Below are 57,671 nucleotides of genomic sequence, written 5' to 3' on the forward strand. Positions count from 1 at the left end.
TCCTTCATGCTGGCGGTGTCGAGCGGAACGCCCGACTGGAGCAGGTCCGGTGCGCCGCCGCCCGACACGGCGTTGGCGCCATGACAGATGGAGCAGCGCTGGCCAAAGACGGTGGCGCCGATGGCGGCCTTGGCCGGATCGACGGCGAAGGCGGGATCGTCGATCACCGGCATGTCGACGGGATCGACCCTCGGCAGCGCCGCCTCGCCATCGAGGGCGAAGGTCAGGACGCGCCATTGCTGGGTGCGGTAATTCCATTCGCGCGGCAGGCCGATCGCGCTGGGGAAGCGGGAGCCGGCGATCACGGTCACATATTGCCTGCCGCGCGCGCGATAGCTGATCGGCTGGGCCATCACCGCGGTCTGGGCATCGAACGACCAGAGCGGCTTGCCGCTGGTGGCGGCATAGGCGACGAACTTGCCGCCGGCATTGCCCTGGAACAGCAGGTTGCCGGCGGTGGTCGCGGTGCCGCCGCCGCCGCGCAGGCCGGGCATGGGAATGCGCCAGGCTTCGCTTTGCGTCACCGGGTTCCAGGCGAGCAGGAAGCTGGTGGCGGGGCGATCGGGCGTGACGCCGGGCGGCGGCGCGCCGGTGCCGACGCTGATGCGCTGGCCATCGAGATGCTTCCAGCCCTGCAGCGGTTCGGCCGGGTCGATATAGACGCGGCCCTGGTCCATCGTCGGGATATAGACGAGGCCGCTGCCCGGATTGAAGGACATCGCCTCGATATTATGGGCGCCGAAGGGCGAGGGATAGACGATCGCCGCCTTGCCGCCGGGATAGCGGGCGGCCGGGTTCTCGATCGGCCGGCCGCTCTTCACGTCGATGCCGCTGGCCCAGTTGACCGGCACGATGTTGCGGGCGGAGATCAGCTTTCCGGTGGCGCGGTCGATGACGTAGAAGAAGCCGTTCTTGGGCGCGTGCATCAGCACGTCGCGGTCCTGCCCGTCGATCTTCAGCCGGGCGAGTTCCATGTCCATCGCCGAATTGAAGTCCCAGGTTTCGCCCGGATTGGTCTGATAATGCCAGACATATTCGCCGGTGTCGGCGTCGAGCGCGACGATCGAGCAGAGGAAGAGATTGTCGCCGCCGCCCGGACTGCGGATCTTCTGGTTCCAGGGCGAGCCATTGCCGACGCCGATATAGATGCGATTATATTTGGGGTCATAGGCCATGGCGTTCCAGGCGGTGCCGCCGCCGCCATATTTCCACCACTCGCCGGTCCAGGTCTTGGCGGCCATCGCCATCGCCTTGTTCTCGAAGCCGAGCTTCGGGTCGCCGGGCACGGTATGGAAGCGCCAGAGCTGCTTGCCGGTCTTCTGGTCATAGGCGGTGACATAGCCGCGGATCGGCGCGAAATCCGCGCCGCCATGGCCGATCAAGACCTTGCCGTTGAAGACCCAGGGGGCGCCGCTGATATAGCGTTCGTCATCCTTGCCGATGGTCTGGGTCGACCAGAGCCTGTGCCCGGTGCGGGCATTGATGGCGATTAGCCGGCCGTCGATCGTGCCGACATAGACGGCGCCATTGTCATAGGCGATGCCGCGACTGCCCCAGGCGCCGCGCATCTTCTGGTCGGCGACCTTCCAGCTTTGCGGGTCATAGGTCCAGAGTTCATGGCCGGTGGCGGCGTCGACCGCGTGGACGACGCTGTAGCCCGAGGCATAATAGAGGATGCCGTCGACCGCGATCGGTGCGGTCAGGCTGGAGCCGCCGCCGTCGATATCCTGATACCAGGCGAGACCGAGCCGGCCGACATTATGGTCGTTGATGTCCTTCAGCGGGCTGTAATGATTTTCATCGATGCCGCCATAGCCGGGCCAGTCGGTGCCATCGCGCCGGGCCTGGCCCGAGGGCGCGCAGGCAGCGAGCAAGGCCAGAAGCGGCAGAGTGAGGGACGCAAGACGCATGAAGATCAGCCCCCGATCGTCCGGTCGGACGGCCAGAAGCGCTGGCGCAGCGCCTTCTTGTTGACCTTGCCCATGATGGTGCGGCCGATATCGTCGACCATCTCGTAGCCGCGCGGGCATTTATAGCCGGCGAGGCTGGCGCGGCAGAAGGCGTTGAGTTCGTCGGCGCTCGGCGGATCGGCCGGATCGCGCGGGATCACCAGCGCACGGGCTTCCTCCCCCATTTCCGCATTGGGGGCGGCGACCACGGCGATGTCGGCCACCTTGGGATGGCGCAGCAGCACATGTTCGGATTCCGCCGGATAGATGTTGACACCGCCCGACACGATCATGTCGGACACGCGATCGGTGATGAAGAGATAGCCGGCATCATCGACATAGCCCATCTCGCCTAGGGTGAAGATGCCGGGCGCGATATGGGCGGCGGCGGTTTTTTCCGGGTCGCCGCGATAGACGATGCCATGGCCGCTGGTGTCGCGGAAATAGACCTGGCCAACCTCGTTGGCGCCCAGCACCGCGCCATCGTCTCCGTAGATGACGGTCTGAAACGGGGCCAAGGCACGGCCGACCGAACCGGGGCGTTCGAGCCATTCGGGCGAAGTGATGAAGGTGGTCGAGCCGGCTTCGGTGCCGCCATAGGCCTCCACCAGCACCGGGCCGAACCAGTCGATCATCGCCTGCTTGACGGCGCGCGGGCAGGCCGCGCCGGTATGGGCGAGACGCTGGATGCTGGAGACGTCATATTTTGCGCGTACCTCTTCCGGCAGGGCGAGCATGCGCTGGAAATGGGTGGGAACCATGACCGATCCGGCGACCCGATATTTCTCGATCAGGGCCAGCGCCTTTTCCGCGTCGAAATGCTCGACCGTGATGAGGCTCATGCCGCCGAAGACGTTGCGCGCCATGCCGAGCGGGCCGGTATGGTAGAGCGGGCCGACGGCGATGCCGGGCGAGGGCGTGATGCGGGCGCGCACCGTTTCCGCCAGCGCCTGGACCGTGGCGACGCGCGGGAAATATTGCGGCGGGGTCTCGGTCGCCTTGGGCCGGCCGGTGGTGCCGGAGGTATAATGGAGATGGGGCAGCGGCGGCACGCTGGGGTCAGGCTCTGCGGCCGAGGCGGCAGCGAGCCACGCTTCCCAATGGATCACGCCTTCGCGATCGGGACAGCGCCAGCCGATGACGGTGGCGACACCGGCCTCGGCCGCGGCGGCAAGGCCCGCCTCCATCGTTTCCGGGCCGACCAGCAGGGCGACGGCGCCGCTGTCCTTGAGGATATAGGCAGCCTCTGACGGGGTGAGGTGGAAGCTGACCGGGACGCTGGAAATGCCGGCCTCCAGACAGGCGACATAGGCGATCACGGTTTCGGCGCTGTTGGGCGCGAAGACGGCGACGCGGCGTTCGCGCAGGTCGAGGCCGTTCAAGGCATTGGCAGCGCGGTTCAGCAGGTCATCCAGTTGCAGCCAGTCGAGCGAGACGCGCTCGTCGGTCAGCGCCATGTCGGTGCGACGGTCGGGCGCGACAGCCTGGAGGGTGAGAGACATGCAGCGTCCTTTCAGGCGGCCGGCGCGTGGACGGCACGCGCGGCGATGGTGGGGGCGAGGTAGCGCAGGGCCATGCGGAAGGAGAGGAGGGCGACGACCGAGCAGACGGTGACGACCACCGCCAGCGACTGGCCCAGCGCGGCTTCCGACCGGAAGACATATTGAGTGAGCGCGGCGACGATCGCTGGGCCGGCGCCCAGGCCCAAGATGGTGAAGACGAAGAGGAAGAAGGCCAGCATCCGCGCGCGGATCGTCGCCGGCGCGATCAGCCCCATGATCGAGGAGACATAGACCATGAAGGGCACGGTGATGAACTGCGCCACGCAGTAGCAGACCAGGAAGACATAGACGTTAGTGGCGAAGAACATATAGGCGATCACCGGCAGGAAGCCGAGGATCAGCCAGCTGTAGAAGCGCAGATGCGCATCCGTCATGCCGCGCGTGAACAGGCGGTCGACGATCCAGCCGTTGATCACCAGCGACACGGCCGAAACGATGTTCATCAGGCTCAACGCCACGCCATATTGCACCGGCTTCCAGCCGAAATGCCGTTCGATATAGGCGGGCACCCAGTTGGTCATCGAATAGCCGCACATGGCAAGGCAGGAGGTGCCGACCAGCATCAGCGCCAGCAGCCGCCAGTTCTGGCGCACGAAGCCGGCGATCGCGCCCTTTTCCGCGACCGGGCGCGCGGCCCTGGTCGCGCCGCGGCGGCCCGGTTCGGGGAAGGTGAAGACCAGCAGGGCGATGAGCAGGCCGGGCACGCCGACCATCATCATCACCAGCTGCCAGGGCTGGGCGGGGCCATGGAAGGGAATATGGATGCCGCTATGCGCGGCGGCGAAGGCAATGGCGACGCCGCCCAAGGCAAATGCTGTCGCTGAGCCGACCTTGCCCGCCATCTGGAAGGTGGAGGTGGCGCGGGTCAGCAGGCGCGGCGGAAAGGCGTCGGCGATCAGCGAATAGGCGGCGGGCAGCAGCGCCGCTTCCCCCACTCCAACGAAGACGCGGCCGACCAGCAGCGCCTCATAGCTTTGCGCGAAGCCGCAGGCGGTGGTGGCGACGGCCCAGAGCGCGACGCCGCCGAAGATGATCCAGCGGCGCGAATAGCGATCCGCCGCCCAGCCGAGCGGCAGGCCGAAAATGGCGTAGAAGATGGCGAAGGAGGTCGAGGTGATCATGCTGACCTGCACATCGCTGAGCAGCAGATGCGCCTTGATCGGCGTGACCAGCATCGACACGATCAGCCGGTCGACCCAGGACAGGACATAGAGGCCGAACAGCACGGCCACCATCCACCAGGCGGTACCCAGATGCTGGGTGTCGCCGCCGTCCGGGGCTTTCTCCTGGCTGGTCATCAGCATGATCCTTCCCTTCGCCCTCTTGCGTCTCTCAGCGTTGCGGCAGTGCGTTGAGTTCGGCGATCTTGAGCTTGCCGAGCTGGGCCATGTGGACTTCGTCCGGCCCGTCGGCGAGGCGCAGGTAGCGCGCATTCATGAAGGCGGCGGCGGGCGGGAAGTCGCTGGCCATGCCGATGCCGCCGAACACCTGCATCGCCCGGTCGGCAACCGTCTGGGTCATGCGCGGGGCGACGATCTTGATCGCGGCGATCAGATCCTTGGCGACCTTGTTGCCGTGGCGGTCCATCGCGTCGGCAGCCTTGAGCGTCAGCAGCCGGGCCTGTTCGATCTCGCAGAAGGACAAGGCGATATCCTGGCGGATGCTGCCCTGATCGGCGAGCTTGCGGCCGAAGGCGACGCGGCTGTCGACGCGGCGGGCCATATATTCGAGCGCGCGCTGGGCCTGGCCGATCAGACGCATGCAGTGGTGGATGCGGCCCGGCCCCAGGCGGCCCTGGGCGATTTCGAACCCGCGTCCTTCGCCCAGGATCAGATTTTCTTTTGGCACGCGCACATCCTTGAAGACCATTTCGGCATGGCCGCCGGGCGAATGCACGGCGTTCATCACGTCGAGCGGGCGGACGATCTCTATCCCCGGCGTGTCGGCCGGGATCAGGATCTGCGAATGCTGCTGGTGGCGCGGCCGGTCAGCATTGGGGGTGCGGCCGAGCAGGATATAGACTTTGGTCAGCGGATCGAGCGCGCCCGAAATCCACCATTTGCGGCCGTTGATGACATAGTCGTCGCCATCGGCGACGATCGTCGTTTCGACATTGGTGGCGTCGGACGAGGCGACCCCCGGCTCGGTCATGACATAGCAGGAGCGGATATCGCCGGCGAGCAGGGGCTTCAGCCATTTTTCCTGCTGCTCGGGCGTGCCGTAGCGGGCGAGCACTTCCATATTGCCTGTGTCGGGGGCGGAGCAATTATAATATTCCGACGATCCGATCACCCGGCCCATCAGCTCGGCCAGCGGCGCATATTCGAGGTTGGTGAGGCCGGGGCTCCATGCCCCATATTCATGCGGCAGGAACAGGTTCCACAGGCCCGCTTGCTTCGCCTTCGCCTTGATCGCTTCGGTGCCCGGCCAGCGCTGCCACAGATGGGCGGGATCATGGTGGAAATGATCCCGTTCCTTCTCGATCGGATAGACATGGGCGTCCATGAAATCGGTGAGCTGCGCCCGCAGCGCCTGCACCTTGTCGGAATATTCGAAATCCATGCGATCGGTCCTTTTGGGAAATGGGGCGAAGGCGGGCAGGGGGATCAGGTCAGCGTGAGGCCGCCGTCCACGATCAGCGTCTGCCCGCAGATGTAGGTGGAGAGGGGGGAGGCGAGGAACAGGGCGACGCCGGCCATCTCTTCCACGGCACCGAAGCGGCCGAGCGGGATGCGCGACAAGGCGCGGTCGCGCCGCTCGTCATTGTCCATCGTCACCTTGGTCATCTTGGTATCGACCAGGCTGGGGGCGATGCCGTTGACGCGGATGCCCTCGCCAGCCCAGGCGATGGCGAGCGCGCGGACCAGATTGACGGCGCCGGCCTTCGATGCGGCATAGGCGGGGTTGCCGAAGGGCGCCTTGAACCCGCCGATCGAGCTGACGACGATGACGGCGCCCTTTGTGGCGGCCAGCGCATCCTTGAAGCGGTTGGAGATGTGGAGGATGGAGTCGAGGTTGACCGCCATCACCTTGTTCCAGCCGTCGACCTCGAACTCCTGGCGGCGATAGAGGACGGCGCCCTGCGAATGGATGAGGACGTCCAGCGCATCGAAGGGGGCGGGTGCGGCGGCGATCGCGGCGGGATCGCTGACATCGACCTGGGTATAGCCGATATTGTCGAGGTCCGACCCTTCCTCGCCGGCATAATCGGCGGCGCTGGCGCGGGTGCCCCAGACATGGACGCGGGCGCCGCGCTTCAGGAAGGCCTGGGCCATGCCATTGCCGATGCCGCTCGATCCGCCGACCACCAGCACCGTCTTTCCGGTGAAGTCCAGTTCATTGCCCAAGGGGGAACATCCTTCCTGCATGTCAACGGATCAGCGCCTGGGCGCGGTCGAAAAGGTGGATGGCGCGGCTGTGGAGCCGGTCGCCGGTGTCGCGGGGGGCCTTGCCGGCACAGGCGCGGGCATGGGTGCCCTCCAGCAGGATGCCGAGCTTGTAGCAGGCGAGGACATGATACCAGTCGACCGCGGACAGATTGCGCGCGGAGCCGGCGCCATAGCGGGCGACCAGCTCGGCGGGCGTCGGGAAACCCTCCCATGGCGTGACCGACACGGTGCTGGCGCCGCTGCCGTCGGGCCAGGTCGCAAGCACCCAGCCCAGGTCCAGCAGCGGATCACCGATCGTTGCCAGTTCCCAGTCGATGATCGCGGCAAGATCGCCGCTGTCGGGGCGGTACATGACATTGGCGAGATGATAGTCGCCATGCATGATGCCGGGGGTGAAATCGGCCGGGCGGTGCCGTTCCAGCCAGGCGGCGATGGCGTCGACCGATGGCAGCGCCTGCGGCCCGGTCCAGTCGGCAAATTCGCCATAGCCGGCCAGCTGGCTGCGCCAGCGATCGACCTGGCGGCCAAGGAAATTGTCGGGCCGGCCGAAATCGGCCAGGCCCAGCGCCTGATGATCGAGCGCGCCCAATGCGGAGATCCCGTCGACCAGCGCCAGGCCCATGGCATGGCGCATCGCCGGCGACCCGGCATGGGGCATGGGCAGCTGGCCGACCGGATTGAAGCCATCGATCGGCTCCATCAAATAGAAGGCGACGCCCAGCACGCTTTCGTCGCCGCAATCGGCGATCAGCGCGGGATGGGGAACATTGGTGCCGGCGATGGCGCGCAGCAGCCGGGCCTCACGCCGCATCGTTGCATTGCTGTTGGGGCGGGGATGCGCCGGCGGGCGACGGAAGATATAATCGCGGCCGTCGCGGGTCAGGCGCAGCAGGATATTCTGCGTCCCTCCGGCAAGCGGCGTCACGTTGTCGATCGGACCGGCGCCAAGCCCCTGATCCGTCATCCACGTCGCCAGCGACTCGATGTCGACCGCTGATTCCACTTAGGCATCCCTCGCTTTTTTCGACTGTTAGCCGTCGATTAGGTCAATTGGATAATGCACTTGACGAACCAGCATTGCAATGAGAAATTGCACTCATGGTTAGACTTCAACTCGCCAAGGCCGATGATGCCACCCGCGGTTCTGCTGCCGAGCAGATCAAGCAGGTGGCGTTGCGCCTGTTCGCCGAAAAGGGCGTCGACGGCGTGACCGTGCGCGAGATTGCGGCGGCGGCGGGGCAGAAGAATCACGGTGCCGTCAGCTATTATTTCGGGTCGAAGGAGGCGCTGGTCCGGGCGCTGGTGATGGACGGCGCGATGGCGCTCGAACGGGAGCGCAATGCGGCGCTCGACGGGCTGGAGGCGCAGGGCGGGCCGCGCTCGATCCGCGAAGTGGTGGAGATATTGGTGCGGCCGGTGCTGGCGCTGCCCGATAGCCATTATGTCCAGTTCATCGTCATCTTTGCCATGACCCATCGCGACATGATGCTGGATGCGATCGATCCGGCCTGGAACAATGCCTATGGCCGGTGCCTCGATCATCTACGGGGCATGATGGCGGACCTGCCGGTGGCGTTGCAGAACCAGCGCTTCGTGTTCATGGGCGCTTACCTCAGCGCCGTGCTGTCGGCACGGCAGCGCGCGCTGGCAGACGAGAGCCGGGCGCATCCGATGTGGGGCAGCGAGGCGAGTGTCGAGCATTTCCTGCAGACGCTGGTGGCGTTGCTGGAAGCGCCGGCGGACCTGCCGGTGGCGATGCTCAGGCAATTGGGACAACGCGGCGGCGCTATTCCGGATCGACCCGGCCCTGTCGGTTGAACCGGGGCGCAATCACAATCAGAACATAGAAGACGAAACAAGCGGAGCGGGATGATGGCAGTTACGGAAAGGATCGGCGAAGCGGAGCATGCGCGCACGGCAGAGCTGCTGGCGATGCCGCTGGCCGAACTGATGGCGCAGGCGGCGGCGCTGCGCGACGAAGGCCATGGCCGGGTGCAGAGCTGGTCGCGCAAGATCTTCATCCCGCTGACCCAGCTATGTCGCAATCTCTGCCATTATTGCACCTTCTCCCAGCCGCCCCGGCCGGGCGAGAATGCCTATATGACGCGCGAGGAAGTGCTGGCGGTGGCACGCGCCGGCAAGGCGGCGGGCTGCACCGAAGCGCTGTTCACGCTGGGCGACAAGCCGGAACTGCGCTTCGCCGCCGCGCGCGAGGAACTGGCGCGGCTGGGCCATGACAGCACCCTGTCCTATCTGGCCGAGATGGCGGCGCTGGTGCGCGACGAGACCGGGCTGCTGCCGCACATCAATGCCGGGGTCATGACCCGCGAGGAAATGGCCAGGCTGCGCCGGGTGTCGGTGTCGCAGGGGCTGATGCTGGAGTCGGTGTCCGACCGGCTGTGCCGCAAGGGCGGCGCCCATTATCGATCGCCTGACAAGGAACCGGCGGCACGGCTGGAGACGATCCGGCTGGCGGGCGAACTGGCCATCCCCTTCACCACCGGCATCCTGATCGGCATTGGCGAGACGCGCGAGGAACGGATCGAGGCGCTGGAGGCGATCCGCGACCTGCAGGATGGCTATGGCCATATCCAGGAAGTGATCGTCCAGAATTTCCGGGCCAAGGAACGCACGGTGATGGCCGATGCGCCCGAGCCGGACATGGACGATCTGCTGTGGACGATCGCGGTGGCGCGGCTGATCCTGGGGCCAGAGATGAATATCCAGGCGCCGCCCAACCTGTCTGCGGCGGACTTCCCCCGGCTGATGGCGGCGGGGATCAACGACTGGGGCGGGGTGTCGCCGGTGACGCCCGACCATGTGAACCCGGAAGCCCCCTGGCCGGCGGTCGAGCGGCTGCGCGCCGCGACCGAGGGCGAAGGGCGAATGCTGGTAGCGCGGCTGCCGGTCTATCCCGCCTATGCGCAGGATAATGAGCGCTGGCAGGACCAGGCGATGGTCCGTCATGTGCTGGCCCATGCCGATGCGATGGGCTTTGCGCGCGAGGATGACTGGTCGCCGGGTATCGCGCTGGAGCCGCGCATCACGCGGCCGTCGGCGCTGCCGGTCGATCCCGCGATCGCGGCGATCGTCGACCGGGCGATGGCCGGGGCGCTGCTGGAAGAAGCCGAGATCGAGACGCTGTTCACCGCGCGCGAGAGTGACCTGGAGCATGTCTGCGCCAGCGCGGACGCGCTGCGGATGCAGGAGATGGGCGACACGATCAGCTATGTCGTCAACCGCAACATCAACTATACCAATATCTGCGCCTATAAATGCAGCTTCTGCGCCTTTTCCAAGGGCGACAAGGCGGAAGCGCTGCGCGGCAAGCCCTATGACCTGGACCTGGAAGAGGTCGTCCGCCGCACCCGCGAGGCATGGGAACGGGGCGGCACGGAAGTCTGCCTGCAGGGGGGCATCCACCCCCATTATACCGGCGACACCTATCTGAACCTGGCCCGCGCGGTGAAGGCGGCGGTGCCCGAAATGCACATCCACGCCTTTTCCCCGCTGGAAGTGTGGCAGGGGGCGGCGACGCTGGGCCTGCCGGTCGAGGACTTCCTGCGCCGGCTGAAGGCGGTGGGGCTCGACACGCTGCCCGGCACGGCGGCCGAGATACTGGATGACGAGGTGCGGGCGATCATCTGCCCGGACAAGCTGGACACGGCCCAATGGCTCGAGGTGATCGAGACCGCGCATCGCGTCGGCTTCACGACGACCGCGACGATCATGTTCGGCCATGTCGATACGCCGCGCCACTGGGCAAGGCACCTGATCCGCATCCGCGACCTGCAGCGGCGGACCGGCGGCTTCACCGAATTCGTGCCCTTGCCCTTCGTCCATATGGAGGCGCCGATGGGCGTGCGCGGCCAGTCGCGCCATGGCCCGACCTTCCGCGAGGTGCGGCTGATGCACGCGGTCGCGCGGCTGGCGCTGCACCCGCATATCCGGTCTATCCAGACCAGCTGGGTCAAGCTGGGGCCGGAAGGGGTGAAGGCCTGCCTGGAGGGCGGCGCCAATGACCTGGGTGGCACGCTGATGAACGAGAGCATCTCGCGCGCGGCCGGCACCCAGCATGGCCAGGAAATGCCGCCCGCGGCGATGGAGGCGCTGATCCGGTCGATCGACCGCACGCCCCGGCAGCGCAGCACCGCCTATGGCGGCGTGAGCGAGGATATCCATGCACGCGGAATGACCGCGGCGGAACTGACACCCATGGTCCTGACGCCCCCGCGCAAGCGGCGGCGCGAGGCCGATACGAACCAGGAGAGGTTTGAATATGCAGAATGAGGCTTTGGCGACGATCGCCGTGCTTGGCGGGACCGGCAAGGAAGGTGGCGGCCTGGCGCTGCGCTGGGCGCACAAGGGGCACAAGGTCATCATCGGCAGCCGCACCGCCGAGCGGGCGCAGGAAGCGGCCGACGCGATGAACGCGACGCTGGGCGGCAGTTCGGTCGTCGGCGCGGCCAATCCCGATGCGGCGGCGCAGGCCGACATCATCGTGCTGGCCGTGCCCTATGCTGCGCAGCAATCGACGGTGAAGGATGTCGCCGATGCGCTGGCGGGCAAGATATTGATCGACGTGACCGTGCCGCTGGTGCCGCCCAAGGTCAGCCGGGTGCAGTTGCCCGACGGCGGATCGGCGGTCGAGGCGGTGCAGAAGATGCTGGGCGAGGGCGTCCGCGTCGTATCCGCCTTCCAGAATATCAGCGCGCATCATTTGACCAAGCTGGACGAGGAGATCGAGTGCGACGTGCTGGTCTGCGCCGACGACAGCGAGGCGGCGGACCAGGTGGTCGCACTGGCGCAGGAAATCGGCCTGCGCGCCTGGAATGCCGGGCCCTTGTGTAATTCGGTTGTTGCAGAAGGACTTACGTCGGTCTTGATTGCGCTCAACAGGCGGTACAAGGTGCCCGGATCGGGTATTCGCATCACCGGAGTGTAAGCTGCATCCATGATAGTCGCACCGGCCGCTGTCACATTATCGGCCCTGAACGGGGTTCCCATGGTTGCGCCGGGCGACGATCTGTCGGCCATGCTGCTGTCGGCCTGCCATGCCAATGGTCTGTCGCTGCAGGATGGCGACATCGTCGTGCTGGCGCAGAAGATCATATCCAAGGCGGAGGGACGCGCGGTGCCGCTGGCCAGCGTATCGCCCTCGGCCGAGGCGATCGATCTGGCAGCGCAATGCCACAAGGATCCCCGGCTGGTCGAACTGATCCTGTCGGAGAGCGAGAAACTGATGCGGGTCCGGCCGGGCGTGCTGATCGTGCGCCATCGGCTGGGTCTGGTGCTGGCCAATGCCGGGATCGACCAGTCCAATATCGCGCAGGATGGGGATGGCGTCGCGCTGCTGCTGCCGCTCGATCCCGATGGCAGCGCTGCGGCGCTGCGGCGGGCGGTGCATGATGCCCTGGGCGTCGACATTGCGGTGGTCATCATCGACAGTCTGGGCCGGGCCTGGCGCAAGGGCACCTGTGGCGTGGCGATCGGCGTCGCCGGTATGAGCGGCCTGCTCGACCTGCGCGGCGAGCCGGACCTGCATGGCCGGCCGTTGCAGACCAGCGAACTGGGCCTGGCCGACGAGGTGGCGGCCGCCGCCTCGCTGATCATGGGGCAGGCCGGGGAAGGCCGGCCGATCGTCGTGGCGCGCGGCATTGCGCGGGGCCGCAATGAGGGCAGCGCGGCCGAACTGATCCGCGAACCGGCAATGGACCTGTTCCCATGAGCGTGCTGGCCCTGGCCGGGGGCGTCGGCGGCGCCAAGCTGGCCAATGGCCTGGCCGGCGTCGTGCCGCTCGGCGCACTGACCATTGCCGTCAACACCGGTGACGATTTCGTCCATATGGGGCTGCATATCTCGCCCGACATCGATAGCGTCACCTATGCGCTGGCGGGCATGAACGATAGCGTGCGGGGCTGGGGCGTGGCCGATGAAAGCTGGGCCTTCATGGACGCGACACGGCGGCTGGGCGGCGAAAGCTGGTTCAACCTGGGCGATCGCGATCTGGCGACCCATGTGCTGCGCACCGCCTTGCTGCGCGAGGGCACGCTGTCTTCGGTCACGGCCGACATCGCCGCGCGGCTGGGCATCGGGCCGGCGATCGTGCCGATGAGCGACGATCCGGTCCGGTCGATGATCGACACCGACCAGGGCGAAATGGCCTTCCAGGATTATTTCGTGCGCCATCAATGCGGGCCGCGCTTCAAATCGATCCGGTTCGACGGCGCAGCAGCGGCGCGGCCGAGTGCTGGGCTGGAGGCGGCGCTGGATGATCCCGCGCTGGAGGCGATCATTCTCTGTCCGTCCAACCCCATCCTGTCGATCGACCCGATCCTGGCGGTGCCGGGTGTGCGCGACAGGCTGGTGGCGCGGCGCGTGCCGTGCGTGGCGCTGTCGCCCTTCATCGCGGGGCAGGCGGTCAAGGGGCCGGCGGCCAAGATCATGACCGAACTGGGGCTGCCGACGACGCCGGCGACGATCGCCCGCCATTATGACGGGCTGATCGACGGGCTGATGGTGGACGTGGCCGATGCGCAGGGCTGGGCCGACGAGGGTCTGGCGGTGCGCAGCGCCGACATATTGATGCGCAATGTCGATCAGCAGCGGGCGCTGGCCGCTCAAATGATCGATTTTGCGGCGGCGTTGCGGCGCGCGGTGCCATGACCCTGTCGATCCTGATCCCGGCCAAGAGCTTCGCGCAGGGCAAGAGCCGGCTAGCCGAGGTTCTGGGGCCACGGGATCGGGCGGCGCTGTGCCGGCAATTATTGGGGCATGTGCTGGCGGCCGCGCGCGATGCGATCCCGGATGCGACCGTGCATGTCGTCAGCGCCTGCCCGGAGGTGCGCGGTTTCGCGACTGAGCGGGCCGCGACTGTCCTGGCCGAGCGGGAGCCGGGCCATGTGCCGGCGCTGATGGTGGCGATGCAGGCGTTGCCGGCCGATCACCCGGTGCTGATCCTGAGCGCGGACCTGCCGATGCTGGCGGCTGCGGACCTGCACGCGATGGTGCAGGAACCCGCCGATGTGGTGATCGCCACCGACCGAGAGGGGCAGGGAACGAATGCGCTGTTGCTGAAGCGGCCCGGCCTTATCCCGTTGCGTTTCGGGCCGGGCAGCTGTGCCGCGCATGTGGGCGAAGCGGAACGAGCCGGGCATCGCGTGTCGATCCTCCGGCGGCCCGGTCTCGCCGACGATGTCGACCTGCCCGAACATCTCCAAATATTTTCCGTTGGTGCATAATTGCCTTGGCCCTGCCGAATGGGCGGGGTAAGGCAATAAAATTGCATCTAGGTATATAATTGGAGGAGTCGGATGGCGGAGGCATATATTGCGGCCGTGGCGCGCAGCGCCGGTGGCAAGCGGGGCGGCAGGCTGGCGGGGGTGCATCCTGCGGATCTGGCCGGGCGCGTGCTGGCGGGACTGGTAGGCCGCAGCGGGATCGACCCGGCCGCGATCGAGGATGTCATCATGGGCTGCGCCTGTCCCGGCGGCGAGCAGGGCGCGAACATCGCCCGCAACGCCGTGCTGGCCAGCGGGCTGCCCGAATCCGTGCCCGGCACCCATGTCGACCGCCAGTGCGGTTCGTCGCAACAGGCGCTGCATTTTGCCGCAGCGACGGTGATGGCGGGCGTGCAGGACGTGGTGATCGCCGCCGGTGTCGAGAGCATGACGCGCGTGCCGATGGGCCTGCCCTGGACGCTGGCGGCCAAGCATGGCTTTGGCACCTATCGCAGTCCGGGGATCGAGGCGCGCTATCCCGACACGCCGTTCAGCCAGTTTGGCGGGGCCGAGATGATGGCCCGCAAATATGGCTTCGACCGTGCGGCGCTCGATGCCTATGCGCTGGAAAGCCATCATCGCGCGGCGGCGGCGACGCAGGCCGGCAAGTTCGATGCGGAGATCGTGCCGCTGGAGGTCGAGACCGCCGAGGGCGAGACGCTGGTCCACAAGGTGGATGAGGGCATTCGCTTCGACGCCAGCCTGGAGAAGATTGCCAGCGTCAAGCTGTTGACCGAGGGCGGGGTGATTTCCGCCGCCAATGCCAGCCAGATCTGCGACGGCGCCGCGGCGCTGCTGATCGTCAATGAGCGGGGCCTCAAGACCCATGGCCTGACGCCGCTGGCGCGGGTGCATGAAATGACCGTGCTGGGCCATGATCCGGTCATCATGCTGGAGGCGCCGATCCCGGCGACCGAGCGCGCGCTGGCGCGGGCGGGCATGACGCTGGGCGATATCGATCTTTATGAAGTGAATGAGGCGTTCGCGCCGGTGCCGCTGGCCTGGGCCAAGGCGCTGGGCGCCGATCCGGCGCGGCTCAACGTGCATGGCGGGGCGATTTCGCTGGGCCATCCGCTGGGCGGATCGGGCGCCAAGCTGATGGCGACGCTGGTCAGCGCGCTGCATGATCGTGGCGCGCGCTATGGCCTCCAGACCATGTGCGAGGCTGGCGGCATGGCCAATGTGACGATCGTGGAACGGCTCTGAGGGGAATGGATCGGCCCTTCCCCGGTGGCGGGGAAGGGCCGATCCTTCAATTGGCTTCGTCGAGCAGGCGGCGGGCGATGACCTGGGCCTGGATTTCGCCGGCACCCTCGAAAATGTTGAGGATGCGCGCGTCGGCCAGCAGGCGGCTGACCTGATATTCGGTGGCGAAGCCGTTGCCGCCATGGATCTGCAGCGCATTGTCGGCCGCCGCCCAGGCGACCCGCGCGCCGATCAGCTTGGCCATGCCGGCTTCCAGGTCGCAGCGCTTGTCTTCGTCCTTGCGCCGGGCGGCGAAATAGGTGAGTTGGCGCGCGCCCATGATCTCCGCCGCCATCATCGCCAGCTTGTTGGCGACGCGCGGGAAGTCGAAGATCGGCCGGCCGAACTGCTTGCGGTCGAGTGCGTAGGAAAGGCCGATGTCGAGCGCCGCCTGGGCGACGCCGATGGCGCGGGCGGCGGTCTGGATACGGGCGCTTTCGAAGGTCGCCATCAACTGCTTGAAGCCCTGGCCCTCGACCCCGCCGAGCAGATTGGCGGCAGGCACGCGGAAATCGTCGAAGGCTATCTCATATTCCTTCATGCCGCGATAGCCGATCACCTCGATCTCGCCGCCGCTCATGCCGGGCGTGGGGAAGGGGGCGTCGACGGTGCCGCGCTGCTTGGGCGCGATCAGCATCGACAGGCCGCTATAGTTGCGGGTGTCGGGATCGGTGCGGACCAGCAGGGTCATCACATCGGCGCGGGCGGCATGGGTGATCCAGGTCTTGTTGCCGCTGACCCGATATTCGTCGCCGGTAAGCGTCGCGCGGGTGCGCAGCGCGCCAAGGTCGGAACCGGTGTCCGGCTCGGTAAAGACGGCGGTGGGCAGGATCGCGGCATTGGCGATCTGCGGCAGCCAATGGGCCTTCTGCTCGGCGGTGCCGCCGGTCAGGATCAGTTCTGCTGCGATTTCCGACCGGGTGGCGAGGCTGCCGACGCCGATCCAGCCGCGCGACAATTCTTCCGACACGACGCACATCGCGGTCTTGCCCATGCCAAGGCCGCCAAACTCTTCTGGAATCGTCATGCCGAACACGCCCATCTCGCCCAGTTCCTGGACCAGTGGCAACGGGATGAGTTCATCCTTGAGATGCCATTCATGGGCGAAGGGCGCGACCTTCTCGTTCGACAAAGCGAAGAACTGGTCGCGCACCATGTCGAACATCTCGTCGAGGCCGCAATTTTCCAGCGTCGCCCGCCCGCGCGCATCGACCAGGTGGCCGGCGATCGCGCTCTTCACCGCCTGGCCGCCGCCGCTGCGGATGAGGGTGCGCAGGGCCGGTGCGTCGAGCGCGGACAGATCGTCGCTAAGGTCGGTAGGGCGGATCACCTCGCCCTGGTTCATCGGGATGCCGCCCAGCATCTGCGCGCCATATTCGGCGAAGAGCAATTGGGCGAGCAGTGCCTCGATCTCGCCAAAGCTGCCCTGCGTGTCGAGACTGGCGGCCCAGCTGGCGACTTCGCGCAGCATTTCGGCATAGGCGGCGAACCAGCCAAAGCCGTGGACGACATGCTGTTCGACATCGGCGAGGACGCGATCGACCTTGCCGCTTTCGTTGCAGATCCGCGCCTTCACCTGCGGGCGGGCAGCGGCGACGAAGGCGTGCGCGGCATCGGCTGCGCCCGACAGCAAGGCCGGCAGATCGGGCAGGACCAGAATATTCTTGTCCATCTCCATGGTCGCGCTCATCCTTCCCCCGCCTGCTTCTTATTGGCCGATGCCATTGCCTTGGCATCCAGCCCGCCGACCAGATTGCCTGTCATCAGCTGATTATGGGCATGGGCGAGATGGTGCATGTGGAACACGCTATCCATCACCTGCCGCTTGCCGCGCGCATCCTCGACGAAGTTGAACGCCTGCTTGGTCAGCGCCAGGCCGAACCGTTCATGCTGGGCGATCTCGGCGGCGATCTTGGCCACTTCCTCGCGCAGCGTCTCGCGCGGGAAAATCTCGTTCACCATGCCGAAATTATAGGCGCGCTGGGCGGGCATGCGGCGGCCGAGCAGCAGCAGTTCGCGCGCAACGCGGGTCGGCAATTCGAAGGCATGGGCGAAATATTCGACCCCCGGTTGGGCCATGCGCTGCACCGGATCCTGGAAGAAGGCGTCTTCCGATGCGATGATGAGGTCGCAGACCCAGGCCAGCATCAGCCCGCCGGCGATGCAGGCCCCCTGCACCATGGCGATCATCGGCTTGGGGATGTCGGCCCAGCGTCGGCACAGGCCCAGATAGCCGTCCTGTTCCAGCACATATTGGCGTTCGGCGCCGCCCTTGTTCAGATGGTCCCACCACATGCTGGTGCGCGTGCGCGGCATGTGGCTGTCCTTGTCTGGGGTGCCGATGTCATGGCCGGCGGAGAAATGCTTGCCCTCGCCACCGAGCACGATCACCTTGACCCCGTCATCCTCGACCGCGCGCTTGAAGGCGTCGTCGAGCTGGCCGAGCAGCCGGTAATTCTGGGCATTGCCATATTGGGGACGGTTCAGCATCACCCAGGCGACGCCGTCCACCACATTATAGGTCACGAATTCGGGCTGCGCTTCTTCGGACATCGTCCTTCTCCCTCAGCGCGGCGGCATGCGCAGGCCACCATCGAGCCGCACATATTCGCCGTTCCAATAGTCATTCTCGATCATCGCCAGCGCCATCGCGGCAAACTCCTCGGGCTTGCCGAAACGCTTGGGGAAGGGAACGGTGGCCGACAGCGCATCGCGCACCTTGTCGCTGGCCCGCGCCATCAGCGGCGTGTCGAAGATACCGGGCAGGATCGCGTTGACGCGGATGCCTTCGCCCATCAGGTCGCGCGCCATCGGCAAGGTCAGGCTGACGATGCCGCCCTTCGACGCGGAATAGGCCGCCTGGCCGATCTGGCCGTCGACCGCCGCCGCGCTGGAAGTATTGATGATGACGCCGCGCGCCTTGTCCTCCAGCGGATCGAGGCTCAGCATGCCGGCGGCCGACTTGGCGCAGCAGCGGAAGGTGCCGATCAGGTTGATCTGGATGATCCGTTCGAACTGGTCGGTCGGGAAGGCCTTGATCTCGCCGGTCTCGCGGTCGCGGCTGGCGGTCTTGATGACATTGCCGGTGCCCGCGCAATTGACCAGGATACGTTCCTGGCCATGGGCGGCGCGCGCCTTGGCAAAACCGGCATCGACCGAGGCCTCGTCGGTGACATCGACCTTGCAGAAGGTGCCACCGATGTCCGCCGCGACCTTCGTCCCGGTTTCCTCGTTGAAATCGAACAGCGCCACCTTGGCGCCCTGCGCCGCGATGGCGCGGGCCGTCGCCTCGCCCAGACCCGATGCCCCGCCGGTGACGATGGCGGCTACCCCCTGGTCGATCTTCATGCCTGTGTCCTCTCCTTCACGGGGCGTTGGGCGATCGCGCCGTCGCTCGTCAGCGCGTCGAGCGCGCCGTCGTCGAGGCCGAGCCATTCCCCCAATATTTCGCGGCTATGTTCGCCCACGCGCGGCGGGCAGTGACGATAATCGGCCGGCGTCGCCGACAGCTTGCCGGGATAGGCGACGGTCGGGATCTCGACCCCATCCTCTTCCCGGCGATAGCGATGGACGGTCTGGCGGGCGTCAATGAAGGGATCCTCGAACACATCCTGGATGCTGTTGACCGGGCCGGCGGGGACACCCGCGGCCACGAAGCGCGCCATCAGGTCGTCGCGGGCGAAGGGGCGCACGATCTCCTGCACCTTCGCCTCGATCGCGTCGCGGTTGATGAGGCGCTGGGCGCTGGTGGCATAAAGCGGATCGGTGCCCAGTTCCACATGGCCCATTTCCGCGCAGAAGGCGCGGAACTGCCGATCATTGCCGATCGCGATGATCATCATGCCGTCGGCAACCTCGAACGTCTTGTAGGGGACGACGGTGGGATGGCGATTGCCCAGGCGTCCGGGTACGATGCCGCCGACCAGCCAGTTCATCCCCTGATTGGCGAGCATCGCGATCTGGGTATCGAGCAGCGACACGTCGATCTGTTGCCCTTCGCCCGTGCGTTCGGCATGGCGCAGGGCGGCGAGGATGGAGACGGTGGCGAACATGCCGGTCGACAGGTCGGCCATGGCGACGCCAGCGCGCAGCGGGCCGCCATCCTCTTCGCCGGTGATGCTCATGAAGCCGCCCATGCCCTGGGCAACGAAATCATAACCGCCCCTGTCGGCATAGGGGCCGGTCTGGCCGAAGCCGGTGATCGAGCAATAGACGAGGCGCGGGTTGATCGCCTTCAGGCTGGCATAGTCGAGACCGTATTTGCTGAGGCCCCCAACCTTGAAATTTTCGACCAATATGTCGGCTTCCGCCGCCAGCCGACGGATCAGCTCGGCGCCTTGCGGCGTCGCCAGGTTGATCGCGGCGGAGCGCTTGTTGCGGTTGCAGGACAGATAATAGGCGCTGGTGCCGATTTCCGGCTGGCCATCGGCGCCGGTCAGGAAGGGCGGGCCCCAGGCGCGGGTATCGTCGCCATGGCCGGGCAGTTCGATCTTGATGACGTCGGCACCGAAGTCCGCGAGTATCTGGGTCGACCATGGCCCCGCGAGCACGCGCGACAGGTCTAGAACCTTGATCCCTTCAAGCGCGCGGCCGCTCATCGGCTGCCTGCCTTGTCCGTCATGACCGCTGTCATCGCCATCCGCTCCTGTCCCCGTCTATCTGCTGCATCGGTTGATGATTCTGATAGCGGGTGCAGGAATGGAGGGCAAGAATTATTGCACTATGGGATACTTTTGGTGCTATTTCTTGGTGGCGCCGGCGAGATAGGCGAGCAGGTTGGCGCGATCGGCCGGGTTGGGCAGGCCGGCAAAGACCATACGGCTGCCGGGGACGGCGGCGCTGGGCTTGGCAAGGAAGCCGTCCAGCGACTTGGCATCCCAGCGGATCTTGGCCTTCTGCATCGCCGGGGAATAAGTGAAGCCGGGGACGGTGCCCGACGTGCGCCCGAACACGCCCGAGAGCGAAGGGCCTAGCTTCTTCACGCCCGGATCGACCGAGTGGCAGACGGCGCAGCGGGCGAAAACCGCCTTGCCCTTGGTCGCATCGCCCGTCTGGGCCAGCGCCGGGGCGGTGGCGGCGACCGCCATAGCGACCATCATCACGCGCGAAACATGCTTCATCGACATCCCGATTCCTCTTTCCTTCTTCTCTGGCCAAAATCTATACCAGTGTGCATAAATAAGCCAATAGCCGTCTGAGTCTGAACGGTGGTTGAAGCGGGAAGGATGCGGAAATGGCCGATGGCGAACCCATGGCGAACCATCGGTTCGGGCCGGGCGGCATGGCGCTGGCGTTGCTGGTGAACATCATGTTCGCGCTCAACGTGATCGCGATGAAGGTGGTGGTGGACGCGACCGCGCCGCTATTGTCGGTGGCGCTGCGGATGGGGACGGTGTTCCTGATCTGTGCGCCGGCGCTGCGTCCGCTGCCGGGCCGGACCGGCTGGCTGATGCTCTATGGCTTCCTCAATGGCGGGCTGTTCCTGCTGCTGCTGAACCTGGCTTTGTTCATGGCGACGAATGTCGGGGCGCTGGCGATTGCCGGGCAACTCAGCGTGCCCTTCTCGCTGCTGCTGGGCGCGCTGCTGCTGGGCGAGCGGCTCAACCGGCGCAAGATTGTCGGCGTGCTGCTCGCCTTTGCCGGGGTCGTGGCGCTGGTGTTCGACCCGCATATATTGGCGGAGGTGCCCGCCGTATTGGTGATGGCCTGCGCGGCGATGGCGTGGGGCGGCGCGACCCTGGTGCAGCGCAAGCTGACCGGGGTGAGCGTGATGAACGGCCAGGCGTGGAACGGGCTGATGGGCGCGGCGGTGCTGGCGCCCTTTGCCCTGATTTTCGAGCGGCCCGCGATTGCGGGGCTGGCCGATGTCGGCTGGGTGCCGACCGGCTGGTTCGCCTTTTCCTGCCTGGGCGCGACGGTGCTGGGGCAGGGGACGCTCGCCTGGCTGCTGCAGCGCTATCCGATCTCGACCATCATGCCGCTGATGCTGGCATCGCCGGTGATGTCGACGGTCTTTGCCTCGCTCTATTTCGGCACGCCGATCACGGTCGGCATGATTGCGGGTGGGACCGTGGCGCTGCTGGGCGTGACGATCATCGCCTTCTCGCCCGACCGCAGGCCGGTCGACTGACAATCAAAAAAATGGGCCGGCGTCGCATGCCTCGACGCCGGCCCAGGGGGCTTCCGAAAGGCGGTGGTCAGACCGCCCGTTCGAAGATGGCGGCCAGGCCCTGACCGCCGCCAATGCACATGGTTTCCAGGCCATAGCGGCCGTCGCGCCGCTGTAGTTCGCGCAGCAGATTGGCGAGGATGCGTCCGCCGGTCGCGCCGATCGGATGGCCGAGCGAAATGCCCGATCCATTGACGTTAAGCTTGTCGCGATCGTCCCAGTTCCAGCCCTTGAGGCAGGCCAGCACCTGCGGCGCAAAGGCTTCGTTGAGTTCGACCAGATCGATGTCGTTCCAGCCAAGGCCATTGCGGGCGAACAGCTTTTCGACCGCCGGCACCGGACCAATGCCCATGCGCGAGGGATCGCAGCCCGCCGCCGCCCAGCTGTGCAGCCAGGCCATGGGTTCAAGGCCCAGTTCTTCCAGCTTGTCCTCCGCGACCACCAGGCAGGCGGCGGCGGCGTCATTCTGCTGGCTGGCATTGCCGGCGGTGACCACGCCGTCCTTCTCGATCGGCTTCAGCAGGGCGAGCGATTCCGGTGTGGCGTCGGCACGAATGCCCTCATCCATGGCGAAGATCAGCGGATCGCCCTTGCGCTGCGGCACGGCGACCGGGACCAGTTCGTCGTCGAACTTGCCGGCGGCCCAGGCCGCGGCGGCGCGCTGATGGCTCATCGCGGCATATTCGTCGCAGGCCTCGCGGCTGATGTCATAATCCTTGGCGAGATTGTTCGCCGTTTCGATCATGCCGCTGATGATGCCATAGCGGGCAATCGGCTGCGACATGACCCGGCCTCGGGTCAGGCGGTCATGGAACTGGGTCGACCCGGAACGGGCGCCCCAGCGATGGTCCATCGAATAATATTCGACATTGGACATGCTCTCGACCCCGCCGGCGACGACGATGTCGGCGGCGCCGGTCTGGATCCGCATGGCCGCGTCGATCACCGCCTGAAGCCCCGAACCGCAGCGCCGGTCGAGCTGGACGCCGGGAATGCTTTCGGGCAGGCCGGCGGCCAGCGCCGACCAGCGGCCGATGCAGGGCGCCTCGCCATTGCCATAGCCCTGGGAGAAGACGACGTCGTCGATCCGTTCGGGATCGATCTTCGTCCGCTCCATCAAGGCCTTGATGATGACCGCGCCCAGATCGCCGGCGCTGAAGGATTTCAGAGAACCGCCATATTTGCCGACGGCGGTGCGGATGGGGGCGACGATGGCGGCTCTGCGCATGCGATGTCCTTTGCGGGAATGGGGAGGATCAGGCGGCCGCTTCGGCCTGGCGGATCATCTGCTTGGCGATGATGGTTTGCTGGATCTGGCTGGTGCCCTCATAGATGCGCAGCAGCCGGACATCGCGATAGAAGCGCTCGACCTTATACTCGGCCATGTAGCCGGCGCCGCCATAGATCTGGACGGCGCGGTCGGCGATCCGGCCGACGGCTTCGGAGGCGTAATATTTGAGCGCGGCGCATTCCAGGCTGACCGGCTCGCCGGCGTCGAACTTGGCGGCGACCGACTGCATCAGTGCTTCGGTGGTCAGCATGTCGACCTTCATGTCGGCAAGCATCGCCTGGACCAGCTGGAAATCGGCGATGCGCTGGCCGAACTGCTTGCGTTCCATCGCATATTGCAGGGTCATGTCGATCAGCCGCTGGCACATGCCGAGCGCGACGGCGGCGATATGGATGCGGCCGCGATCCAGCACCTTCATCGCGGTCTTGAAGCCCCGGCCGGGTACGCCGCCGATGATGTTGGCGGCCGGCACGACGACATCGTCCAGGATCACGTCGGTGGTGATCGACCCCTTCTGCCCCATTTTCTTGTCGGGCTTGCCGAAGCTGATGCCGGGCGTGCCGGCGGGCAGGATGAAGGCGGAGATGCCGGCCGCGCCCTTCACGTCCGGTTCGGTCCGGGCCATCAGGGTGAAGACGCTGGCGCGGGGCGCGTTGGTGATGAAGCGCTTGGTGCCGGTGATGCGGTAAGTGTCGCCATCGCGGATGGCGACGGTGCGCAGCGAACCGGCGTCGGACCCGGCCTCCGGCTCGGTCAGGCCGAAGCTGGCGATCGCTTCACCGGTGGCGAATTTGGGCAGCCATTCGCGTTTCTGTTCCTCGGTCCCGTCCATGACGATGCCCTGGCTGCCGATGCCGACGGTGGTGCCGATGACGGAGCGGAACACGACTGATGCGCGGGTGATCTCGCGTATGATCGCCGCTTCCTCCGCCATGGTGCAGCCGATGCCGCCAAACTCCTCCGGCACGGACAAGCCGAACAGGCCCATGTCGCGCATCTGCTGGATGATGGTTTCCGGCACGGCATCCGCTTCCTCGACGGCGTCCTCGGCCGGGATCAGCTTTTCGCTGACGAAGCGGCGGACGGTGGTGCGGAACAGGTCGAACGTCTCGGCGTCCATGAAAAATCTCCTCTCAATATCCGATGTCGGCGACCATGGCGTCGCTGCCGTTGCAGCGGATCGCACGGCAGCGGCCGGCCGCATCCTCGCGCAGCAATACCGGCTGGCCAGCGAAGACCGGCGCGACCGCGCGGAAGGCGAAGCGGGTCGGGCTGCGGCCACCGCGCCGGGCATGGCCGAACAATCTGGCGGCGGTGAAGGGGCCGTGGATCACCAGGCCGGGATAGCCCTCCTCGCCGGTCGCATAGGGCAGGTCATAATGGATGCGATGGCTGTTGAAGGTGACGGCCGAGAAACGGAACAGGTCGACGCTGCCCGGCGCCCAGTTCACATCGTCGGGGGCGCCATCGAAGGCGGCGGGGACGATCGCGGGCGTCGGCGCGCCGGTGTCGCGATAGACAATGGTCTGCACCTCGCTCACCCGTTCGCGATCGGCCTGGACAATGCTGTGGCCGACCTTCACGAGGACAAGCTCGCCACTGCGGCCGCTCTTGTGGGCGATGTCCAGCACGGTCGAGGTGCGGGTCGCTTCCCAGTCGAGCATCAGGGGCGCGTGGAACTGCATCTCGGCGGCAGCGAACATGCGACGGGGCAGGCTGATCGGCGGCAGGAATCCGCCGCGTTTGGGATGGCCGTCCGGGCCGATCTGGTCGGCGGCGGCCACCGGCAGGAAGAAGGCCCAATGGGCCAGCGAGGGCTGGACCGCCTCGACATCGAGCGGTTCGCCGATGGCGGCGGCAAAGCGGCGCAGCGCTTCCCGGTCGAGCATTTCGGTCCGGCTCTCGGTTCTGCCGACCCATGTCTGCCAATGGGCGATATCGGATGGGGAAAGGGTCATGCGACCAGTCCTTTGTCATGGAGGCGGCCGATCGCGCCGCTGTCGAGGCCCAGCAACTCGCTCAATATCTGGTCGCTATGCTCGCCAAGGCGCGGAGCGGTGCCGACGGCGCCGCGCGGCTCGCTGGCCAGCGTGCCCGCCGGACCGGACGTCGGGTAAGTGAGGCCGCTGGGATGGGCGATCGTCTCGAACAGGGGATTGGCGGTGAACAGCCGTTCGTCCTGTGTCACTGCCTGATGCAGCGACTGATATTCGCCCCAGGTGACGCCGCCCGCGTCGAAAGCGGGTTTCAAGGCATCGCTGCTGCGCGCGGCGAAGGCGGCTTCGAACAGCGGGAAGAGCCGGGCGCGGTGGGTGAAGCGGGCGCCTTCATCCCTGGCGAAAGTTGCGCCGGTTTCGCTTTCGATCGCGGCGATCGCTTCGCCAAGGCCCAGCGTCTTGAGGAGGCCGGTCCATTGGCGCGGGGTGATGGCGACGACGATCAGCCTTTTGCCGTCGGCGGTCAGGAAATCCCGGCCGAAGGCGCCGAACAGGTCATTGCCCATGCGCGGCCGGTCGCCGGCCGACAGCACTTCGGCCACGGAGCCGAGATGCGACAGGGTGGAGGCGGCGAGGTCCGACAGGGGCACGCGGATTTCCGCGCCCTGGCCGGTCGCGCGCCGGCGCAGCAGGGCGGACGTCATGGCAAAGGCGGCATAGGCACCGCCGAGCAGATCCCAAGCCGGCAGGACATGGTTGACCGGGCGGTCATCGTCGGCTGGGCCGGTCATCATCGGCACGCCGGCGGCGGCGTTGATCGTGTAATCGACCGCCGGCGATCCGTCGGCCCAGCCCATCACGCGGACGCTGATGATGTCGGCGCGGCGCGCGGCCAGCGCCTCATGACTGAGGAAGCCCTTCACCGGATAGTTGGTGAGGAACAGGCCGGCATTGTCGCCCGGTGCGGTGGCGATGGCGACCGCCAGTTCGCGCCCTTCGGGCCGGCCCAGATCGATCGCGATCGATTTCTTGCCCTTGTTGAGCCCCTCCCAATAAAGGCTGGCCCCGGAGGGGGCGACCGGCCAGCGACGATAGTCGGGGCCGCCACCGATGGCGTCGAAGCGGATCACCTCCGCCCCCATCTGCGCCAGATGCAGGCCGCAGGACGGGCCGGCGATGAAGGCGGCGCCCTCTACCACGCGTAGGCCCTTGAGCATTTCGTACATGGAATTCCCCCTAGCCCAGCCTGACCATGGTGCGGCCGATATTGGTGCCCGAAAACAGGCCCCAGAAGGCGTCGAGCGCCTTGTCGATGCCGTCATAGACGGTTTCGGCCGAGGCCATCTGGCCGGCCTGGTTCCAGGCGGTCATGCGCTCCAGCATCTCCGCTTCCAGATCCATATGGTCGAGTGCGATATAGCCCTGCATGCGGATGCGCTTGGTCATCAGCATGGTGAGGTTGCGCGGCACGGTGGGCGCGTCGGTCACATTATATTGCGAGATCATGCCGCAGATGGCGAAGCGCGCGAAATCATTGGCGAGCGACAGGGCGGCCTGCAGATGATCGCCGCCGACATTGTCGAAATAGACGTCGATGCCGCTGGCACCGATCGCCTTGACTTCGCGGGCGAGGGCCTTGGTGAGGTTCGGCTCCGCCTTGTAATCGATCGCGGCGTCGACTTTCAGCACATCGCGCAGGAAGGCGGTCTTCTCCGGGCCGCCGGCCGATCCGATCACCTTGCATCCCATGTTGCGGGCGATCTGGCAGGCGATCGATCCGACCGCGCCGGACGCGGCCGACACAAAGACGGTATCGCCCGGCTGTAACTCCGCAATGCGGATGAGGCCGGCATAGGCGGTGAGGCCGGTCATGCCCGCGAAGCAGAGATAGGCCTGGGGCGGCAGTGCCTGGCGATCGCGATGCTGGAGCGCGGTGCCGGGGGCGTTGAACGCCTCACGCCAGCCAAGTCGGGAAAAGACCAGGTCGCCGGGCGCGAAGGCCGGATCGTTGGAGGCGATCACCTCGCCAATGGCCGGTCCTTCCATCGCCGCGTCGAGCGCGAAGGGGGGCACATAGCTCTTGGCGTCGCTCATCCGCCCGCGCATCGCGGGGTCGACCGCCATCCAGAGATTGCGGACCTGGATCTCGCCGGGGCCGGGTGGGGGCAGAGCCTGCTCGACGGTGGCAAAATCCTCCGCCACGGGGGCGCCGACCGGGCGGCGCTTCAACTGTATTTCGCGCGATTTCATGGTCATCGGCCCCTCAATAGCCATTGAGCCGCGCCCAGCGTTCGCGATGCCAGGCGGTGCTGCCATGGCATTGCTCGGCGACGCGGGCGCGCTTCAGGTAAAGGCCGGCATCATGTTCATGGGTCATGCCGATGCCGCCATGCAGCTGCACCATCTGCGAGGATATGCGGTGCAGCGTCTCGCCGGCGGTCGCCTTGGCAAGCGAGGCGAGGGCGGGAAGCGCCGGATCATCGGCATCAATCGCCGCCAGCGCGGTTTCGACCGCCGATCGCGTCAGTTGCAGTTCGCCGAACAGTTCGGCCGCGCGATGCTGTAGCGCCTGGAAGGAGCCGATGATCGCGCCGAACTGGACGCGGGTCTTGAGATAATCGAGCGTGATGTCGAACGCCTGGGTCGCGCTGCCCAGCATTTCGGCGGCCATGCCGATCGCGGCCCGGTCGCGGATCGCGTCGATCAGGTCGGCGGCCTTGCCGACTTCGCCGAGCACATCGTTGACAGCGACATTGACAGCCTCAAGCCGATAGAAGGCCGGGCGACGGGCATCGACCTGATCGAGCGCCTGCCGCTCCAGCCCGGCGCTGTCGGTCGGCATCAGGAACAGGGTCAGGCCATCGCGATCGCCCGGCGCGCCGCTGGTGCGCGCGGCGACGATGGCGAGGTCGGCGATCATGCCGTCCTGTACCGGGCGTTTGGTGCCGGACAGGCTCCAGCCATCGCCCGAGGCTGTGGCCGCCAGCGCGGTGCGCTCGGGGGCATGATGTGGCCCTTCGTCGAGCGCCAGCGTGCCGATCAGCGATCCGTCGGCGATGCCGGGCAGCCAGCGGGCCTGCTGCTCCTGCGTGCCGGCGAGGCGGAGCGCAGACGCAGCGACCAGCGCGGAGCTGATGAGCGGCGAGGCGGCCAGGGTGCGCCCCAGTTCCTCGATCACCAGGCCAAGACTCAGATAGCCGAAATCGGCGCCGCCATGGTCTTCCGGCACGATGATGCCGCACCAGCCCATCTGCGCCATTTCGGCCCAGGCGTCGGCATCATAGCCGTCCGATCCGCTGCGGCCGCCGCCGCCATGATCGTACAGGCCGCGTAGCGCGGTCACGGGCAGGCGGTCGCGCACCCATTGCGACGCCATGTCCTTCAGCATCGTCTGTTCTTCGTTCAGCACCGCCACGGCGCATCCTCCCGCATCCAGTCTTTTCTCTCGTCCTCGCCCATGCTCAGCCCGGCAGGCCCAGCGTGCGCTTGGCGGTGATATTGTTCTGCACCTCGTAGCTGCCGCCGTAGATGGAGAAGGCCTTGCTGTGCAGCCAGGCGCGTGTCGCCTCCTTCTCGGCGTTGCTGTAGGGATCGCCGGCCCAGCCCAGGCCATCGGCGCCCATGATCTCGACCAGCAGCTCGGCCCGTTCCTGGATGATGCCGGACCACAAATTCTTGAGTGCGGACACGCCATGGCTGGGGCCGCCATTCTTGGCTTCGGCGGCGAGCCGGCGGACCGTCGCCATATAGGCTTCATGCCGCATCGCATTGCGCACCAGCCGGGCGCGCAGGTCCGGGCTGTCGATCCGCCCGAGCGCATCCGTGCCCAGATAATCGTGGGCCAGCGGGGCGAGAGGGGTGATGTCGGCCTTCACCTCCGACAGGCTGTTGCGTTCGAACTGCAGCAGCCGCTTGGCAATGGTCCAGCCCTGGTTGACCTCGCCCACCAGATTGCCCTTGGGCACCTTCACATCGTTGAAGAAGACCTCGCAGAAATGGGTCGATCCGCTGATGAGCACGATCGGCCGGGCCTCGATCCCTTCGGATTGCATGTCGACCAGCAGGAAGCTGATGCCGCCCTGCTTGCGCTCGGTATCGGTGCGGACGAGGACGAAACACCAGTCGGCCTGGTCGGCGCCCGATGTCCAGATCTTCTGCCCGCTGACCAGCCAGTGGTCGCCCATGTCGATGCATTTGGTCTGGAGCGCGGCCAGGTCCGATCCCGCGCCGGGTTCGGAAAAGCCCTGGCACCAGCGCCGTTCATGGCTGGCGATGAAGGGCAGATGTTCCAGCTTCTGCGCTTCGTCGCCATATTCCAGCAGCGTCGGGCCAAGCATCATCGTGCCATAGCTGCGGATCGGGTTGAAACCGCCGATCGCGGCCAGTTCCTCGCCGATGATCTTGCCATGCGCTTCGGTCAGGCCGGCGCCGCCATAGCGCGGCGCCCAGGTGGGCACGCCCCAGCCCTTGTCGGTCATGCGCTGGCGCCAGAGCTGATAGTCGGCATTGGCGGCGGCGGCATGGGCGTCGCCCTGGAAGAGGAGACCGGGCACATTGGTCAGCGCCGGCGGAAAATTCGCCTTCAGCCAGGCGCGCGCCTCCTGCCGGAATTCTTCTCTATCGATGGGCTCCATTTCCGCCATCCACTCACATCCCTGTTCTGCTCGAAAGGCGAGCGCGCCGTCCGGGTGTTACCCGTCGGGCTGCTCGCGGCTTTCGGATGGCCGCTTGCGATCCATGACCGATTCCTTAAGTCAATATTGCACAGGTGGCTAGATATATTTTGCACTCAAGGATAATTTTCATCCGCAACGGAAATCGCGAATTTTGCGCAATGTGGCGGAAAAGCGTGGAAATGCGGCGGCGCCCTTGCGCTGTGCGCGGGAAAATATCGTAACGACGATTGTCCGATTGACAGCCGGCGGCGTGCCCATAAACTATACCATAATGCAAAATTGATAAGGCCGGTCCGTCTTGGCGCGAGAACTGGCTACCGCTGCAGGAGAGCGTAGTATGGAAACCATGGCCGCCCGTCCGATCCCGGCGCATGTGCCGCCCGACATGATCGGCAATTTCAGCCTGTTCAGTTCGCCGGGGCTGGAGCCGACCCCCAATGGCGATCCGCAGGCGGCGAGCGCGGTGGTGCATGATGGGCCGCGCATCTTCTATTCGCCGGTCAACACCCGCGACGGCAAGGGCACATGGGTCATCACCCGCGCGCAGGACCAGCGGCGGGTGTTGCAGGATCCCGAAACCTTCTCCAGCCATCGCAGCATCTTTGCCTCGGCGCTGGGCGAGAGCTGGCCGATGATCCCGCTGGAACTGGACCCGCCCGAACATGGCAAGTTCCGCTCGCTGCTCAACCCGCTGCTGTCGCCCAAGCGGGTGATGGCGCTGGAAACGGCGGTGCGCGAAAGGGCGAGCGTGCTGATCGACCGGATCGCGGCGTCGGGCACCAGTTGCGACGTGATGACCGATTTCGCCTTCCCCTTCGCGGTCAATATCTTCCTGCGCTTCCTGGGTCTGTCGGACGATCGGCTCGACGAATTTGTCGGCTGGGCCAATGACCTGCTGCATGGCGACAATGTGAAGCGACCGGCGGCAGCGCGCACGATCGTCGCCTTCATCGACGAATTGTCGGCCGACCGGCGTCGGCAGCCGGTCGATGACTTCATGTCCTTCCTGGTGCAGTCGCGGATCGACGACCGGCCGCTGACCGACATGGAGATCAGGGGCACGGGCGTGCTGCTGTTCATCGCCGGGCTGGACACGGTGGCGGCCGCGATCGGCTTCGACCTAAACTATCTGGCGCGGCATCAGGCGGACCAGCAATGGCTGCGTGACGACCCCAAGCGGATCGTGCTGGCGGCGGAGGAATTGCTGCGCGCCTATCCGACGGTGCAGATGATCCGGGTCGCGACGAAGGACGTGGATTTCGAGGGAGCGCCGATCCGCAAGGGCGATTATGTGTCCTGCGCGACGATGATCGCCAATCGCGATCCGCTGGAATTTGCCGATCCTGCGCGCATCGACCTCGCCCGCGAGGATAATCGCCACACCGCCTTTGCCTATGGTCCGCATCGCTGCCTGGGGTCGCATCTGGCGCGGCGCGAGATCGTGGTGGGGCTGGAGGAATGGCTGAAGCGCATCCCGACCTTCCGCATCAAGTCCGGCACCGCGCCGGTCACCTATGGCGGCCATGTGTTCGGGATCGAAAATCTCATCCTCGACTGGTCGCAGGAGGATGCGGCATGAAGATCATCGTGCATCGCGAGAAATGCCAGGGCCATGCCCGTTGCTGGGCGATGGCGCCCGATATCTTCGAACTGGATGACGAGGGCTATATCATGCCCGGCGACATCGACGTGCCCGAAGAGCAGGAAAGGCTGGCCTGGATGGGCGCCAAATCCTGCCCCGAACGCGCGCTCGACATCCAGAAATGAGAGCCTCCCTGCTGGCCCTTGGTGGCCTTGTTGCGCTGGCATGCGGCCGAGCGACGGCGGCTGAATTGCGCCCGGACCAGATCGCCTTTCGCGATATCTATCGCGAACTGGTGGAGACCGACACCAGCGCCCCGACGGGCAGTTGCACCGTGGCGGCGGGCCGGATGCTCGACCGGCTGCGCAAGGCAGGGTTCGGGCCGGATCGCGCCGAGGTCTTTGTGCCGGACGGGCATGAGAAGGATGGCGGTCTGATCGCCCGGATCGAGGGGAGCGATCCGCGCGCCGCGCCGATGCTGCTGGTCGATCATATCGATGTGGTCGCCGCCCGGCGCGAGGATTGGCCGCGCGATCCGTTCCGCCTGACCGAGGAGAAGGGCTATTTCATCGGGCGCGGGGTGATCGACGACAAGGCGCTGTCGGCGATCTGGATCGACAGCCTGATCCGGATGCAGGCGGCGGGCTTTCGTCCCCGGCGCACGATCAAGGTGGCGCTGACCTGTGGCGAGGAAAGCGGTGACGCGGTGAACGGCGTCGATTGGCTGCTGCGCAACCGGCGCGATGCGGTGCAGGCGGGCTTTGCGCTGAACGAGGGCGGCTATGGCATCAGCGACAAGGATGGCCGGCCGATCGCCCTCTATCTGGCGGTGGGCGAAAAATATGCGCAGAGCTTCACGATCGAGGCGCGCAACAGCGGCGGCCATAGCAGCCGGCCGCGCCCCGACAATGCGATCTATGACCTGGCCGATGCGCTGGCGGCGGTACGGCGGCTGTCATTCCCGATCCAGCTCAATCCGACCAATCGCGGCTATTTCACCCGCATGGGGCCGATCGTCGGCGGCGCGATGGGGCAGGCGATGCAGCGGCTGGGGCAGGGGCAGGACGACGCCGCGACGGTCGCGACGGTGACGGGCGACGTTACCTATAATGCGATGCTGCGCACCACCTGTGTCGCGACGCAGGTGGAGGCGGGCCATGCCGAAAATGCCCTGCCGCAGCGGGCGCGGGCGACGATCCAGTGCCGCCCGTTTCCCGGCGACAGGGTGGAGGATGTCGAGGCGCGGCTGCGCGCGGCGCTGCCGTCCGGCATTGCCCTGACGCGCAAGGGCGACAAGGGCGCACCGGCCGTGCCCCCGCCGCTCGACCCCCGGATCATGGGGCTGGCCGAAGCGCTGGCACGGCGCCATTTCCCCGGCATTCCGGTGGTGCCCAACCTGCTGACCGCTGGCACCGATGGCCGCTATCTGAGCGCGGCGGGCATTCCGACCTATGGCGTGCCTGGCATCATCCTCGATCCCGACGGCAATGGCGCCCATGGCGTGGACGAGCGCATCCGGGTGAAGAGCGTCTATGACGGGCGCGATTATCTCTATGCGCTGATCCGCGCCTATGCCGAGGGGCGCTGACCGGCCCCCGGTTGGCGGCGCTCAGGTGCGGATCCACACGCCCTTGGTCTGGAGATAGGCGTCGATATGTTCGGCGCCGCCCTCCCGGCCATAGCCGCTCATCTTGTAGCCGCCGAACGGGACCGACGGGTCCATGGCGAAATAATGGTTCACCCAGATGGAGCCGGCGCGGATGCGCCTGACCGCCGTCATGGCCTTGCCGATGTCGCGGGTCCACACCCCGCCGGCCAGGCCGAAACGGGTCGCGTTGGCGCGGCCGATCACCTCGTCCAGGCTGTCGAAGGGCAGGATGCTGGAGACGGGTCCGAAAATTTCCTCGCGGGCGATCCGCATCTCGTCGGTCACATCGGCGAAGATGGTCGGGGCGACCCAATGGCCCTTGTCGAGCGCGCCGCCGGTGACGCGATGGCCGCCGGTGACGAGCCGGGCGCCCTCCTGCGGGCCAAGGTCGAGATAGGAGGAGACGCGGGCGAACTGCTTGGCCGACACCAGCGGGCCGATCACGGTTTCGGGGTCGAGGCTGGGGCCGATCTTGAGATTGGCGGCGAAGGCGGCGATGCGCTGCACCATCTCCTCATAGACTGGCCGTTCGACGAACAGCCGGGTGCCGGCGGCGCAGACCTGGCCTGAATTGTTGAACACGCCCATCGCGGCGGCCGGGGTGGCGGCGTCGAGATCAGCGTCCGCAAAGATGATGTTGGGTGACTTGCCGCCCAGTTCCATCGTCACCTTCTTCACCGACCCGGCCGAGGCGGCGATGATCCGCTGGCCGGTCTCGCACGAGCCGGTGAAGGCGATCTTGTCGACGTCGGGATGGGCGGAAAGGGCGGCGCCGGTCTCGCCCGCGCCGGTGACGACATTGACGACGCCGGGCGGCACGCCGGCCTCCAGGCAGAGTTCGGCAAAGCGCAGCGGGCTGAGCGAGGCATCCTCCGCCGGCTTCAGCACGATGGTGCAGCCGGTGGCGAGCACCGGGCCTATCTTCCAGGCGGCGCTGAACAGCGGGCCATTCCAGGGGATGATCGCGCCAACGACGCCGACCGGTTCCTTCAACGTGTAGGAGAGAAGATCGACCGGGAAGCTGTTGGACAAAGTCTCGCCATGGATGGCGGTCGCGGCGCCGGCGAAATGGCGCAGCGATCGTTGCAACATGCCGCGCAGCCCCATGGCTGCGGTGATCGGCCGGCCCATCTCGATCACGTCGAGCAGGGCGAGATCCTGGAACTCGGCATCAACCAGATCGGCGAGGCGCAGCAGCACCGCCTGGCGCTCGGCCGGCTTGAAGCGGCTCCATGGCCCTTCAAAGGCGGCGCGGGCGGCGCGCACGGCGCGGTCGACATCCTCGGCGCCGGCCAGCGCGAGTTCGGCGACCAGTTCGCCGGTGGAGGCGCTGAAGCTCTGGAATGTCTTGCCCGACAGCGCGTCGACATGCTGGCCGTCGATCAGCAACTGCTTGGGCTTGCCGTCGATAAAGGCGGGGCGGCGGGTTTCGATCATCTTTATGTCCTTTCGGAAACAGCCGGTCAGACCGGCTCCCCTTCATGGGCGCGGCGCATCGAGGCGCGGCCGAGGGCGAAGAGAAGGGCGGCGGGCAGCAGCACGCAGAAGACGCTGGTGATGAGCGAGAGGCCTACCTTCATCTCGTCGCCCCACAATTTGTCGGTGACGAGGCCGATGAAGGCCGGGCCACCGGCCATGGCGATGAGGCCGGATGCCAGCACATAGAGCGCCGAGACGCGACCACGCAGATAGGCGGGGGTGACGACCTGGACGGTGGCCGGCCCCATGCTGGCGGTCGAGAGGATCAGGGCCATGAAGCACCAGTAACAGGCGACCGTCGCCCAGGGGCTGGCGACCAGGAAGGCGGCGATGCCGAACGGGGCGGCGGCCAGCACCGTCATCAGGCACCAGAAGAGATGCGCGTCCTTACGACCCCGGCGATAGAGGCGGTCGACGGTCCAGCCATGGAGCGGGATCAGCGCGGCGGCAGCGATCTGGGCGATGCCGATCACCGGGCCGATCTGCGCCGGCTGCCAGCCATGGACGCGGGCAAGATAGACCGGGGTCCAGAGCTGGAAGCCGATGGTGGCGGCATAGGCGAGGCCGAAACCGACGAAGGCGGCGGTGTAGAGCGGCTTGTGCTGGCGGATATAGGCCCATGCCTCGCCATAGCCGGCGCTGCTGGCGGCCTTGCGCCGGGGCGGCTCACGGAACAGGAAGACGAGGAAGGCGAGCAGGATGCCGGGCGCGCCGGTCATGATGAACACCTGCTGCCAGGGCTGGAGCGTGCCGAAGAGCGGCCATGTGGCAGGGCCGGCCTTCATCGCCGCGCCGACGATCGGGCCGCCCAGCAGGAAGACCATGCCCGCGCCCATGACGCCGCCCATGATGAAGACCGACATGGCGAGCGAGACACGGTGCGGCGGGAAGCTGTCGCCGACGACCGAATAGCTGCCGGTGCCAAAGCCCGACTCGCCCGCGCCCACCCCGGCCCGCGCCATGGCAAGGCCGATGAAGCTGCCGGCGAGACCGCAGGAGGCAGCGGCGATGCTCCACACCGTGACCGACAGATAGAGGACGATGCGGCGGCTGAAGCGGTCGAGCGCCATGCCGAGCGGAATGGCGCACAGGCAAAAGAGGACGGCGAAGGCCGGCCCCTGGAGCAGGCTGATCTGCAGGTCGGACAGGCCCAGATCCTGTTTGATCGGGCCGACCATCAGCGCCATGATGTTCCGGTCGGTCAGCGACAATATATAGAGCAGGAACAGGATCGCGACCGTGAGCCAGCCCATGAAGGGACTGGGATAGTCGGCGGTGGCCGGGGCAGGGGACGGCGGCGCGGGGCTGTCGATCGGCGCGGAGGGTGACGGCGAAGCTGACAGGGACAAGGCAGGTTCGCTCATCGCCGGAACGCCCTGATTATCACCGATTCTCTGTTGCGCAGGCTCGACACCGACCTTCTCCATGCTGATCGCCGTGCCTGGTCCGCGGAGCGGCACGATCTGTTGCCGGCATAACGCACATTTTTGCACCATAGGTCAATATATGATGCGCCGCTTTTCGCGGCTTTATCCCCTGTCCCTAATAAGAAGGCCGGATTTCCGTTGCGGCAAGGGGGCAAATTCTTTTCGATCAAACATTTACCACTGGTGCAAAATTAGTTGACATCCACCGCTGGAGCGATAGAAATAAAAATGCACACCGGGATAATAATGACAGGTGTGGGCCAACGAGCCGACACATTGCGTCCAGGGAGAGGAAAGACCAATGTCCAAGCACAAGATTTTTGCGTCGTCGCTGGCGATCGGCGCCAGCATCGTCGCGATGACGGGCAGCGCACTGGCGCAGGACGCGGCGCCGCCCGCACCGGCACCGGAGCAGGCCGCCGAGCAGGGTTCGAGCGCACCGGTCAGCACATCAGACATCGTCGTGACCGGGTCGCGGATCGTGCGCGACGGCTATACCGCGCCGACGCCGGTGACGGTCGCCACGACCGAGGAATTGTCGCGCACGACGCCGTCGAGCATTCCCGACGCGCTCAACAAGCTGCCGCAATTCTCCAATTCGCTGAGCCCCTCCAAGTCGGCGTCGAATTTCTCGAACGCGCCGATCCACGGCAATGTGCTCAACCTGCGCGGCCTGGGCACGCCCAGCGCCAATCCCAAGGGGCCGCTGCGCACGCTGATCCTGTTCGACGGCATGCGCGTGTCGCCGACCGAATATATCGGCACGATCGACACCAACGTCCTGCCGCAGCTGCTGATGCAGCGGGTCGACGTGGTGACAGGCGGCGCCTCGGCCCAATGGGGGTCTGACGCGGTCGCGGGTGTCGTCAACTTCGTGCTCGACAAGAAATTCACCGGCATCAAGGGCGTCGCCCAGGCGGGTATTTCGGATGAGGGCGACAATGCCAACCAGCGCCTCGGCCTGGCAGTCGGCCAGGATTTTGCCGGCGGACGCGGGCATATCCTGCTGAGCGGCGAATATTCCAACAATGAAGGCATGCTGCGCAGCGATCGCGACTATGCGACCAAGGGCTATAGCTATGTCGGCAGCGTCGTGGGTTGCACCAAGCTGGCGAGCGAGCCGGCGTCGGTCTGTGCGCCGGGCGGCGCGCGCAATCCCTATACGATCGGGTCGAACATCCTGATTTCGGCGCTGGCGCCCAATGGCCGCATCACCGCCTCCAGCGTGGCAGGCAATCCCTATGTCGGGCAGGTCATCAACAATGATGGCACGACGCGCCCGTTCAATACCGGCACGGCGGTCGGCACGACCGGCTTTCAGTCGGGGGGCGACGGTTACCAGATCCCGACCACCGGCGCGGCGGTCATCCCGCTGACCACCTATCAGGCGTTCGGGCGGCTGAGCTATGATGTGACCGACGACATCAACGCCTTCGTCCAGGGCAGCTGGTCGCGCTCGGACCTGGAATATTCGACCCAGGTGAACGCGCTCGTCCCCTCGTCGCAGGGCGTCACCATCTACAAGGGCAATCCCTATCTGTCGTCCGCGCTGGATTCGGCGCTGACGTCTGCGACCGACAGCTACACCGTCGGCCAATATGATGCCGGCCAGCCGACCGCCATCGCCAAGGAGCGGACCGATTACTGGATGGTCAATGCCGGCTTCACCGGCAAGCTGGGCGGGCTGGACTGGAGCGCCACCTACTCGCATGGCGACTCCAAGCACATCCTGGCCAATTCCGGCCTCTATGACAGCAAGAAGCTCTATGCGGCGGCGGACGCGGTGGTCGATCCCAGCACCGGCCAGATCACCTGCCGGGTGCTGCTCGATCCGACCTATGCCAGCCAATATGCGGGCTGCAAGCCGATCGACGTGCTGCATGGCGATCCGTCCAAATCGACGCCCGAAGGCTATGCCTATGCGACCGGCACGTCGCGTTACCGGGCCAGCATCCGTCAGGACAGCTTTGCGGTGAACCTGAGTGGCAGTCTGTTTGACCTGCCGGCCGGGCCGGTCGACTTCGCGGTCGGCGCGGAATATCGCAAGCAGACGCTGAACCTCACCAGCAATGCCGATCCCTCGCTGCTCGACACGGCGGCCGAGCGCAGCGCCTATTTCGCCGGCCTGCGCGGGGTGCCGGCCACCACCAACTTCTACTGGCTGACCAATGTCGGCACGGCGCATGGCAGTCTGAACGTCAAGGAAGCCTATGCCGAACTGGCGGTCCCGATCCTGAAGGACAAGCCCTTCTTCCGGGAACTGAGCATCAACGGCGCGGGCCGCATCACCGACTATTCGACGTCGGGCACGGTCGAGACCTGGAAGGTCGGCGCAACCTGGAAGCCGGTCGACGACCTGTTGCTGCGTGCCACCCTGTCGCGCGACATCCGTGCGCCCAACCTGTTCGAACTTTATTCGGGGGCGCAGAGCGGCATCGGCATCGTCAACGATCTGCAGACGGCCGATGGCAGCTATGGCAGTGGCCTCAACCAGAATGTGAACACGGTCACCAGCGGCAACGCCAATCTGAAGCCGGAAAAGGCCAAGACGCTGACGATCGGTGGCGTGCTCACGCCGTCCTTCTTCCCCGGCTTCTCGCTGTCGGTCGACTATTACAAGATCAAGGTCACTGGCCTGATCGACACGCTTTCGTCGCAGCAGATCATCACCAACTGCTATAATGCGGGCGGATCGGGCGTGGCCGAATGCGGCCTGATCGATCGGGCGACGCCGACCAGCCTGCCCTCGCTGGTGCATATCGTGCCGGCCAACATCGCCTTCCTGAAGACCGCCGGCATCGATTTCGACGCCAGCTATCGCACGGCGATGGGCGACGGGGCGCTCAGCCTGCGGCTCTACATGAACTATCTCGACAAGTTCGATGCCCAGCAATATGCGGGCGCGCCGATCGCCCATTATGCGGGCGTCAGCGTGGTCGGCAGCAACCCGGCCGGCTTCCCGCGCTGGCGCGGCAATTTCTCGATCGACTACAGCAACGGGCCGTTCGGCATCACCCTGTCCGAACAATATATTCACAAGATGCGGCTGGATATTCCCGGTGGGCCGGTGCCGATCCAGTTCGTCGACGATAAGGTGAAGGCGGTCTGGTATACCGACCTGGCCATGCGCTTCACCGTGCCCCAGGGGAATGGCAATTTCGAGCTGTTCGCCAACGTCAACAACCTGTTCGACAAGCAACCGCCGATCATTCCGGGCACCGTGCCGGGCGTGAACCTGCCCACCAATATCGCGGTCTACGACTTTATCGGCCGGGCCTTCACGGCGGGCGTCCGCTTCAAATTCTGATAAAAGTCGAAGAGCCATTCGGGGCAAGCCGCTGGAGGCCGGATCATCCGGTTTTCAGCGGCTTTTTTCGTGTCGAGGGGTGGGCGCGCCGTCCTAGAGGGACTGGCGCTAACAGCCGCTAAAAACGCCCGATGTGGGATCTGCGGTCAGCTGTCACATCTGGTGATGGAAGGGGGTGGTGGACGCACTTGGGCTCGAACCAAGGACCCGCTGATTAAGAGTCAGCTGCTCTACCAACTGAGCTATGCGTCCACACTGGCCTATAAACGATCCGCTGGGGGATCGAACCTGCATCAGGCCGATGCAGGATTTGGTGGACGCACTTGGGCTCGAACCAAGGACCCGCTGATTAAGAGTCAGCTGCTCTACCAACTGAGCTATGCGTCCATTCCGTTGTCGGTCAGTCTTGGTGGCTGATCGCTTCGGTGTGGGCGGGCTGTTAGCAGGCACATTTGATTCTGCAAACAGTAAATTGCGTTATCGCACAATTTTTTCGCGAGAGGCCTGCTCAGGCCCAGTTGCCGATGCGCGTGGTGCGCTTGGTCGAGCGGTCGATCGACATGATGATGCCCACGCACAGCATGACGGTCAGCATCGACGAACCGCCATAGGACATGAAGGGTAGGGGGATGCCGACCACCGGCGCAAGGCCCATGACCATCATCAGGTTGATCGCCATGTAGAAGAAGATGGTGGTGGTGAGGCCAGCCGCGACTAGGCGCGCGAACTTGTCGGGCGTGCGCAGCGACACGCGGATGCCCCAGCGGAACAGCAGCATGAAGGCGCCGATCAGGAACACGCCGCCGGCCATGCCCCATTCCTCGGCCATGGTGGCGAAGACGAAGTCGGTATGGCCTTCGGGCAGATATTGGAGATGACTCTGCGTGCCCTGGAGGAAGCCCTTGCCCCAGATGCCGCCGGAGCCGATCGCGATCTTCGACTGGCTGATATGATAGCCCGCGCCCAGCGGATCGCTTTCCGGGTCCATGAAGATCAGGACGCGCTTCTTCTGATAGTCATGCAGGAAGCTGAAGGCGATCGGGATGATCGCGGCGACGGTGAGGCCGGAACCGATGAACAGGCGCAGCGGCAGGCCGGCCAGGAACATGACGGTGATGCCGCCCGCCAGGATCATCGTCGCAGTGCCCAGATCCGGCTGTACCAGCACCAGCGCCCAGGGAACGCCGATCAGCACCAGCGCGGGCCAGATGGCGTTCCAGCGGCGGATTTCCCCCACTGGCAGCATCGCATAGAAGCGGGCGACCGCCAGCACGATGATTGGCTTCATGAATTCCGACGGCTGCAACTGCATGAAGCCCAGGTTGATCCAGCGCTGGCTGCCACCGGCAACGCCGCCGATCAGTTCCACCAGCACCAGCGACACCAGCACCGCGCCATAGGCGGGGAAGGCAAAGCGGGCGAACAGTTCCAGCGGTATGCGGCTCAGCACCAGCGCCATGACGGCGAAGATGACGAAGCGCACCCCCTGGTTGATTGCCCAGGGGGTGATGCTGCCACCCGCGGCGCTGTATAGCACCAGCGTCCCGAACAGGGCGATGGCGGCAAGCAGGCCCAGCACGCGCCAGGGAAATTCGGTGACGGACTGGGGTATGATGCTCATTACGGGTTTCCAGGGCCGGGGGGCGCGGGCAGGTCGTCGCCATCATCGGGCTCAGCCGATGACGGGGCTGGTGGTGGCGTGCTGGCGGCGGGCGTGCTGGCGGTCGGCGCGGTCGCATTGGCGGCCTCGCTGCCATTGGCTGCGGCGGCCGGCGGCGGCGCCTGTCCCTTCTCGATCGCCTTGGCCAGGCGGAAGGCGGCCATCTGTCGGGCCTGGCGTTCGGCCGGGGTGCCGCCCCAGCCCTTTTCCAGCGTGACCAGCTTCTCCATCGCTTTCTGCGGATCGAACAGATAGGACATGGTATCGCTGGCGATCATCGGCGCATCCTCGTTGCGGATGGTGTGGCCGCCATGTTCGATGATGCAGGCGATGGCATAGCGAGGATTGTCGAACGGTGCGAAGCCCTGGAACAGGGCGTGGTCGCGCAGCTTGAAGGGCAGGCCGGCATTGCCGCGCACGCCGCCGGCGCGCTCCGCCATGGTGATGCGACGCACCTGCGCCGTGCCGGTCTTGCCGGCGATCAGCACATTGGGGATGCTCATGCGCGCCGCACCGCCGGTGCCGCCGCCATTGACCACCGCGCTCATCGCGTCGCGGATCGTCACCAGATGCTCCTCGGGCACGCCGACCAGTGCCGGTTCGGGCCGGGCCGCACCATGCAGGAAATTGGGCATCAACTGCCGTCCGGTCGCCAGGCGCGCCGCCATCACCGCCATTTGCAGCGGATTGATCAGCATATAGCCTTGGCCGATGGTCGCGTTGACGGTGTCGTATACCTGCCATTTCTGGTTGTATTTCTTGAGCTTCCACGCCGGGTCTGGGACCGTGCCATAGCTCTGGCTGGGGAAGGGCAGGTCGAAACGCTGGCCCATGCCGACGCGCCGGGCCATGCTGGCGATCCGGTCCATGCCGATCCGCTGGGCCATCTGGTAGAAATAGATGTCGCAGCTCTGGGCGATCGCGCCGCGCATGTTGAGCGGACCGTGGCCGCGCTTCTTGTGGCAGTGAAACAACGTGTTGCCGACGCGGATCGCGCCGCCGCAACTGACCGTCTCGGCCGGCGATACGCCCGCCTCCAGCAATGCCAGCGCCACCATCGGCTTGACCGTCGATCCGGGTGGATAGAGGCCCTGCAGCACCTTGTTGCGCAGCGGGACATGGTCGTCCTTCGACAGCATTTCCCATTCCAGATGGCTGATGCCGTCGGAAAAGCTGTTGGGGTCGAAGCTGGGCATCGATGCGCAGGCGAGCACGTCGCCATTATGGCAGTCGATCACCACCACCGCGCCGCTCTGGGTGGCGAGGCGCCGGCCGGCATATTCCTGCAGGCCCGCGTCGATCGTCAGCTTGATCGGATTGCCGGGCGTGTCGGGCCGCGTCGTCAATTCGCGCACGATCTTGCCGCGCGCGGTGACTTCCACCCGCTTGGCGCCGGGCTTGCCGGTCAGATGCTCGTCATAGGCGCGCTCCAGCCCGTCCTTGCCGACCTTGAAGCCCGGCGTGATGAGCAGCGGGTCCTTGCGCTTCTTATAGTCTTCCGCGGTCGCCGCGCCGACATAGCCGAGCAGATGGCCGACCGTGGCACCGGCGGGATAATGGCGCGAAAAGCCCTGGCTCGGCGCGACGCCCGGCAGGTCGGTCAGGCGGACGGAGACGGCGGCGAACTGGTCATAGGTCAGCTTGTCGGCGACCTGGACCGGGCGGAAGCCGGCCGACTTGTCCAGTTCCTCCTTGATCCGATCGACATCGTCGGGCTGGAGCGAGAGGAGTTGCGCCAGATGGCCCACCGTCGCCTCGGCATCGACGATCCGCTGCGGGATCAGGTCGACGCGGAAATCGGTGCGGTTATTGGCCAGCGGCCGGCCGTTGCGATCGACGATCCAGCCGCGCCGGGGCGGGATCAGCGTCAGGTTGACGCGATTGCTTTCCGACAGGAGCTGATATTTCTCGTTCTCGGCAATGCTGATCCAGCCCATGCGGCCGACCAGCAGCGCGCCGATCGCGCCCTGCAGCCCGCCGACCACCATGGCCCGGCGGCTGAAGGTGAAACTCTGGGTGGCTTCGGTGACGATCTTGCGCTTGGGCGTCGGGAATTTCATGCCATCACGCGCCAGCGGTCGATCCGGGCACATTGCCGGACGACGAAGGGAAAGAGCAATATCGTCCAGAGCATTTGGGGCGCGACCAGCAACAGTTTCACAGGACCTCCGCCGGTAATTCGCGCAAAGAAGACGCCGCCGGCCAGGCAGAAGATAATCGCCATGGTCGCGATTAACCAGTCCTGACGATAGCTGCGCCAGACGAGCCGATGCTCGATCGCGTCGATGCCGATCAGCATCACGGTCCACAGGAACATGGCGGAGCCGATCGGCTGGCCGCTCATCATGTCGTCGAACAGGCCGAGCGGCAGGCCGACCCAGGCGCGCCACAATTCCGGGCGCAGCAGCCGCCAGGCCAGCAGGATCAGCAGGCCGAAGGGCGGCATCGCCGGCGACTGGGCGATGACGGGCAGGATCGTCAGCATCGACCCCAGCATCACGGTCACCACCGGCGTTCCCGCCAGGCGCCAGCGCGACGGATGGCGGCCCAGGCGGGGAACCGGCGGCAGATTGCGATCGATCATGGCGTCGCGGCGTTCCCGGCGGCTAGGCCATTGGGGTCGCTGGTCGCGGCCACGCCCGGATCGGGGCGGGTCACGATCTGCTCGAAGGCGCGCTCCACCACCACGGCATCGACCTTGGTCGGGTTGGCGAGCGGCACGCCATAGGCGATCTCGCCCTGGACGCGGACGACCACGGCGACCGGGATATTGGGCTGGAAGATGCCGCCAATACCCGACGTCACCAGCAGGTCGCCCGGCTTGAATGGGTTGCGACCGGCCGCCAGCGCGCGGATCTCCAGCGATCCGTCGCCGCCGCCGGTGGAAATGGCGGGGACATTGTCGTTGGCGCGGCGCACCGGCACGATATTGCTCGTGTCGGTCAGCAGCAGCACTTCGGCGGTGTTGGGCGTAGTCGTGTGGACGCGGCCGATCAGCCCCTCGGCCGCGCGCACCGGCATGCCCGGACGCACCCCCTGCCAGCTGCCGGCATTGAGCCGGGCGAAGCGACGCGCGCTGCTGGCGGACGAGCTGATGAGGCGCGCCGACAGCAGGGCGCTGCTGTCGACATCGACCAGCTTCAGCAGCTTCTTGAGCCGCGCATTTTCCTGCGCGATGCCCTTCGCCTCGATGATCCGGTTGCGATCGGCCTCGACTTGACGGCGCAAGCCGACATTCTGGGAACCGGCGCGCCAATAGGCGGCCAGAACCTCGTCGATCGAGCTGACGCCGCTCACCGTCCGCTTCATGCCGGTGGACAGGGGGCGGGTGATTTCCGCCGTCCCTGTCCGGATCGCAGCAAAGCCGGTCGGATCGAAGATGGCGACAACGATCAGGAGCAGCGCGATCGCTGCCCCGGCCATTGCCACCACATAGCTGGCGAAGAGGCTATATTGCGCCTTCCGGTTATGACCGGGGCGTCGGCTGGGTGGCCGCGCCATCGTCTATGTCCCCCGGATCAGGCAGTCTGCAACACGCCCCGGAAGATCGGATCCTCCATCGCGCGGCCGGTGCCGATCGCGACGCAGGTCAGCGGATCTTCCGCGATGGTGACCGGCAGGCCGGTCTCGTCGCGCAGTTCATCGTCCAGGCCCTTGAGCAGCGCGCCGCCGCCGGTCAGGACGATGCCCTGATCGACAATGTCGGCCGCCAGTTCGGGCGCGGTATTTTCCAGGGCGATGCGGACGCCTTCGACGATCGTGCTGATCGGCTCGGCCAGTGCGTCGGCGATCTGGCCCTGGTTGATGCTGATTTCCTTGGGCACGCCGTTGACGAGGTCGCGACCCTTGATGTGGATCGTCTCGCCGACGCCGTCCTCGGGCGGCTGAGCGACGCCGAACTGCTTCTTGATGCGCTCGGCAGTGGCTTCGCCGATCAGCAGATTATGGTGGCGACGCACGAAGCTGACGATCGCCTCGTCCATCTTGTCGCCGCCGACGCGGACCGAGGTGGTGTAGGCGAGGCCGCGCAGCGACAGCACGGCGACTTCGGTCGTGCCACCGCCAATGTCGACGACCATCGAGCCGATCGGCTCGGTCACGGGCATGTCGGCGCCGATCGCGGCGGCCATCGGTTCCTCGATCAGGAACACCTGGCTGGCGCCGGCATTGCTGGCGGCGTCGCGGATGGCGCGGCGCTCGACGCTGGTCGAACCCGACGGCACGCAGATCACGATCTCGGGCGCGCGCCAGGGGCTGTGCTTGCCGCCATGCACCTTGTTGATGAAGTGCTTGATCATCTGCTCGGCCACGTCGATGTCGGCGATGACGCCGTCGCGCAGCGGGCGGATCGCCTCGATCGAATCCGGGGTCTTGCCCATCATCAGCTTGGCATCGTCGCCGACCGCCTTGACGCGCTTGACGCCGTTCAGCGTCTCGACCGCGACCACGGAAGGTTCATTGAGGACGATGCCGCGGCCACGGACATAGACCACGGTGTTGGCGGTACCCAGGTCGATGGCCATGTCCTGGGAGGAAAATTTGAAGAGGCGCGAGAAGATCGACATGCTTCATCCTGTTTCGCCCGGTTGCGCCGGGACGGCAGTGTTCGTGTCCGCGCTCCGTCCCGCCCAAATCTATGCTGGAATATTTTTGGGGTCGCGGCTCGCGGAAAGCGCTCGCTTGGGCTAGTCACTAATCAATGTCAATACGCCGTCTGCCCGAACATCTGGTCAATCGCATTGCCGCAGGCGAAGTGGTCGAAAGACCCGCCAGCGCGCTCAAGGAAATCGTCGAAAACGCGCTGGATGCCGGCGCGACGCGCATCGCCGTGCGCCTGTCGAGCGGCGGGCTCGACCGGATCGAGGTCAGCGATGACGGCTGTGGCATGGATTCGCAGGACATGGCCCTGGCGCTGGAGCGCCATGCCACATCCAAAATGCCTGACGACGCGATCGAGAATGTCGCGACGCTGGGTTTCCGGGGCGAGGCGCTGCCCTCGATCGCCTCGGTTGCGCGCCTGTCGATCGACAGCCGGCCGCGCGGCGCCGACGGCTGGAACCGCACCGTCGACAATGGCGTGCTGGTGGCCGAAGGGCCGGCCGCACTGCCGCCCGGCACCCGCGTCACCGTCGACCAGCTCTTCGCCAGGGTGCCGGCGCGGCGCAAATTCCTGCGCTCGGCCAAGTCGGAATATGCCGCCTGCCTCGACGTCATGCGCCGCCTCGCCATGGCCCATCCGTCGGTCGCCTTCTCGGTCGAGCATGACGGCCGCCGCGTGCTGGGCGTGCAGGCGGGCGAGGCGCGGGAGGAGCGGGTCGCCGCGCTCACCGACCGGCAGCTTGCCGACAATCATGTCATCGTCAGCCTGGAGCGGGACGGAGTGCAGCTTTCCGGCGTCGCCTCGCTGCCGACCTACAATCGGGGCGTTGGCGATCATCAATATCTGTTCGTCAATGGCCGCCCGGTCCGCGACCGGCTGCTGATCGGCGCACTGCGCGGCGCCTATGCCGACATGCTGGCGCGCGATCGCCATCCGGTGGTCGCCCTGTTCCTCGACGTCCCGCCGCTGGAGGTGGACGTCAATGTCCATCCCGCCAAGACCGAGGTGCGTTTCCGCGACCCGGCGCTGATTCGCGGCATGATCGTCTCGGGCCTGCGCCGTGCGCTCGATGCGGAGGGTTTTCGCGCCGTGCAGCATGCCGATCCCGCCGCGCTCAACGCCTGGCGGCCCGAACCGCTGTCGCCCACGCCGATCGGTGCCATGCCGATTTTCGAGGCGGCCGCCACGCCCTATGCGCCGCCCAGCTACAGCCAGTTCGCGCCATCCTCGCCCGCTGGCTATCAGGGCGTCGGGGATCGGCGGCCGAATTTCCTGACCCCGCCGCCCCAGGCGCGGGCCGAACCTGCCGCTGCGCCCGCACCCGAAGGGCACAGCTTCCCGCTGGGCGTCGCCCGCGGTCAGGTTGCCCGCACCTATATCGTCGCCGAGGCCGAGGATGGCCTTGTCATCGTCGACCAGCATGCCGCGCATGAGCGGCTGACCCTGGAACGGATGCGCCGCGCGATGGAGGGGCAGGGTGTCGCGTCGCAGGCACTTCTGCTGCCCGAGGTGGTGGAACTGGATGAGCCGGCCTGCGACCGGCTGGAGGCTCGGGTCGCCGAACTCAAGGAATTCGGCCTGGAACTGGAGCGCTTCGGTCCCTCGGCCATGCTGGTGCGCGCGACCCCGGCGATGCTGGGGCAGGGCGATGTGCAGGGGCTGGTCTCCGACCTTGCCGACGATCTTGCCGCCTATGACAGCGCGCTGTCGCTCAAGGAACGGCTCGATCTGGTCGCCGCGACCATGGCCTGCCACGGCTCGGTCCGTGCCGGCCGTATCCTCAGCGTCGCGGAAATGAACGCCCTGCTGCGCGAAATGGAAGTGACCCCGCGCTCGGGCCAATGCAACCATGGCCGGCCCACCTGGGTGAAGCTCGGCCATGGCGATATAGAGAAATTGTTCGGGCGGAAGTGACGGCCTGGCGTCAGTGCCAGGCTGTCCCCAGTAATGCCAACCATCCGCGCGCATCCGCCTGGCTTGCGGGCCTGGGCGCGCCATAGCCGCGGCATTCCAGGCAGTCGGCGCGCACGCCCGCGCCGCTGACCAGTCCGCGCACATCGGCGACGGCCTGCAGCGCCCAGCGCTGCTGCAGCTTCGCCTCGCGGCCGATCAGATCGCGCGGGGCGCCGGCATCGTCCTTCTCGCGGTCGGCGATCGACTGGATGAACTCGGCGAACTTGTCCGGCTGCTTCTCGATCCAGTAGGGCTTGGCCTTGGCCGGATCGATCTTGGCGCGGCGTGCGGCCTCGGCGATCGCGTCGTTGAGGTCGCCGAACCGGTCGACCAGGCCGATCTGCCGGGCGGTGCCGCCGTCCCAGACGCGGCCCTGGGCGATGGTGTCGATCTGCGCCGGCGTCTTGTGCCGGGCCTGCGCAACCAGGCCGACGAAGCGGCGATAGATATCCTCGACCCCCATCTGCATGATCTGGTCGAATTGCGGCGTGGTGCCGCCGGCGATGTCGGGCTGGCCCGACAAAGGCGTGGTGCGCACGCCGTCGGTGGTGATGCCCATCTTGGCCAGCGTGCCCTCGAAGCTCGGGATGATGCCGAACACGCCGATCGATCCGGTGATGGTATCGGGTTCGGCAAAGACGATGTCGGCCGGGGTCGAGACCCAATAGCCGCCGCTTGCCGCGACATTGCCCATCGACACGACGATCGGCAGGCCGCCGGACTTGGCCTCCATGATGGCGCGGCGGATCTTCTCCGACGCCTGCACCGATCCGCCCGGCGAATCGACGCGGACGACCAGGGCCTTCAAGTCCTTCTCGTCCAGCGCCTTGAGCAACAGGTCGGAAATCGTGTCGCCCGCCGCCGTGCCGGGGCCGGCCTCGCCATCGACAATGTCGCCGGCCACGGTGAGGACGCCGATCTGCCCGTCATTGGCGGGCTTCCTGGCCTTCACATAGGCGGCATAGTCGATCGCGGCATAGTCGGTGTCGTCCTTGTCGGACGGATCGCCCGCGACCTTGGCGACGCGCTCTTCAAAGGCGTCCTGATCGCCCAGATGGTCGACCAGCCCGGCGGTCAGCGCAGCCTTGGCCATGTCGCCGCCGGCAGCGCTGGCGGCGGCGGCGGGATCCGCTGCATAGGCCGCAATCTTCGCCTTGGGCCGCGCCCTGGTCACGTCGTCCTGCCAGTTCTGCCAAAGCGCGCCGGCCAGTTCCTGATTGGCCTGCTTGGCGGCGGGCGACTGGTCGGCGCGGATATAGGGTTCGACGAAGCTTTTGTAGGTGCCGACGCGATAGACATGGGTGTTGACGCCCAGCTTGTCGATCAGCCCCTTGTAATAGAGGCCGGAGCCGCCGCGTCCGGCGATGGCGACGCCGCCCATCGGATCGACCCAGGCTTCGCTGGCATGGGCGGCGAGCTGATAGCTGTCGTCGCTATAGAGGGTGGCAAAGGCGAAGACTGGCTTCTTGGCGGCGCGCACCGCGTCCAGCGCCTTGCCGACGCGGGCGATGGCGACCTGGCCGCCGCCGGTGAAATCGTCGAGGTCGAGCACGACCGCCTTCACCTTGTCGTCGGTGCGGGCGGCGTCGAGCGCGGTCAATATGTCGGACAGGCGATATTCCTTCGCCTGATCGCCCGAGCCCGACAGGATGGCGGTGGCGCTGACCTCCGCCGGCTGCTCGACGATCGAGCCATCCAGATCCAGCAGCAGCGCGCCGCTGCCGATCGGCTTGGCCGGCTTGGGCGAGAAGGACAGGGCGGCATAGAGCAGCCCGAAGAAGAGCAGGAGGAACAGGAGCACCAGTCCGTCCTTGATCGCGACCAGGATGCGCCACGCGCCCTTCACAAATGCCAAATCGCCGTTCCTTTTCCGTTGGTCGTCCCGAGCTATCGCATCGCCGGTTTGACTGCAATGTGGGCTTGTCCTGACCCGCGACAAGCTTGCGCCCATAATTTTGCCCGCTATGGCAGGCGCATCTTTCGCCCCTATCGTGCAGGAGACACGCCCGATGCCCACGCTCGTCCTCATCCGCCATGGTCAGTCGACCTGGAACCTGGAAAACCGCTTCACCGGCTGGTGGGATGTCGACGTGACAGAAAAGGGCGCGGAAGAGGCGCGCGCCGCTGGCCGGCTGATGAAGGAAAAGGGGCTGGATTTCGACCAGTGCTTCACCTCGCTCCAGACCCGCGCGATCAAGACGCTGAACCTGGCGCTGGAGGAAATGACCCGGCTGTGGCTGCCGGTCGAGAAGGACTGGCGCCTCAATGAGCGCCATTATGGCGGCCTCACCGGCCTCAACAAGGCCGAGACCGCGGCCAAGCATGGCGACGATCAGGTCAAGATCTGGCGCCGCAGCTTCGACATTCCGCCGCCGGTGCTGGAAGCGGGCAGCGAGTTCGACCTGTCGAAGGACCGCCGCTATGACGGCATCGCCATCCCCTCGACCGAGAGCCTGAAGGACACGATCGCCCGCGTGCTGCCCTATTGGGAAGGTCGCATCGCCCCCGAACTGCGCGCCGGCAAGCGGGTGCTGATCTCCGCCCATGGCAATTCGCTGCGCGCGCTGGTCAAGCATCTGTCGAACATTCCCGACGACGAGATCACCGAGCTGGAAATCCCGACCGGCCAGCCGATCGTCTATGAGCTGGCCGACGATCTGACCGCGACCGATCGCTATTATCTGTCGGAACGGTAATTCGGCCCAGCCGATACGGAAAACCACATTGCCCCTTGGCGGCCCGGCCGCTAAGGGGCTTTGCTTTCCGGGCAGGCCGGTGGGCCGCCCCATCAGGGGAAGCGATTTATGAGCGGGGCAGTGGAAGTCGGCATCATCATGGGCTCGCGCTCCGACTGGGAGACGATGCGTCATGCCGCCGAGACGCTGGAAGCGCTGGGCGTCGCCCATGAGTGCAAGGTCGTGTCCGCCCATCGCACCCCGCAGCGCCTCTATGATTATGCCACCAGCGCAGCCGGCCGGGGCCTCAAGGTCATCATCGCCGGTGCCGGCGGGGCCGCCCATCTGCCCGGCATGGCCGCATCGATGACCCGCCTGCCGGTGCTGGGCGTGCCGGTGGAGTCCAAGGCCTTGAAGGGCATGGATTCGCTGCTCTCCATCGTCCAGATGCCCGGCGGCATCCCGGTCGGCACGCTGGCGATCGGCAAGCCCGGCGCGATCAATGCCGGCCTGCTCGCCGCGTCGATCCTGGCGACGCATGACGATGCTCTGGCGCAGCGGCTGGACGAATGGCGTGCGCGCCAGACCGACGCCGTCGCCGAAACCGTCGAGGACTGATCCCGATCATGACGACCATTGCCCCCGGCGCCACCATCGGTATCCTTGGCGGCGGCCAGCTCGGCCGGATGATCGCCATGGCCGCGGCCCAGCTTGGCTATCGCACCCATATCTACGCGCCCGAGGAAAGCGGTCCCGCCGCCGATGTCTCGCCGAGCTGGACCCAGGGCGCCTATGAGGATGCCGCCGCGCTCGCCGCCTTTGCCGAGGGCGTGGACGTCGTCACCTATGAGTTCGAGAATATCGATCCGTCGGCGGTCGAGGTGCTGGCGAGCCATGGGCTGGTCCGCCCCGGCGCCGGCGCGCTGCGCATCGCGCAGGATCGCCTCGCCGAAAAGCGCTTCGTCGCCGATCTGGGCGGCCTGACCGCGCCGTTCGCGCCGGTCGACAGCCTGGACGACCTGGAAACCGCGATCGAGACGATCGGCAGCCGCGCGATCCTCAAGACCAACCGCATGGGCTATGACGGCAAGGGCCAGGCCCGGATCAACGAGCCGGGCGACGCGGTCGGCGCCTGGAATGCGATTCAGCGCCAGCCCGCGATCCTCGAAGGCTTCGTGACCTTCGATCAGGAATATTCGGTGATCCTGGTGCGTGGTGCCGACGGCGCGGTGCGCTTCTGGGATTCGGCCGCCAACGTCCATGTCGACGGCATCCTCGCCACCTCGACCGTGCCGGCCGGTTCGCTGATCGAGGGGCAGTTGCCCGCCGCCCGTGCGCTCGCCAAGCAGGTGGCCGATGCGCTCGACTATGTCGGCGTGCTGACGCTGGAATTCTTCGCCAGTGCCGATGGCCCGGTGTTCAACGAAATGGCGCCGCGCGTCCATAATAGTGGCCACTGGACGACCGAGGGTGCGCTCACCAGCCAGTTCGAGAACCATGTCCGCGCGATCTGTGGCCTGCCGCTCGGCGATACGGGCCTGGCCGCCCGGCAGGTCGAGATGCGCAACCTGATCGGCGACGATGCGGCGGAATGGCTGGCGATCCTGTCCGACCCGGAAAATCATCTCCACCTCTATGGCAAGCATGAGGCGCGTCCGGGCCGCAAGATGGGGCATGTGACGCGGTTGTCGCTTTAATCTATTTACCTCGTCATCCCCGCGCAGGCGGGGATCCATCTCGCGGGTTCGCCCCATTGCCTTGGTTCGGTGATGGATTCCCGCCTGCGCGGGAATGACGAGATTTTTTGGCGGAGGAAGCGCGATCATGAGCGAGCAGCCCGACATCGTCCTGATCCTGGCCCGCGCCGACAATGGCGTGATCGGCCGGGATGGCGACCTGCCCTGGCGGTTGCCGGCTGACCTCAAACATTTCAAGGCGCTGACCTCTGGCCATCCGATGCTGATGGGGCGCAAGACGTTCGACAGCCTGCCCGGCCTGCTGCCCGGCCGTCGCCATATCGTGCTGACCCGCGACCGGGACTGGACGGGCGAGGGGGCGGAGGTCGCCCATGATGTCGATGCCGCGATCGCACTGGCCGACGCGTCGGTGCTGATGGTGATCGGCGGCGCGGAAATCTATCGCCTGTTCCTCGACCATGCGGACCGGATCGAACTGACCGAGGTGCATGTTGACGCCGAAGGTGACACCCATATCGGCTATCCCGATCCGGCGGACTGGCGCGAAACGGCGCGCGCGGATCATCCCGCGCTGGACGGGCGCCCGGCCTACAGCTTCGTGACGTTCGGCCGTCGCCCGTAAATCTTCCGTCATTGCGAGCGCAGCGAAGCAATCCATGGGCGCCGGTGGATTGCTTCGCTACGCTCGCAATGACGACAGGGATGTGTGGACATGATCGCCAATTGCCACGCCCTGTGTGTCACCCTATAGCCCCGGCCATGGAGCGGCTTACCAGCAATGCCCCGATCCCTGCGCATCTGCGCGGCGGCGTCATGGCGCTTGGCAATTTCGACGGCTTTCATGCCGGCCATCAGGCGGTGGTCTGCCGCGCGATCGCGCGTGCGCGGGCGGAGGGGCGGCCGGCGATCGTCGCCACCTTCGATCCCCATCCCATGCGTCTGTTCCAACCCGATACACCACCCTTCCGCCTGACCACGCTGGACCAGCGCCAGGCGCTGTTCGCCGCCGCCGGCGCCGACGCGATGCTGGTGTTCGACTTCACCCGTGAACTCGCCGCGCTTGACCCGGCCGGCTATGTCCGCCTGCTGATGGAGCAACTGGGCGTCGCCGCCGTCGTCACGGGCGAGGATTTTACCTTCGGCAAGGGTCGCAGCGGCACCATCGCCAGCTTCGGCGAACTGGGCCTGCCGGCCGAAGCGGTCGCACCGGTCATGGACGCGGAGGGAGTTATCAGCTCCAGCCGCATCCGCGCCGCATTGCAAGCCGGTGATTGCGCCACCGCCACCCGCCTGCTGACGCGCCCCTTCACGATCCAGGGCATGGTCCAGCACGGCGACAAGCTGGGCCGCACCATCGGCTTCCCGACCGCCAATATCGACCTTGGCCCCTATCTGCGCCCGGCGTTCGGCATCTATGCCGTGCGCGGGCTGCTGGCCGATGGCCGGGTGCTAGACGGCGCCGCCAATCTCGGCATTCGCCCGACCTTCGATCCGCCCAAGCTGCTGCTGGAGCCGCATTTCTTCGATTTCGCCGAAAGCCTCTACGACCAGAGCATCGAAGTGCAGCTGATCCACTATCTCCGGCCGGAGGCGAAATATGATGGCCTCGACCCGCTGATCGCGCAGATCGCACGCGACTGCGACGACGCACGGCAAATCCTTGCGGGAACGCCTTACCTCGCTTAATGCCCCCTGACCTCACCCGTTCGTGCTGAGTAGGGGCTGAGCCTGTCGAAGACCCGTATCGAAGCATTCATCCTTCGATACGCCATTTCGACTTCGCTCAATGGCTACTCAGGACGAACGGATTTGCTTAATTTGCCGGACCCCATATGACCGACCAGCCCGATTATAAAAGCACCGTCTTCCTTCCCGTCACCGACTTCCCGATGAAGGCCGGCCTCGCGCAGAAGGAACCGGCGATTGCCGCGCGCTGGGCGGCGATGGACCTTTACGGCAAGCTGCGCGAGAAGCGCGCCGGCCGCGAACGCTTCATCCTGCATGACGGCCCGCCCTACGCCAATGGCGACATCCATATGGGCCATGCGATGAACAAGGTGCTGAAGGACATCATCGTCCGCAGCCAGTCGCTGCTCGGCAAGGATGCGCCCTATGTCCCCGGCTGGGACTGCCACGGCCTGCCGATCGAATGGAAGATCGAGGAGGAATATCGCAAGAAGAAGCTGAACAAGGACGAGGTGCCCGCGTCCGAGTTCCGCGCCCAGTGTCGCGCCTATGCCGACAAATGGGTGGACGTGCAGAAGGAGCAGTTCAAGCGCCTGGGCGTGATGGGCGACTGGGCCGATCCCTATCTCACCATGAAGTTCGACGCCGAAGCGACGATCGTCGGCGAGCTGCTGAAGTTCGCGGAAAGCGGCCAGCTCTATCGCGGCGCCAAGCCCGTCATGTGGTCCCCGGTCGAAAAGACCGCGCTGGCCGAGGCGGAAGTGGAATATGAGGACATCACCTCGACCCAGATCGACGTGGCGTTCGAGATCGTGGAAGCGCGGCTCGAGGGTTTGGTTGGTGCTTATGCCGTCATTTGGACCACGACGCCGTGGACGATCCCGGTAAATCAAGCGCTCGCGTACGGAGAAGACATCCAATATGTAATTCTGGTCGCAGACCGGAAATATGTTGTCGCGAAGGAGTTGGCGGAATCCTTCATTGCGCGGACCGGCATTGAAGTTACTGAACGCTCCGAATGGGCGCCGGGCAAAGAATTGTTCGCCGGCGCCGTCGCGCGTCACCCGATGCACGCGCTCGGCGGCTTCTTTGCCAAGCCGCGTCCGTTCCTCGCGGGCGATTTCGTCACGACCGATGCGGGCACCGGCCTTGTCCATATGGCGCCCGACCATGGCGAAGACGATTTCGCGCTGTGCAAGGCGAACGGCCTGAACCCCGTCTTCGCGGTCGAGGGTGACGGGAAGTATCGCGCCGACTGGCTGTGGCTGGGCGGGCAGGGCTCGGTCATCAACCCCAAGTTCGTCGGCAAGGATGGCCCGATCTGCACCGATTTGCGTGAAGCGGGTGCGCTGCTCGCCGCGTCGGACGATTTCAAGCACAGCTATCCGCATAGCTGGCGCTCCAAGGCGAAGATCATCTTCCGCTGCACCCCGCAATGGTTCATCCCGATGGACAAGCCGCAGGACGGCGTGGTGGCCGATGTCGATGGCGGCGTGATGCCGACCCCGATCGTCAGCAGCAACGGTCCGACCCTGCGTGAAGTCGCGCTCGACGCGATCGAGCATACGCGCTGGGTGCCGGAGCGTTCGACCAACCGCATCCGCTCGATGGTGGAGGGGCGCCCCGACTGGGTGATCAGCCGCCAGCGCGCCTGGGGCGTGCCGATCGCGCTCTATGTTCATCGCAAGACTGGCGATTATCTTGTTGATCCGGCAGTCAATGCCCGCATCATCGAGGCGTTCAAGGGCGCTGGTGCCGACGCCTGGTTCGGCGCCGATCATCAGGCGCTGCTCGGCCCCGATTATGACCTCAATGACTATGAGGTCGTGAACGACATTCTCGACGTCTGGTTCGACAGCGGCTCGACCCACAGTTTCGTGGTCGAGGGCCGCTATGGCGAGGGCACGCGCGCCGACCTCTATATCGAAGGGTCGGACCAGCATCGCGGCTGGTTCCAGTCCTCGCTGCTGGAAAGCTGCGGCACCCGCGGTCAGGCGCCCTACAAGGCGGTGCTGACCCATGGCTTCGCGCTCGACGGCTCGGGCAAGAAAATGTCCAAGAGCCTTGGCAATGTCGTCGATCCGCTCAAGATCATGGCCGAAAGCGGCGCCGACATCCTGCGCGTCTGGGTCGCCAGCACCGACTATTTCGATGACGTCCGCATCGGCAAGGAAGTGCTGGCCGGCTCGTCCGACGCCTATCGCAAGCTGCGCAACACCTTCCGCTACATGCTCGGCGCCCTGTCCGACTATGATGAGAGCGAGGCGGTGTCCTACGCCGAGATGCCGGAGCTGGAGCGCTATATGCTCCACCGTCTGGCCCAGCTCGACGCGGAACTGCGCGCGGTGGTCGACAAGGCGGCGAAGAGCGAGAACTGGCTGGAATTCAGCCGCTACACCCGCGCGATCTTCGATTTCGCGAACAGCGACCTCAGCGCCTTCTTCTTCGATATCCGCAAGGATTGCCTCTATTGCGATGCGAAGTCGGATCCCAAGCGTCGCGCCTATCGCACCTTGCTGGATACGTTGTTCCATGCGCTGGTCCGCTATGTCGCGCCGATCATCCCCTTCACCGCTGAGGAAGTATGGCAGAGCCGCTTCCCAAGTGACCAGGATAGCGTCCATTTCCTGGAATGGCCGGAGGTCGACCATCGCTGGATCGACAATCATCTGAACGACAAATGGGCGGAGCTGCGCGACCAGCGCGAGCAGGTCAACGAGGCGATCGAGCCCTTCCGCCGCGAGAAGGTGATCCGCTCCAGCCTGGAGGCCGATGTCACCATGGGCGAAATGCTGCCCAGCGACGGTGTGAACTTCGCCGAAATCGCCATCGTCGCCCGGATCGAGATGGGCGTGGGCGACGGCATCATCGTCAAGCCCAGCGAGTGGCACAAGTGCGGCCGCTGCTGGCGCCTGCTGCCCGAGGTCGAGGAAGATGGCACGCTGTGCAATCGCTGTGATGAGGTGTTGAAGGCATGAGTGCCATCAACCATCGCCCGCTGGGGCTGACGGTCGCGATCGTCACCCTCGCGCTCGACCAACTGGTCAAATATACCGTCACCTATCCGCTCGCGCTGCAGAGCCGGGCGGATGCGGGGATCGAGATACTGCCCTTCTTCCGCCTGCGCTGGCTGGAAAATCGCGGCGTGTCGATGGGCTTCTTCCATGCCGACAACGACACGATGCGCTGGATGCTGGTCGGCATGACCATGTTGATCGCCGGCTTCGTGGGGGTGTGGATGTGGCGCGAAAAGGCGCGGTCGGACGTCGCGGCGCTCGGCCTGGTGCTGGGTGGCGCGATCGGCAATATCGTCGACCGGATGCGGCTGGGCTATGTCGTCGACTATGCCGACCTGCATTTCGGCGAATGGCGCCCCTTCCTGATTTTCAACCTGGCCGACGCGGCCATCACGTTCGGCGTGCTGATCCTGCTTGCGCGGGCGCTGCTGCTGCGCGAGAAGGGCGCAAAGACGGAGACCCTGAAGTAATGCGTAAACTGATCCTCGCCGCCGGCCTTGTTGCAACCCTGTCGGCGTGCGGCGGCGGTGGTAACGGCCTGCTCAATCGTGGCCGTCCCGACGAGTTCGCTGTGACGCGCCAGGCGCCGCTGGTCGTGCCGCCCGATTTCGCGCTGGTTCCGCCCGCGCCGGGCACCCCGGCTGCTGCCACGGTCGATTCGAGCCGCGCCGCGCAGGAAGCGCTGTTCGGCGGTCCGGCCCCGCGCAGCGCATCGGAAAGCGCGGCGCTGAACTCGGCCGGCCGTGGCACGGCCGCCGCCGGCATCCGCTCGCAGGCAGGTGATCCGGGTACCGAAGTGGTCGACAAGGGCGCCACCACCCGCGACATCATCGCTGCGCCCGAAGGCGACGGCCAGGACGCCCGCGCCGCCACCGGCACGCAGACGACCCCGCCGCAGCAATAATCTAGGGGGAAGGGGGCGTCTGATCGTCCCCTTCCGCAAAGGCCTTGAGCCGGGCGAGCGTGCCATCCCATTGCGCGCCGACCCGGCCGAGCCAGTCCTGCGCCGCCGCAACCGCTTCCCGGCGCAGCGCGAAATGCACTTCCCGCCCCTGCTTGCGCCTGCGCACCAGCCCGGCGCCGTACAGCACATCCAGATGCTTGGCCACCGCCTGACGGCTGATCGGCAGGCCTTCGCCCAGTTGCACGATCGAGCGCCAATTGCCGTCGCCCAGCCGTGCGATGAGGCTGAGGCGCGTGGGATCGCCCAGTGCGGCGAAAATCTCAGCCGGTGACATGGTCGCGGATATTCTTCACCTGTTCCGCCCAGCCGCCGTCATTGTCGCGCATGACATTGGTCCGGCGCGGTTCGGGCACCGCATCGAACCCGCTTTCGGTGACGGTCAGGCGGGTGCCGCCGTCGATCGGTTCCAGCACGAACTCCACCAGCGTCCATTCGGGGACCGGCACGCCGCTCTCCATCAGCGCCTTGTCGCCGCCGG

General features: G+C 66.2%; 49 protein-coding genes and 2 tRNA genes (1 of these 51 running past the window's edge). 21 read left to right on the forward strand and 30 right to left on the reverse strand.

Annotation, left to right across the window (positions count from 1 at the left end; genetic code table 11):
- The 6 genes from CG471_RS10680 to CG471_RS10705 all read right to left on the reverse strand — a co-directional run.
- A partial coding sequence (locus tag CG471_RS10680) for a PQQ-dependent dehydrogenase, methanol/ethanol family (RefSeq protein WP_099231861.1) occupies positions 1-1,910 on the reverse strand: 1,910 nt, incomplete at its 3' end.
- A gap of 5 nt (positions 1,911-1,915) precedes the next feature.
- Positions 1,916-3,451 (reverse strand): AMP-binding protein, encoded by a 1,536-nt coding sequence (locus CG471_RS10685; protein ID WP_099231862.1) that lies wholly within the window; start codon positions 3,449-3,451, stop codon positions 1,916-1,918.
- An 11-nt stretch (positions 3,452-3,462) separates the two neighbouring features.
- The gene (locus CG471_RS10690) at positions 3,463-4,809 is read right to left on the reverse strand and encodes an MFS transporter (RefSeq protein WP_099231900.1); all 1,347 of its coding nucleotides are present in this window, start codon (positions 4,807-4,809) and stop codon (positions 3,463-3,465) included.
- A 34-nt stretch (positions 4,810-4,843) separates the two neighbouring features.
- On the reverse strand, positions 4,844-6,073 hold the full coding sequence (locus CG471_RS10695; RefSeq protein ID WP_099231863.1) for an acyl-CoA dehydrogenase family protein: 1,230 nt from the start codon (positions 6,071-6,073) through the stop codon (positions 4,844-4,846).
- Positions 6,074-6,117: 44 nt separating this feature from the next.
- Positions 6,118-6,858, reverse strand: a complete 741-nt coding sequence (locus CG471_RS10700; protein WP_099231864.1) for an SDR family NAD(P)-dependent oxidoreductase — start codon at positions 6,856-6,858, stop codon at positions 6,118-6,120.
- Positions 6,859-6,880: 22 nt separating this feature from the next.
- Positions 6,881-7,903 (reverse strand): phosphotransferase family protein, encoded by a 1,023-nt coding sequence (locus CG471_RS10705; RefSeq protein WP_099231865.1) that lies wholly within the window; start codon positions 7,901-7,903, stop codon positions 6,881-6,883.
- A 95-nt stretch (positions 7,904-7,998) separates the two neighbouring features.
- Between CG471_RS10705 and CG471_RS10710 the strand changes: the two genes are divergently transcribed.
- The 7 genes from CG471_RS10710 (at position 7,999) to CG471_RS10740 (ending at position 15,386) form a co-directional block, all read left to right on the forward strand.
- Positions 7,999-8,718: a TetR/AcrR family transcriptional regulator gene (locus tag CG471_RS10710; protein ID WP_004212315.1), complete on the forward strand. Its 720-nt coding sequence runs from the start codon at positions 7,999-8,001 to the stop codon at positions 8,716-8,718.
- A 51-nt stretch (positions 8,719-8,769) separates the two neighbouring features.
- On the forward strand, positions 8,770-11,190 hold the full coding sequence (cofH, locus tag CG471_RS10715; protein WP_099231866.1) for a 5-amino-6-(D-ribitylamino)uracil--L-tyrosine 4-hydroxyphenyl transferase CofH: 2,421 nt from the start codon (positions 8,770-8,772) through the stop codon (positions 11,188-11,190).
- Positions 11,180-11,845 (forward strand): NADPH-dependent F420 reductase, encoded by a 666-nt coding sequence (gene npdG / locus CG471_RS10720; protein WP_069338666.1) that lies wholly within the window; start codon positions 11,180-11,182, stop codon positions 11,843-11,845. Before cofH ends, npdG begins: the two co-directional genes overlap by 11 nt.
- A 9-nt stretch (positions 11,846-11,854) precedes the next feature.
- Complete coding sequence (gene cofE, locus CG471_RS10725; RefSeq protein WP_180275670.1) at positions 11,855-12,628, forward strand: coenzyme F420-0:L-glutamate ligase; 774 nt, start codon at positions 11,855-11,857, stop codon at positions 12,626-12,628.
- Complete coding sequence (gene cofD / locus CG471_RS10730; RefSeq protein WP_099231867.1) at positions 12,625-13,566, forward strand: 2-phospho-L-lactate transferase; 942 nt, start codon at positions 12,625-12,627, stop codon at positions 13,564-13,566. Before cofE ends, cofD begins: the two co-directional genes overlap by 4 nt.
- A complete protein-coding gene (gene cofC / locus CG471_RS10735; RefSeq protein ID WP_099231868.1) occupies positions 13,563-14,141 on the forward strand; it encodes a 2-phospho-L-lactate guanylyltransferase in 579 nt (192 codons plus the stop codon). The genes cofD and cofC overlap by 4 nt, the downstream gene beginning before the upstream one ends.
- Before the next feature lie 72 nt (positions 14,142-14,213).
- Positions 14,214-15,386, forward strand: a complete 1,173-nt coding sequence (locus CG471_RS10740) for an acetyl-CoA C-acetyltransferase (protein WP_099231869.1) — start codon at positions 14,214-14,216, stop codon at positions 15,384-15,386.
- A 46-nt stretch (positions 15,387-15,432) separates the two neighbouring features.
- Here CG471_RS10740 and CG471_RS10745 read toward each other — a convergent pair whose 3' ends face one another.
- The 5 genes from CG471_RS10745 to CG471_RS10765 form a co-directional block, all read right to left on the reverse strand.
- Complete coding sequence (locus CG471_RS10745; RefSeq protein ID WP_099231870.1) at positions 15,433-17,115, reverse strand: acyl-CoA dehydrogenase family protein; 1,683 nt, start codon at positions 17,113-17,115, stop codon at positions 15,433-15,435.
- On the reverse strand, positions 17,112-17,978 hold the full coding sequence (locus CG471_RS10750) for an enoyl-CoA hydratase (RefSeq protein WP_007707227.1): 867 nt from the start codon (positions 17,976-17,978) through the stop codon (positions 17,112-17,114). Before CG471_RS10750 ends, CG471_RS10745 begins: the two co-directional genes overlap by 4 nt.
- A gap of 12 nt (positions 17,979-17,990) precedes the next feature.
- Entirely contained in the window at positions 17,991-18,773 is a 783-nt protein-coding gene (locus CG471_RS10755; protein WP_004212325.1) for an SDR family NAD(P)-dependent oxidoreductase, read from the reverse strand.
- The gene (locus CG471_RS10760; RefSeq protein WP_099231871.1) at positions 18,770-20,023 is read right to left on the reverse strand and encodes a CaiB/BaiF CoA-transferase family protein; all 1,254 of its coding nucleotides are present in this window, start codon (positions 20,021-20,023) and stop codon (positions 18,770-18,772) included. The genes CG471_RS10755 and CG471_RS10760 overlap by 4 nt, the downstream gene beginning before the upstream one ends.
- 141 nt (positions 20,024-20,164) lie before the next feature.
- Positions 20,165-20,551 carry a cytochrome c family protein gene (locus tag CG471_RS10765; RefSeq protein WP_099231872.1) on the reverse strand — a complete coding sequence of 129 codons (387 nt, stop codon included), beginning with the start codon at positions 20,549-20,551 and terminating at the stop codon, positions 20,165-20,167.
- Between the two features lie 107 nt (positions 20,552-20,658).
- Here CG471_RS10765 and CG471_RS10770 point away from each other — a divergent pair, with 107 nt between their 5' ends.
- Entirely contained in the window at positions 20,659-21,555 is an 897-nt protein-coding gene (locus CG471_RS10770) for a DMT family transporter (RefSeq protein WP_099231873.1), read from the forward strand.
- A 67-nt stretch (positions 21,556-21,622) separates the two neighbouring features.
- Here CG471_RS10770 and CG471_RS10775 read toward each other — a convergent pair whose 3' ends face one another.
- Genes CG471_RS10775 through CG471_RS10805 form a run of 7 tightly spaced genes read right to left on the reverse strand, consistent with a single transcriptional unit; the run spans position 21,623 to position 29,465 of the window.
- Complete coding sequence (locus CG471_RS10775) at positions 21,623-22,822, reverse strand: acetyl-CoA C-acetyltransferase (protein ID WP_099231874.1); 1,200 nt, start codon at positions 22,820-22,822, stop codon at positions 21,623-21,625.
- A 28-nt stretch (positions 22,823-22,850) separates the two neighbouring features.
- Positions 22,851-24,005 carry an acyl-CoA dehydrogenase family protein gene (locus CG471_RS10780; protein WP_099231875.1) on the reverse strand — a complete coding sequence of 385 codons (1,155 nt, stop codon included), beginning with the start codon at positions 24,003-24,005 and terminating at the stop codon, positions 22,851-22,853.
- 13 nt (positions 24,006-24,018) lie between these two features.
- Entirely contained in the window at positions 24,019-24,843 is an 825-nt protein-coding gene (locus CG471_RS10785) for a MaoC family dehydratase N-terminal domain-containing protein (protein WP_099231876.1), read from the reverse strand.
- Positions 24,840-26,048 (reverse strand): CoA transferase, encoded by a 1,209-nt coding sequence (locus tag CG471_RS10790; RefSeq protein ID WP_099231877.1) that lies wholly within the window; start codon positions 26,046-26,048, stop codon positions 24,840-24,842. Before CG471_RS10790 ends, CG471_RS10785 begins: the two co-directional genes overlap by 4 nt.
- A gap of 10 nt (positions 26,049-26,058) precedes the next feature.
- Complete coding sequence (locus CG471_RS10795; RefSeq protein WP_099231878.1) at positions 26,059-27,078, reverse strand: NADP-dependent oxidoreductase; 1,020 nt, start codon at positions 27,076-27,078, stop codon at positions 26,059-26,061.
- A 7-nt stretch (positions 27,079-27,085) separates the two neighbouring features.
- Positions 27,086-28,237 carry an acyl-CoA dehydrogenase family protein gene (locus CG471_RS10800; RefSeq protein WP_099231879.1) on the reverse strand — a complete coding sequence of 384 codons (1,152 nt, stop codon included), beginning with the start codon at positions 28,235-28,237 and terminating at the stop codon, positions 27,086-27,088.
- 46 nt (positions 28,238-28,283) lie between these two features.
- Positions 28,284-29,465 (reverse strand): acyl-CoA dehydrogenase family protein, encoded by a 1,182-nt coding sequence (locus CG471_RS10805; protein WP_099231880.1) that lies wholly within the window; start codon positions 29,463-29,465, stop codon positions 28,284-28,286.
- A 370-nt stretch (positions 29,466-29,835) separates the two neighbouring features.
- Between CG471_RS10805 and CG471_RS10810 the strand changes: the two genes are divergently transcribed.
- From CG471_RS10810 to CG471_RS10820, 3 genes are read left to right on the forward strand one after another with little or no spacing between them, the layout of a single operon-like run.
- On the forward strand, positions 29,836-31,077 hold the full coding sequence (locus tag CG471_RS10810) for a cytochrome P450 (RefSeq protein WP_048936597.1): 1,242 nt from the start codon (positions 29,836-29,838) through the stop codon (positions 31,075-31,077).
- A complete protein-coding gene (locus CG471_RS10815) occupies positions 31,074-31,265 on the forward strand; it encodes a ferredoxin (RefSeq protein WP_004212347.1) in 192 nt (63 codons plus the stop codon). The genes CG471_RS10810 and CG471_RS10815 overlap by 4 nt, the downstream gene beginning before the upstream one ends.
- A complete protein-coding gene (locus tag CG471_RS10820) occupies positions 31,262-32,668 on the forward strand; it encodes a M20/M25/M40 family metallo-hydrolase (protein WP_099231881.1) in 1,407 nt (468 codons plus the stop codon). Before CG471_RS10815 ends, CG471_RS10820 begins: the two co-directional genes overlap by 4 nt.
- A 21-nt stretch (positions 32,669-32,689) precedes the next feature.
- Here CG471_RS10820 and CG471_RS10825 read toward each other — a convergent pair whose 3' ends face one another.
- Positions 32,690-34,165, reverse strand: coding sequence for an aldehyde dehydrogenase (locus CG471_RS10825; protein ID WP_099231882.1), 1,476 nt, complete (start codon positions 34,163-34,165; stop codon positions 32,690-32,692).
- Positions 34,166-34,191: 26 nt separating this feature from the next.
- Positions 34,192-35,571, reverse strand: coding sequence for an MFS transporter (locus CG471_RS10830; RefSeq protein WP_099231902.1), 1,380 nt, complete (start codon positions 35,569-35,571; stop codon positions 34,192-34,194).
- 364 nt (positions 35,572-35,935) lie between these two features.
- Here CG471_RS10830 and CG471_RS10835 point away from each other — a divergent pair, with 364 nt between their 5' ends.
- The gene (locus CG471_RS10835) at positions 35,936-38,941 is read left to right on the forward strand and encodes a TonB-dependent receptor domain-containing protein (protein WP_099231883.1); all 3,006 of its coding nucleotides are present in this window, start codon (positions 35,936-35,938) and stop codon (positions 38,939-38,941) included.
- A gap of 176 nt (positions 38,942-39,117) precedes the next feature.
- On the opposite strand, the gene CG471_RS10840 is transcribed toward CG471_RS10835, so the two are convergent.
- From CG471_RS10840 to CG471_RS10870, 7 genes are all read right to left on the reverse strand, one after another.
- Positions 39,118-39,193, reverse strand: a tRNA-Lys gene (locus CG471_RS10840).
- 59 nt (positions 39,194-39,252) lie between these two features.
- Positions 39,253-39,328 (reverse strand) — tRNA-Lys (locus CG471_RS10845).
- 121 nt (positions 39,329-39,449) lie between these two features.
- Positions 39,450-40,562, reverse strand: a complete 1,113-nt coding sequence (gene rodA, locus CG471_RS10850; RefSeq protein WP_017499258.1) for a rod shape-determining protein RodA — start codon at positions 40,560-40,562, stop codon at positions 39,450-39,452.
- Entirely contained in the window at positions 40,562-42,661 is a 2,100-nt protein-coding gene (mrdA, locus tag CG471_RS10855; protein ID WP_099231884.1) for a penicillin-binding protein 2, read from the reverse strand. Before mrdA ends, rodA begins: the two co-directional genes overlap by 1 nt.
- Positions 42,658-43,185 carry a rod shape-determining protein MreD gene (gene mreD, locus CG471_RS10860; protein ID WP_004212357.1) on the reverse strand — a complete coding sequence of 176 codons (528 nt, stop codon included), beginning with the start codon at positions 43,183-43,185 and terminating at the stop codon, positions 42,658-42,660. Before mreD ends, mrdA begins: the two co-directional genes overlap by 4 nt.
- Positions 43,182-44,102, reverse strand: a complete 921-nt coding sequence (mreC, locus tag CG471_RS10865; protein WP_004212358.1) for a rod shape-determining protein MreC — start codon at positions 44,100-44,102, stop codon at positions 43,182-43,184. The genes mreD and mreC overlap by 4 nt, the downstream gene beginning before the upstream one ends.
- 17 nt (positions 44,103-44,119) lie before the next feature.
- On the reverse strand, positions 44,120-45,166 hold the full coding sequence (locus CG471_RS10870; protein ID WP_004212359.1) for a rod shape-determining protein: 1,047 nt from the start codon (positions 45,164-45,166) through the stop codon (positions 44,120-44,122).
- Between the two features lie 134 nt (positions 45,167-45,300).
- Here CG471_RS10870 and mutL point away from each other — a divergent pair, with 134 nt between their 5' ends.
- Positions 45,301-47,115, forward strand: a complete 1,815-nt coding sequence (gene mutL, locus CG471_RS10875) for a DNA mismatch repair endonuclease MutL (RefSeq protein ID WP_004212360.1) — start codon at positions 45,301-45,303, stop codon at positions 47,113-47,115.
- A 10-nt stretch (positions 47,116-47,125) separates the two neighbouring features.
- On the opposite strand, the gene sppA is transcribed toward mutL, so the two are convergent.
- Positions 47,126-49,009 carry a signal peptide peptidase SppA gene (gene sppA, locus CG471_RS10880; protein ID WP_099231885.1) on the reverse strand — a complete coding sequence of 628 codons (1,884 nt, stop codon included), beginning with the start codon at positions 49,007-49,009 and terminating at the stop codon, positions 47,126-47,128.
- Positions 49,010-49,163: 154 nt separating this feature from the next.
- On the opposite strand from sppA, the gene gpmA reads away from it, so the two are divergent.
- The 8 genes from gpmA to CG471_RS10920 all read left to right on the forward strand — a co-directional run bounded on the left by gpmA (position 49,164) and on the right by CG471_RS10920 (position 57,133).
- On the forward strand, positions 49,164-49,850 hold the full coding sequence (gene gpmA, locus CG471_RS10885; RefSeq protein WP_004212364.1) for a 2,3-diphosphoglycerate-dependent phosphoglycerate mutase: 687 nt from the start codon (positions 49,164-49,166) through the stop codon (positions 49,848-49,850).
- A 108-nt stretch (positions 49,851-49,958) separates the two neighbouring features.
- Positions 49,959-50,447 carry a 5-(carboxyamino)imidazole ribonucleotide mutase gene (gene purE, locus CG471_RS10890; protein WP_099231886.1) on the forward strand — a complete coding sequence of 163 codons (489 nt, stop codon included), beginning with the start codon at positions 49,959-49,961 and terminating at the stop codon, positions 50,445-50,447.
- Positions 50,448-50,455: 8 nt separating this feature from the next.
- Positions 50,456-51,526: a 5-(carboxyamino)imidazole ribonucleotide synthase gene (locus tag CG471_RS10895; protein WP_099231887.1), complete on the forward strand. Its 1,071-nt coding sequence runs from the start codon at positions 50,456-50,458 to the stop codon at positions 51,524-51,526.
- A gap of 127 nt (positions 51,527-51,653) precedes the next feature.
- Positions 51,654-52,148: a dihydrofolate reductase gene (locus CG471_RS10900; RefSeq protein WP_099231888.1), complete on the forward strand. Its 495-nt coding sequence runs from the start codon at positions 51,654-51,656 to the stop codon at positions 52,146-52,148.
- A 137-nt stretch (positions 52,149-52,285) separates the two neighbouring features.
- Complete coding sequence (locus CG471_RS10905) at positions 52,286-53,212, forward strand: bifunctional riboflavin kinase/FAD synthetase (protein ID WP_099231889.1); 927 nt, start codon at positions 52,286-52,288, stop codon at positions 53,210-53,212.
- 146 nt (positions 53,213-53,358) lie between these two features.
- A complete protein-coding gene (gene ileS, locus CG471_RS10910; RefSeq protein WP_099231890.1) occupies positions 53,359-56,190 on the forward strand; it encodes an isoleucine--tRNA ligase in 2,832 nt (943 codons plus the stop codon).
- Positions 56,187-56,699 carry a signal peptidase II gene (gene lspA / locus CG471_RS10915; RefSeq protein ID WP_004212370.1) on the forward strand — a complete coding sequence of 171 codons (513 nt, stop codon included), beginning with the start codon at positions 56,187-56,189 and terminating at the stop codon, positions 56,697-56,699. The genes ileS and lspA overlap by 4 nt, the downstream gene beginning before the upstream one ends.
- Complete coding sequence (locus CG471_RS10920) at positions 56,699-57,133, forward strand: DUF3035 domain-containing protein (protein WP_004212371.1); 435 nt, start codon at positions 56,699-56,701, stop codon at positions 57,131-57,133. The genes lspA and CG471_RS10920 overlap by 1 nt, the downstream gene beginning before the upstream one ends.
- A gap of 1 nt (position 57,134) precedes the next feature.
- Here the strand turns inward: CG471_RS10920 and CG471_RS10925 are convergent, their stop codons facing one another.
- Both CG471_RS10925 and CG471_RS10930 read right to left on the reverse strand, forming a co-directional pair.
- Positions 57,135-57,467 (reverse strand): helix-turn-helix transcriptional regulator, encoded by a 333-nt coding sequence (locus CG471_RS10925; protein ID WP_099231891.1) that lies wholly within the window; start codon positions 57,465-57,467, stop codon positions 57,135-57,137.
- Positions 57,454-57,671 carry the end of an SRPBCC family protein gene (locus CG471_RS10930; RefSeq protein ID WP_099231892.1) on the reverse strand. 238 nt of this gene lie beyond the right edge of the window, so 218 of the gene's 456 nt are visible here — the last part of the coding sequence; its start codon lies off the right edge, out of view; the stop codon is at positions 57,454-57,456. Before CG471_RS10930 ends, CG471_RS10925 begins: the two co-directional genes overlap by 14 nt.

It is taken from the genome of Sphingobium sp. IP1 (assembly GCF_002708645.1).
Lineage (GTDB): Bacteria > Pseudomonadota > Alphaproteobacteria > Sphingomonadales > Sphingomonadaceae > Sphingobium > Sphingobium yanoikuyae.

Bases quoted from the DNA above. Each gene is read 5' to 3' on its own strand.
- mreC (WP_004212358.1), bottom strand. From the start codon at position 44,102: ATGGCGCGGCCACCCAGCCGACGCCCCGGTCATAACCGGAAGGCGCAA.
- purE (WP_099231886.1), top strand. From the start codon at position 49,959: ATGAGCGGGGCAGTGGAAGTCGGCATCATCATGGGCTCGCGCTCCGAC.
- gpmA (WP_004212364.1), top strand. From the start codon at position 49,164: ATGCCCACGCTCGTCCTCATCCGCCATGGTCAGTCGACCTGGAACCTG.
- CG471_RS10925 (WP_099231891.1), bottom strand. From the start codon at position 57,467: ATGTCACCGGCTGAGATTTTCGCCGCACTGGGCGATCCCACGCGCCTC.
- CG471_RS10685 (WP_099231862.1), bottom strand. From the start codon at position 3,451: ATGTCTCTCACCCTCCAGGCTGTCGCGCCCGACCGTCGCACCGACATG.
- CG471_RS10760 (WP_099231871.1), bottom strand. From the start codon at position 20,023: ATGAGCGGCCGCGCGCTTGAAGGGATCAAGGTTCTAGACCTGTCGCGC.
- CG471_RS10795 (WP_099231878.1), bottom strand. From the start codon at position 27,078: ATGACCATGAAATCGCGCGAAATACAGTTGAAGCGCCGCCCGGTCGGC.
- CG471_RS10825 (WP_099231882.1), bottom strand. From the start codon at position 34,165: ATGATCGAAACCCGCCGCCCCGCCTTTATCGACGGCAAGCCCAAGCAG.
- cofH (WP_099231866.1), top strand. From the start codon at position 8,770: ATGATGGCAGTTACGGAAAGGATCGGCGAAGCGGAGCATGCGCGCACG.
- CG471_RS10815 (WP_004212347.1), top strand. From the start codon at position 31,074: ATGAAGATCATCGTGCATCGCGAGAAATGCCAGGGCCATGCCCGTTGC.
- mutL (WP_004212360.1), top strand. From the start codon at position 45,301: ATGTCAATACGCCGTCTGCCCGAACATCTGGTCAATCGCATTGCCGCA.
- CG471_RS10765 (WP_099231872.1), bottom strand. From the start codon at position 20,551: ATGTCGATGAAGCATGTTTCGCGCGTGATGATGGTCGCTATGGCGGTC.
- cofD (WP_099231867.1), top strand. From the start codon at position 12,625: ATGAGCGTGCTGGCCCTGGCCGGGGGCGTCGGCGGCGCCAAGCTGGCC.
- CG471_RS10750 (WP_007707227.1), bottom strand. From the start codon at position 17,978: ATGTCCGAAGAAGCGCAGCCCGAATTCGTGACCTATAATGTGGTGGAC.
- CG471_RS10695 (WP_099231863.1), bottom strand. From the start codon at position 6,073: ATGGATTTCGAATATTCCGACAAGGTGCAGGCGCTGCGGGCGCAGCTC.
- CG471_RS10745 (WP_099231870.1), bottom strand. From the start codon at position 17,115: ATGAGCGCGACCATGGAGATGGACAAGAATATTCTGGTCCTGCCCGAT.
- rodA (WP_017499258.1), bottom strand. From the start codon at position 40,562: ATGAGCATCATACCCCAGTCCGTCACCGAATTTCCCTGGCGCGTGCTG.
- CG471_RS10870 (WP_004212359.1), bottom strand. From the start codon at position 45,166: ATGTCGATCTTCTCGCGCCTCTTCAAATTTTCCTCCCAGGACATGGCC.
- mrdA (WP_099231884.1), bottom strand. From the start codon at position 42,661: ATGAAATTCCCGACGCCCAAGCGCAAGATCGTCACCGAAGCCACCCAG.
- CG471_RS10895 (WP_099231887.1), top strand. From the start codon at position 50,456: ATGACGACCATTGCCCCCGGCGCCACCATCGGTATCCTTGGCGGCGGC.
- CG471_RS10790 (WP_099231877.1), bottom strand. From the start codon at position 26,048: ATGTACGAAATGCTCAAGGGCCTACGCGTGGTAGAGGGCGCCGCCTTC.
- ileS (WP_099231890.1), top strand. From the start codon at position 53,359: ATGACCGACCAGCCCGATTATAAAAGCACCGTCTTCCTTCCCGTCACC.
- cofE (WP_180275670.1), top strand. From the start codon at position 11,855: ATGATAGTCGCACCGGCCGCTGTCACATTATCGGCCCTGAACGGGGTT.
- lspA (WP_004212370.1), top strand. From the start codon at position 56,187: ATGAGTGCCATCAACCATCGCCCGCTGGGGCTGACGGTCGCGATCGTC.
- CG471_RS10905 (WP_099231889.1), top strand. From the start codon at position 52,286: ATGGAGCGGCTTACCAGCAATGCCCCGATCCCTGCGCATCTGCGCGGC.
- cofC (WP_099231868.1), top strand. From the start codon at position 13,563: ATGACCCTGTCGATCCTGATCCCGGCCAAGAGCTTCGCGCAGGGCAAG.
- CG471_RS10835 (WP_099231883.1), top strand. From the start codon at position 35,936: ATGTCCAAGCACAAGATTTTTGCGTCGTCGCTGGCGATCGGCGCCAGC.
- CG471_RS10710 (WP_004212315.1), top strand. From the start codon at position 7,999: ATGGTTAGACTTCAACTCGCCAAGGCCGATGATGCCACCCGCGGTTCT.
- CG471_RS10920 (WP_004212371.1), top strand. From the start codon at position 56,699: ATGCGTAAACTGATCCTCGCCGCCGGCCTTGTTGCAACCCTGTCGGCG.
- CG471_RS10820 (WP_099231881.1), top strand. From the start codon at position 31,262: ATGAGAGCCTCCCTGCTGGCCCTTGGTGGCCTTGTTGCGCTGGCATGC.
- CG471_RS10830 (WP_099231902.1), bottom strand. From the start codon at position 35,571: ATGAGCGAACCTGCCTTGTCCCTGTCAGCTTCGCCGTCACCCTCCGCG.
- CG471_RS10805 (WP_099231880.1), bottom strand. From the start codon at position 29,465: ATGGCGGAAATGGAGCCCATCGATAGAGAAGAATTCCGGCAGGAGGCG.
- CG471_RS10780 (WP_099231875.1), bottom strand. From the start codon at position 24,005: ATGGACGCCGAGACGTTCGACCTGTTCCGCACCACCGTCCGCCGCTTC.
- CG471_RS10785 (WP_099231876.1), bottom strand. From the start codon at position 24,843: ATGACCCTTTCCCCATCCGATATCGCCCATTGGCAGACATGGGTCGGC.
- CG471_RS10755 (WP_004212325.1), bottom strand. From the start codon at position 18,773: ATGAAGATCGACCAGGGGGTAGCCGCCATCGTCACCGGCGGGGCATCG.
- CG471_RS10740 (WP_099231869.1), top strand. From the start codon at position 14,214: ATGGCGGAGGCATATATTGCGGCCGTGGCGCGCAGCGCCGGTGGCAAG.
- CG471_RS10770 (WP_099231873.1), top strand. From the start codon at position 20,659: ATGGCCGATGGCGAACCCATGGCGAACCATCGGTTCGGGCCGGGCGGC.
- CG471_RS10900 (WP_099231888.1), top strand. From the start codon at position 51,654: ATGAGCGAGCAGCCCGACATCGTCCTGATCCTGGCCCGCGCCGACAAT.
- CG471_RS10810 (WP_048936597.1), top strand. From the start codon at position 29,836: ATGGAAACCATGGCCGCCCGTCCGATCCCGGCGCATGTGCCGCCCGAC.
- CG471_RS10690 (WP_099231900.1), bottom strand. From the start codon at position 4,809: ATGACCAGCCAGGAGAAAGCCCCGGACGGCGGCGACACCCAGCATCTG.
- mreD (WP_004212357.1), bottom strand. From the start codon at position 43,185: ATGATCGATCGCAATCTGCCGCCGGTTCCCCGCCTGGGCCGCCATCCG.
- CG471_RS10775 (WP_099231874.1), bottom strand. From the start codon at position 22,822: ATGCGCAGAGCCGCCATCGTCGCCCCCATCCGCACCGCCGTCGGCAAA.
- npdG (WP_069338666.1), top strand. From the start codon at position 11,180: ATGCAGAATGAGGCTTTGGCGACGATCGCCGTGCTTGGCGGGACCGGC.